The 56,579-nt window shown below is 61.5% G+C and carries 51 protein-coding genes, 1 tRNA gene and 1 pseudogene (2 of these 53 only partly in view); 27 read left to right on the top strand and 26 right to left on the bottom strand.

Annotated features, from left to right (window positions below):
* From uvrB to gshB, 4 genes are all read left to right on the top strand, one after another.
* Positions 1 to 1,596, top strand: partial view of an excinuclease ABC subunit UvrB gene (uvrB, locus tag C0V97_RS05010; protein ID WP_127101523.1) — the 3' portion only. It extends 621 nt beyond the left edge of the window; 1,596 of the gene's 2,217 nt are visible here — the last part of the coding sequence; the start codon falls outside the window, past its left edge; the stop codon is at positions 1,594 to 1,596.
* Positions 1,593 to 2,486, top strand: a complete 894-nt coding sequence (locus tag C0V97_RS05005; protein WP_127101293.1) for an aldose 1-epimerase — start codon at positions 1,593 to 1,595, stop codon at positions 2,484 to 2,486. Before uvrB ends, C0V97_RS05005 begins: the two co-directional genes overlap by 4 nt.
* Entirely contained in the window at positions 2,479 to 2,976 is a 498-nt protein-coding gene (greB, locus tag C0V97_RS05000; RefSeq protein ID WP_255424153.1) for a transcription elongation factor GreB, read from the top strand. The genes C0V97_RS05005 and greB overlap by 8 nt, the downstream gene beginning before the upstream one ends.
* Positions 2,977 to 3,113: 137 nt before the next feature.
* Positions 3,114 to 4,094 carry a glutathione synthase gene (gshB, locus tag C0V97_RS04995; RefSeq protein ID WP_127101289.1) on the top strand — a complete coding sequence of 327 codons (981 nt, stop codon included), beginning with the start codon at positions 3,114 to 3,116 and terminating at the stop codon, positions 4,092 to 4,094.
* Between the two features lie 9 nt (positions 4,095 to 4,103).
* Here gshB and C0V97_RS04990 read toward each other — a convergent pair whose 3' ends face one another.
* Complete coding sequence (locus C0V97_RS04990; protein ID WP_127101287.1) at positions 4,104 to 4,346, bottom strand: hypothetical protein; 243 nt, start codon at positions 4,344 to 4,346, stop codon at positions 4,104 to 4,106.
* A gap of 258 nt (positions 4,347 to 4,604) precedes the next feature.
* Between C0V97_RS04990 and C0V97_RS04985 the strand changes: the two genes are divergently transcribed.
* The 4 genes from C0V97_RS04985 (at position 4,605) to C0V97_RS04970 (ending at position 8,453) form a co-directional block, all read left to right on the top strand.
* Positions 4,605 to 5,327 (top strand): class I SAM-dependent methyltransferase, encoded by a 723-nt coding sequence (locus tag C0V97_RS04985; protein ID WP_127101285.1) that lies wholly within the window; start codon positions 4,605 to 4,607, stop codon positions 5,325 to 5,327.
* 117 nt (positions 5,328 to 5,444) lie between these two features.
* Complete coding sequence (locus C0V97_RS04980; protein WP_127101283.1) at positions 5,445 to 6,662, top strand: hypothetical protein; 1,218 nt, start codon at positions 5,445 to 5,447, stop codon at positions 6,660 to 6,662.
* Positions 6,659 to 7,618, top strand: a complete 960-nt coding sequence (locus tag C0V97_RS04975) for a heme o synthase (RefSeq protein WP_127101281.1) — start codon at positions 6,659 to 6,661, stop codon at positions 7,616 to 7,618. Before C0V97_RS04980 ends, C0V97_RS04975 begins: the two co-directional genes overlap by 4 nt.
* 571 nt (positions 7,619 to 8,189) lie before the next feature.
* The gene (locus C0V97_RS04970; RefSeq protein ID WP_127101279.1) at positions 8,190 to 8,453 is read left to right on the top strand and encodes a hypothetical protein; all 264 of its coding nucleotides are present in this window, start codon (positions 8,190 to 8,192) and stop codon (positions 8,451 to 8,453) included.
* A 453-nt stretch (positions 8,454 to 8,906) separates the two neighbouring features.
* Here C0V97_RS04970 and C0V97_RS04965 read toward each other — a convergent pair whose 3' ends face one another.
* The 5 genes from C0V97_RS04965 to C0V97_RS04945 all read right to left on the bottom strand — a co-directional run bounded on the left by C0V97_RS04965 (position 8,907) and on the right by C0V97_RS04945 (position 15,211).
* Positions 8,907 to 9,803, bottom strand: coding sequence for a TIM44-like domain-containing protein (locus tag C0V97_RS04965; RefSeq protein ID WP_127101277.1), 897 nt, complete (start codon positions 9,801 to 9,803; stop codon positions 8,907 to 8,909).
* 9 nt (positions 9,804 to 9,812) lie between these two features.
* Positions 9,813 to 11,156, bottom strand: coding sequence for a TldD/PmbA family protein (locus tag C0V97_RS04960; protein WP_127101275.1), 1,344 nt, complete (start codon positions 11,154 to 11,156; stop codon positions 9,813 to 9,815).
* Complete coding sequence (locus C0V97_RS04955; protein ID WP_127101273.1) at positions 11,153 to 12,418, bottom strand: pitrilysin family protein; 1,266 nt, start codon at positions 12,416 to 12,418, stop codon at positions 11,153 to 11,155. Before C0V97_RS04955 ends, C0V97_RS04960 begins: the two co-directional genes overlap by 4 nt.
* 96 nt (positions 12,419 to 12,514) lie before the next feature.
* On the bottom strand, positions 12,515 to 13,921 hold the full coding sequence (thrC, locus tag C0V97_RS04950) for a threonine synthase (protein ID WP_127101271.1): 1,407 nt from the start codon (positions 13,919 to 13,921) through the stop codon (positions 12,515 to 12,517).
* Positions 13,922 to 13,987: 66 nt separating this feature from the next.
* A complete protein-coding gene (locus tag C0V97_RS04945) occupies positions 13,988 to 15,211 on the bottom strand; it encodes an L-dopachrome tautomerase-related protein (protein WP_158625343.1) in 1,224 nt (407 codons plus the stop codon).
* A gap of 171 nt (positions 15,212 to 15,382) precedes the next feature.
* Between C0V97_RS04945 and C0V97_RS04940 the strand changes: the two genes are divergently transcribed.
* Positions 15,383 to 15,733: a DUF3147 family protein gene (locus tag C0V97_RS04940; RefSeq protein WP_127101267.1), complete on the top strand. Its 351-nt coding sequence runs from the start codon at positions 15,383 to 15,385 to the stop codon at positions 15,731 to 15,733.
* 140 nt (positions 15,734 to 15,873) lie between these two features.
* Positions 15,874 to 17,580 (top strand): tetratricopeptide repeat protein, encoded by a 1,707-nt coding sequence (locus tag C0V97_RS04935; protein WP_158625342.1) that lies wholly within the window; start codon positions 15,874 to 15,876, stop codon positions 17,578 to 17,580.
* Here the strand turns inward: C0V97_RS04935 and C0V97_RS04930 are convergent.
* From C0V97_RS04930 to murJ, 3 genes are all read right to left on the bottom strand, one after another.
* Positions 17,557 to 20,367: a [protein-PII] uridylyltransferase gene (locus tag C0V97_RS04930; protein WP_127101263.1), complete on the bottom strand. Its 2,811-nt coding sequence runs from the start codon at positions 20,365 to 20,367 to the stop codon at positions 17,557 to 17,559. The two genes, C0V97_RS04935 and C0V97_RS04930, sit on opposite strands and share 24 nt — an antisense overlap.
* A 49-nt stretch (positions 20,368 to 20,416) precedes the next feature.
* Positions 20,417 to 23,062 (bottom strand): DNA mismatch repair protein MutS, encoded by a 2,646-nt coding sequence (gene mutS / locus C0V97_RS04925; protein ID WP_233581976.1) that lies wholly within the window; start codon positions 23,060 to 23,062, stop codon positions 20,417 to 20,419.
* Between the two features lie 209 nt (positions 23,063 to 23,271).
* Positions 23,272 to 24,825, bottom strand: a complete 1,554-nt coding sequence (gene murJ, locus C0V97_RS04920) for a murein biosynthesis integral membrane protein MurJ (RefSeq protein ID WP_127101260.1) — start codon at positions 24,823 to 24,825, stop codon at positions 23,272 to 23,274.
* Between the two features lie 237 nt (positions 24,826 to 25,062).
* Between murJ and C0V97_RS04915 the strand changes: the two genes are divergently transcribed.
* Positions 25,063 to 25,698, top strand: a complete 636-nt coding sequence (locus tag C0V97_RS04915) for a LysE family translocator (RefSeq protein WP_127101258.1) — start codon at positions 25,063 to 25,065, stop codon at positions 25,696 to 25,698.
* A gap of 113 nt (positions 25,699 to 25,811) precedes the next feature.
* On the opposite strand, the gene C0V97_RS04910 is transcribed toward C0V97_RS04915, so the two are convergent.
* On the bottom strand, positions 25,812 to 26,300 hold the full coding sequence (locus C0V97_RS04910; RefSeq protein ID WP_127101256.1) for a glutathione peroxidase: 489 nt from the start codon (positions 26,298 to 26,300) through the stop codon (positions 25,812 to 25,814).
* A gap of 178 nt (positions 26,301 to 26,478) precedes the next feature.
* Here C0V97_RS04910 and C0V97_RS04905 point away from each other — a divergent pair, with 178 nt between their 5' ends.
* The 3 genes from C0V97_RS04905 to C0V97_RS04895 all read left to right on the top strand — a co-directional run bounded on the left by C0V97_RS04905 (position 26,479) and on the right by C0V97_RS04895 (position 29,187).
* Complete coding sequence (locus C0V97_RS04905; protein ID WP_127101254.1) at positions 26,479 to 27,720, top strand: NupC/NupG family nucleoside CNT transporter; 1,242 nt, start codon at positions 26,479 to 26,481, stop codon at positions 27,718 to 27,720.
* 84 nt (positions 27,721 to 27,804) lie between these two features.
* Entirely contained in the window at positions 27,805 to 28,722 is a 918-nt protein-coding gene (locus C0V97_RS04900) for an MIP/aquaporin family protein (protein ID WP_127101252.1), read from the top strand.
* A gap of 171 nt (positions 28,723 to 28,893) precedes the next feature.
* Complete coding sequence (locus tag C0V97_RS04895) at positions 28,894 to 29,187, top strand: superinfection immunity protein (RefSeq protein WP_199751640.1); 294 nt, start codon at positions 28,894 to 28,896, stop codon at positions 29,185 to 29,187.
* A 149-nt stretch (positions 29,188 to 29,336) separates the two neighbouring features.
* Here the strand turns inward: C0V97_RS04895 and C0V97_RS04890 are convergent, their stop codons facing one another.
* From C0V97_RS04890 to hemC, 5 genes are read right to left on the bottom strand one after another with little or no spacing between them, the layout of a single operon-like run.
* Positions 29,337 to 30,047, bottom strand: a complete 711-nt coding sequence (locus C0V97_RS04890) for a TylF/MycF/NovP-related O-methyltransferase (RefSeq protein ID WP_127101250.1) — start codon at positions 30,045 to 30,047, stop codon at positions 29,337 to 29,339.
* Positions 30,048 to 30,088: 41 nt separating this feature from the next.
* A complete protein-coding gene (locus C0V97_RS04885; RefSeq protein WP_127101248.1) occupies positions 30,089 to 31,054 on the bottom strand; it encodes an NAD(P)H-dependent glycerol-3-phosphate dehydrogenase in 966 nt (321 codons plus the stop codon).
* Positions 31,051 to 31,884, bottom strand: a complete 834-nt coding sequence (locus tag C0V97_RS04880) for a 23S rRNA (adenine(2030)-N(6))-methyltransferase RlmJ (RefSeq protein ID WP_127101246.1) — start codon at positions 31,882 to 31,884, stop codon at positions 31,051 to 31,053. Before C0V97_RS04880 ends, C0V97_RS04885 begins: the two co-directional genes overlap by 4 nt.
* Complete coding sequence (locus C0V97_RS04875) at positions 31,881 to 32,642, bottom strand: uroporphyrinogen-III synthase (RefSeq protein WP_127101244.1); 762 nt, start codon at positions 32,640 to 32,642, stop codon at positions 31,881 to 31,883. The genes C0V97_RS04880 and C0V97_RS04875 overlap by 4 nt, the downstream gene beginning before the upstream one ends.
* Positions 32,635 to 33,753 carry a hydroxymethylbilane synthase gene (hemC, locus tag C0V97_RS04870; RefSeq protein ID WP_233581975.1) on the bottom strand — a complete coding sequence of 373 codons (1,119 nt, stop codon included), beginning with the start codon at positions 33,751 to 33,753 and terminating at the stop codon, positions 32,635 to 32,637. Before hemC ends, C0V97_RS04875 begins: the two co-directional genes overlap by 8 nt.
* A gap of 79 nt (positions 33,754 to 33,832) precedes the next feature.
* On the opposite strand from hemC, the gene tsaD reads away from it, so the two are divergent.
* From tsaD to C0V97_RS04855, 3 genes are all read left to right on the top strand, one after another.
* The gene (gene tsaD / locus C0V97_RS04865) at positions 33,833 to 34,921 is read left to right on the top strand and encodes a tRNA (adenosine(37)-N6)-threonylcarbamoyltransferase complex transferase subunit TsaD (RefSeq protein ID WP_127101242.1); all 1,089 of its coding nucleotides are present in this window, start codon (positions 33,833 to 33,835) and stop codon (positions 34,919 to 34,921) included.
* A gap of 127 nt (positions 34,922 to 35,048) precedes the next feature.
* Positions 35,049 to 35,243 (top strand): hypothetical protein, encoded by a 195-nt coding sequence (locus C0V97_RS04860; protein WP_127101240.1) that lies wholly within the window; start codon positions 35,049 to 35,051, stop codon positions 35,241 to 35,243.
* Between the two features lie 135 nt (positions 35,244 to 35,378).
* Positions 35,379 to 35,468, top strand: a tRNA-Ser gene (locus C0V97_RS04855).
* 356 nt (positions 35,469 to 35,824) lie between these two features.
* On the opposite strand, the gene secB is transcribed toward C0V97_RS04855, so the two are convergent.
* Positions 35,825 to 36,343 (bottom strand): protein-export chaperone SecB, encoded by a 519-nt coding sequence (gene secB / locus C0V97_RS04850; RefSeq protein ID WP_127101238.1) that lies wholly within the window; start codon positions 36,341 to 36,343, stop codon positions 35,825 to 35,827.
* A 225-nt stretch (positions 36,344 to 36,568) separates the two neighbouring features.
* Between secB and C0V97_RS04845 the strand changes: the two genes are divergently transcribed.
* The 5 genes and pseudogenes from C0V97_RS04845 to C0V97_RS04825 all read left to right on the top strand — a co-directional run bounded on the left by C0V97_RS04845 (position 36,569) and on the right by C0V97_RS04825 (position 41,824).
* Complete coding sequence (locus C0V97_RS04845; protein ID WP_127101516.1) at positions 36,569 to 37,258, top strand: Tim44/TimA family putative adaptor protein; 690 nt, start codon at positions 36,569 to 36,571, stop codon at positions 37,256 to 37,258.
* Positions 37,259 to 37,343: 85 nt separating this feature from the next.
* Positions 37,344 to 38,498, top strand: a complete 1,155-nt coding sequence (locus C0V97_RS04840) for a murein transglycosylase A (RefSeq protein ID WP_127101236.1) — start codon at positions 37,344 to 37,346, stop codon at positions 38,496 to 38,498.
* Between the two features lie 2 nt (positions 38,499 to 38,500).
* Positions 38,501 to 39,307 (top strand): annotated as a pseudogene (locus tag C0V97_RS04835) (DNA-methyltransferase); the annotation flags it as partial.
* Positions 39,308 to 39,688: 381 nt separating this feature from the next.
* A complete protein-coding gene (locus C0V97_RS04830; protein WP_127101514.1) occupies positions 39,689 to 41,134 on the top strand; it encodes a cytochrome c peroxidase in 1,446 nt (481 codons plus the stop codon).
* A gap of 45 nt (positions 41,135 to 41,179) precedes the next feature.
* Entirely contained in the window at positions 41,180 to 41,824 is a 645-nt protein-coding gene (locus C0V97_RS04825) for a Smr/MutS family protein (protein WP_233581973.1), read from the top strand.
* Positions 41,825 to 41,895: 71 nt separating this feature from the next.
* Here the strand turns inward: C0V97_RS04825 and C0V97_RS04820 are convergent, their stop codons facing one another.
* A complete protein-coding gene (locus C0V97_RS04820; protein ID WP_127101232.1) occupies positions 41,896 to 42,990 on the bottom strand; it encodes a hypothetical protein in 1,095 nt (364 codons plus the stop codon).
* Between the two features lie 112 nt (positions 42,991 to 43,102).
* On the bottom strand, positions 43,103 to 44,044 hold the full coding sequence (gene hemF, locus C0V97_RS04815) for an oxygen-dependent coproporphyrinogen oxidase (RefSeq protein ID WP_127101230.1): 942 nt from the start codon (positions 44,042 to 44,044) through the stop codon (positions 43,103 to 43,105).
* 178 nt (positions 44,045 to 44,222) lie between these two features.
* Here hemF and C0V97_RS04810 point away from each other — a divergent pair, with 178 nt between their 5' ends.
* On the top strand, positions 44,223 to 45,110 hold the full coding sequence (locus tag C0V97_RS04810; RefSeq protein WP_127101228.1) for an S-methyl-5'-thioadenosine phosphorylase: 888 nt from the start codon (positions 44,223 to 44,225) through the stop codon (positions 45,108 to 45,110).
* A gap of 69 nt (positions 45,111 to 45,179) precedes the next feature.
* Here C0V97_RS04810 and C0V97_RS04805 read toward each other — a convergent pair whose 3' ends face one another.
* Positions 45,180 to 45,503, bottom strand: coding sequence for a hypothetical protein (locus C0V97_RS04805; protein ID WP_127101226.1), 324 nt, complete (start codon positions 45,501 to 45,503; stop codon positions 45,180 to 45,182).
* An 18-nt stretch (positions 45,504 to 45,521) separates the two neighbouring features.
* Entirely contained in the window at positions 45,522 to 46,196 is a 675-nt protein-coding gene (locus C0V97_RS04800; RefSeq protein ID WP_127101224.1) for a dienelactone hydrolase family protein, read from the bottom strand.
* Between the two features lie 52 nt (positions 46,197 to 46,248).
* Between C0V97_RS04800 and C0V97_RS04795 the strand changes: the two genes are divergently transcribed.
* The 3 genes from C0V97_RS04795 to groL all read left to right on the top strand — a co-directional run bounded on the left by C0V97_RS04795 (position 46,249) and on the right by groL (position 48,623).
* Entirely contained in the window at positions 46,249 to 46,500 is a 252-nt protein-coding gene (locus C0V97_RS04795) for a DUF4169 family protein (RefSeq protein ID WP_127101222.1), read from the top strand.
* A gap of 138 nt (positions 46,501 to 46,638) precedes the next feature.
* On the top strand, positions 46,639 to 46,929 hold the full coding sequence (groES, locus tag C0V97_RS04790) for a co-chaperone GroES (protein WP_127101220.1): 291 nt from the start codon (positions 46,639 to 46,641) through the stop codon (positions 46,927 to 46,929).
* Positions 46,930 to 46,979: 50 nt separating this feature from the next.
* Positions 46,980 to 48,623, top strand: coding sequence for a chaperonin GroEL (groL, locus tag C0V97_RS04785; RefSeq protein WP_127101218.1), 1,644 nt, complete (start codon positions 46,980 to 46,982; stop codon positions 48,621 to 48,623).
* Between the two features lie 567 nt (positions 48,624 to 49,190).
* Here the strand turns inward: groL and C0V97_RS04780 are convergent.
* The 6 genes from C0V97_RS04780 to C0V97_RS04755 all read right to left on the bottom strand — a co-directional run bounded on the left by C0V97_RS04780 (position 49,191) and on the right by C0V97_RS04755 (position 56,298).
* Positions 49,191 to 50,105, bottom strand: a complete 915-nt coding sequence (locus tag C0V97_RS04780) for a prohibitin family protein (protein WP_127101216.1) — start codon at positions 50,103 to 50,105, stop codon at positions 49,191 to 49,193.
* 282 nt (positions 50,106 to 50,387) lie between these two features.
* Positions 50,388 to 51,845, bottom strand: coding sequence for a M48 family metallopeptidase (locus C0V97_RS04775; RefSeq protein WP_127101214.1), 1,458 nt, complete (start codon positions 51,843 to 51,845; stop codon positions 50,388 to 50,390).
* Positions 51,846 to 52,289, bottom strand: coding sequence for a hypothetical protein (locus tag C0V97_RS04770; RefSeq protein WP_127101212.1), 444 nt, complete (start codon positions 52,287 to 52,289; stop codon positions 51,846 to 51,848).
* Positions 52,290 to 52,363: 74 nt separating this feature from the next.
* Positions 52,364 to 54,043, bottom strand: coding sequence for a CHASE2 domain-containing protein (locus C0V97_RS04765; protein WP_158625341.1), 1,680 nt, complete (start codon positions 54,041 to 54,043; stop codon positions 52,364 to 52,366).
* 215 nt (positions 54,044 to 54,258) lie between these two features.
* The gene (locus C0V97_RS04760) at positions 54,259 to 55,332 is read right to left on the bottom strand and encodes a bifunctional transcriptional activator/DNA repair enzyme AdaA (protein ID WP_127101208.1); all 1,074 of its coding nucleotides are present in this window, start codon (positions 55,330 to 55,332) and stop codon (positions 54,259 to 54,261) included.
* A gap of 51 nt (positions 55,333 to 55,383) precedes the next feature.
* Positions 55,384 to 56,298: a LysR family transcriptional regulator gene (locus C0V97_RS04755; RefSeq protein ID WP_127101206.1), complete on the bottom strand. Its 915-nt coding sequence runs from the start codon at positions 56,296 to 56,298 to the stop codon at positions 55,384 to 55,386.
* A 105-nt stretch (positions 56,299 to 56,403) separates the two neighbouring features.
* On the opposite strand from C0V97_RS04755, the gene C0V97_RS04750 reads away from it, so the two are divergent.
* Positions 56,404 to 56,579, top strand: the beginning of a protein-coding gene (locus tag C0V97_RS04750; protein ID WP_127101204.1) for an SDR family NAD(P)-dependent oxidoreductase. 586 nt of this gene lie beyond the right edge of the window; only the first 176 of its 762 coding nucleotides appear in the window; it begins with the start codon at positions 56,404 to 56,406; its stop codon lies beyond the right edge, outside the window.

Here is a 56,579-nt window from a genome sequence, read left to right as displayed (position 1 = left end):
CTGCAATATCGACGCAATGACGCGTCGTTCGAACGCGGTACCTTCCGCGTGCGCGGCGAGCAGATCGATATCTTCCCAGTCCAGAATGAGGATCGTGCGTGGCGCGTGTCGCTCTTTGGTGACGAGATCGAGGCGATCACGGAGTTCGATCCTCTCACAGGCAACAAGACGGCCGATCTTTCCGAAATCAGCGTCTATGCCAATTCGCATTACGTGACGCCGCGCCCGACACTCAATCAGGCCATGATTGGCATCAAGGCGGAGTTGCGCCAGCGTCTGGATGAGCTCAATGCGGCGGGGAAACTGCTGGAGGCAGAACGCCTGCAGCAGCGCACTATTTTCGATCTGGAAATGATCGAGACCACCGGGGCCTGCAAAGGCATCGAGAATTATTCCCGATATCTCTCCGGCCGAGGTCCGGGCGACCCACCCCCTACGCTTTTCGAATATCTACCTGAAGATGCGCTGCTGATCGTTGATGAGAGCCACGTGACGGTGCCCCAGATTGGCGGCATGGCACGTGGTGACCATGCGCGCAAATCCGTGCTGTCCGAGTACGGGTTCCGGCTGCCCTCCTGCCTCGACAACCGCCCCCTGAAATTCGAGGAGTGGCAGGCGCTCCGACCCCAGAGCGTGTTCGTTTCCGCAACGCCGGGTCCGTGGGAGATGGAGCGCACTTCCGGTGTCTTCGCTGAGCAGATCATTCGGCCTACCGGGCTGATCGACCCTGTGACGATTGTGCGTCCGGTCGAGGGACAGGTGGACGATCTTCTGGCTGAGGCACGTGATACCATTACCGCGGGTGGGCGTGTGCTGGTGACGACGCTCACCAAACGCATGGCCGAGGATCTGACAGAGTACCTGGGCGAGGCAGGCATCAAGGTTCGGTACCTGCATTCGGACGTCGATACACTCGAGCGTATCGAGATCATACGCGATCTGCGTCTCGGCGCTTTTGATGTGCTCGTGGGCATCAACCTTCTGCGAGAGGGTCTCGATATCCCTGAATGCGCGCTGGTAGCCATTCTTGACGCCGATAAGGAAGGCTTCCTGCGTAGCCGGACCTCATTGATCCAGACGATCGGGCGCGCCGCGCGTAACGTCGATGGGCGGGTGCTGCTCTATGCCGACAAGATGACCGGCTCGCTCGAATTCGCGATCGAGGAGACGGCACGACGACGGGCACGGCAGGTTGAGTGGAACGAGGCCCATGGCATCACGCCACAGACTGTGCGCTCGCGCATAGGCGACGCCCTTTCCTCTGTGTTTGAGCAGGACTACGTGACCGTTGGTCCCGATGAGGCAGGTGACACGCAGGAATTCGTCGGTAAATCTCTCGCTGCGTCTATCCAGGATCTGGAAAAGCGTATGCGCGCCGCAGCGGCGGATCTCGATTTTGAGCAGGCTGCACGTCTGCGTGACGAGATCAAACGTCTCGAGGCGATCGATCTGGGGCTGGAGCCGCCCCCCTTGCCGAGTTCGACCGCAGGGCGTAGCGGGTTCAGAAGCAAGGACAAAACGCCGCGACCCCTCGGACCGGGCGGCGGCGGGTATGACCCGGCCAAGAAGCGCGGCGGCAGGAGGAAAGCAGGATGATCGAGCTCAAACTGGGTGAGGCCCATCTTGGAGTGCTGCCTTCTCTCGGGGGGAGCCTTGCATTCTGGCGATTGCGCGGGCGTGACCTTCTGGTGCCGACCGCAGACCCGAGCCTGGCGGCGCAGAAGAACACACCGGTGGCAGGCTATCCGCTGGTACCCTTCTCCAACCGCATCGGGGGCGGGCGATTCAGCTTCGAGGGGCAGGACTATACACTTGCGCGGAATTTCGGCGCCGAGCCCAACGCGATCCACGGTAATGGCTGGGAGCGGGTCTGGTCTGTCGCCCAGAGCGATGCCGAGCGCGCCATACTCTATCTCGATCATGATCCGGCCAAGGGAGACGACCCGGCACAATGGCCCTTCGCCTATCGGGCGGTCCTTTCGTTTGTCTTGCATCGCACAGGGCTCAGCGTCGAGATCCTTCTGGCCAACCGCGATACGCGCTCCCAGCCTGTGGGGATGGGATACCATCCGTTTTTCGCGCGCAGCGAGGACATGACCCTCAATTTTGCGGCGCGTTCCCTCTGGGAGAACGGCCCTGACATGTTGCCCACCGACCAGAAATCATGCGAGGGCGCATGGTGTTTCGATCCTGCCCGTCTAGTGGGAGAGGCCCGGGTCGATAACTGCTTCTCGGGTTGGGAGGGGAGGGTTCGGCTGGCCTACCCGTCAGCCGGGTATAGCCTGGACATCGAGGTGGACCCCGTTTTTCAGCATCTCGTCGTCTTCACCGCGCCCGAGAAGAATTTTGTCGCAGTCGAGGCCGTAACGAACATGAATAACGGGGTCAACCACCCCGATATACTGGAGAATGGGGTGCATGTGCTCGCTCCGGGCCAACGCATCTCTGGTATCATCCACTATCGGGTGGTCGAAGAGCGTGGGTGAGAACAGCAAGGCCTCTCTCTCTCATTATCTGACCCCGCTGGGGGCAGCCCGGATGCGCGAGGAACTGCGCGAATTGATGCACGTGGAACGCCCGAGGATTGTCGAGATCGTTTCCTGGGCTGCCGGAAATGGAGATCGCTCCGAGAATGGCGATTATCTCTATGGCAAGCGTCGTCTGCGTGAGATTGATCGACGGGCGCGTTTTCTGAGCAAGCGTCTTGAACACGCGCTGATTATCGATCCTGCGACGCAGACCACGCGTGATCGCGTCTTCTTCGGCGCGCAGGTTTCCTATGTCGATGAGGACGATGTGACGCATGACGTCACCATCGTCGGGTGCGACGAGGCGGATCTGACACGGCGCGAGATCAGCCTGGTTTCTCCTGTCGCGCGCGCGCTGATGCGCGCACGCGTGGGGGACGAAGTCAGTCTTCAGACGCCGGGAGGCGCCGTGATGCTGGAAATTCTATCAATTGCCTATCCCGCTTAGCTGCACGTTCGGGCACGGTATGCCCGGCGTAGGAAAGCGGCGCGACCTCTGTTAGACCTGATCACGATAAAGCCCATCTTGTGGGCCTGGGGCCTGATCCCCTCACGATGAATTCAAATACCGAAAGGACCGAGCCGATGGCGCTCAGAATAGCCGTGCAGATGGATCCGCTGGAACATGTGAATATTGACGGCGATTCGACCTTTGCCTTGATGCTCGAGGCGCAGCGACGCGGTCATGAGCTGCATGTCTATCCTGTCGACACGCTTTGCCTCGGTGAAGGGGGCGCTGAGACGGAACTGCATCGTGGTCGGGTCTCGGCCATGGCGCGTCCGGTGAAAGTACAGCGCGTCAAAGGGGATCATGCCAGCTTCGGTCCGGTATCGCGTCTCAATCTCGGCGAAACCGATGTGGTGCTGATGCGTCAGGATCCGCCCTTCGACATGGGCTACATCACAGCCACCCATATGCTCGAGCATGTTCATGGTGTGGGTACAGGCAAGACGCTGGTTGTCAACGACCCGCGATCGGTGCGTGATGCACCGGAAAAGCTTCTGGTCACACATTATCCTGACCTGATGCCCCCCACCCTGGTCACCTGGGACGTGACCGCGCTCACGGAATTTCGGGAGCGCTATGGCGATGTCATCCTCAAGCCGCTCTATGGCAATGGCGGGGCTGGTATCTTCCGTATTCGTGAGGGGGACGAGAATTTCGCCTCACTTCTGGAACTGCATTTCAGCCGCTCGCGCGAGCCCCTCATGATCCAGCGCTACGAGGCCATGGTGCGCAAGGGAGACAAGCGCATCATCCTCGTCGATGGCGAACCTATCGGAGCCATCAACCGCGTGCCTGCGACAGGCGAGGCGCGGTCGAACATGCATGTCGGGGGACGCGCCGAGGCGGTGGCCCTGACCGAGCGTGATCAGGAGATCTGTGCGCGTATCGGGTCACATCTGCGTGACAATGGCCTGATCTTTGTCGGAATTGATGTCATCGGCGACTGGCTGACCGAGATCAATGTGACCTCTCCGACCGGACTGCAGGAACTCGATCGGTTCAACGGCGTCAACAGCGCCGGGCTGGTTTGGGATGCCATCGAGCGCCGTCTGGGCTGATCAGGCTCCCTAGGACGTTTTATCTTCCTGTAACTCAGGCGCTTTCTGATCTTCCTCCTTGTCACGGGGAGGGGGGTCGTAACGGAAAGGGAGGGAGATCTCCGGCAGGCTATCATCGGGAAGTGCGGACGGGGGTATCGCGCCGAAGCGGTTTTGGTACCACTCGCTGATGCGGCTTTTGTAATGCACGATGAAGATCGAAAGCCATAATGCGAGAGTCAGCAGGAAAAGAGCGATACTGGAATACGACATCGAGACTGTATTCTTTCTTGATTGGTCATGACGGGTCTTGATGCAATCTGACGTCTTTTCTAGACGCGTGGCATGACGAATTGCAAACCAGCCCTCGTCAGTGCCCCCGAGATCGGGTAGGATGGGCGGAAGAACGCGTTGCCTGCCCGAACTCGCTAAGGTCAGGCGCTCTATGAACGCCCCTAGCCAACAGTGCGGATTTGAAGCAGGTATCAGGACGTAATGAACGATTTTGTGCGACCAGACGAACAAAGCCTGATGACACGACCGGACCCCCTGATCGATCCCAATGCTTCCCTGGATGACGCCCATCCGCGCCCCCGCTCCGCACTGGACGCAGACGCCGTGCGCGCAGCCTATCGCCGCTGGGCCAGAGTCTACGACTCCGTTTTCGGCGGCATATCGGCCTTCGGGCGCCGTCGGGCGGTTGCCGCAGTCAATGCCCTGCCGGGACAGCGCGTCCTCGAAGTGGGTGTTGGTACGGGGCTCGCTCTGCCACATTACAATCGCGACAAGCATATCACTGGGATCGATTTGTCCGAGGCCATGCTGGAGCGTGCGCGCCAGCGCGTCATCAATCAGCAGCTCGGCAATGTCGATGATCTGCTCGAAATGGACGCAGAGGCAACCAGCTTCGAGGCGGGCAGCTTCGATATTGCCGTGGCCATGTTCGTCGCCTCGGTCGTTCCGAGCCCGCGTCGTCTGCTGGGCGAGCTCAAGCGCGTGGTCAAGCCCGGTGGCCACATCCTTTTCGTGAACCATTTTCTGGCCACAGGCGGTGTGCGCCTCGCCGTCGAGCGGGGCATGGCCCGTGCCTCACGTTCGTTGGGTTGGCACCCTGATTTCGCGATGGAATCGCTCCTGCCTCCCGAGGATCTGAGCCGCGCGACCATAACCCCCGTACCCCCGGCTGGCCTGTTTACGCTCGTGACTTTGCCGCTCGAGAAGGATAGTAAGGAAGCGACGGCCCTGGTTGCCTGACACATACGTGCCCGACAGTTCATACCAGACTGGCCTTGCTTGAGAGGCTTCCCTTAGCTGCGCGCTGACTCGGGAGCCGCCTGGATCACGATCCAGCGACAGAATAAGGAACGGGTCTTGTTACAAACGCCGACTACCAAACCCCGTCGCGGTGCCGTACTGCGCGCTGACGGGGCGGCCTTTCTCGGTCTCGCGCTTTTCTGTGGCCTCGCTGGTGGCTTTCTGGGGCTTGTGTCGCAGGAAGCAGGACCTTTTCACGCTTTGGCTCATGGCCTGCTTCTCGATCTGTTCGTTCTTATCCCCGCCTTCCTCGGCGGTATGGGCAGGCTCGTCCTCCCCGGGGAACTGAATTCCCTTCCTTCCCTGATGATCCGTTTCGACCGCATTGCTTTTGCGGCGCTTTTCGCGGGCGCCCTTTGTGCAATCTGCGGCGCGCGCTCGCCGGATGCTTTCATTGGCGCTTTGTTTCTGTGGGTTGTTGGCATCGTCTTGCTGGCCTCGTCGACGATCGTGAAATGCCTCGAGTGCCGGATGGTACGGTTCCGCGATCTGTCGCCTTTCGCCTGGTCGCAGCTTCTGGCGTCACTCGGCCTGATCGTCGTCGCGCCGGTGCTGCTGGCGGGGCTGGTTCATGATCTGGTCGCGGGTCACGCCGTGTTTACCACCGTGCAATACTGGCTCGGCAAGGTACAGAGCCCGGTTCTGGCGCTGGTGATACAACTGGCGCTCGGGGCTATTGCCAATCTCGTCGCCTTTCATTCAACGCGCCTCAAGATATCCGTGCCTCTGGCAATGGCGATACCCGCTCTGGGCGTCCCGGTGGTCTGGGCCCATGGCATTACCGTCCCCGGACTGGATAATGCCGTGCTACTGGCTCTGGGTGTCGCACTGCCCTGTTTTGCGATCATGGGCATGATCTGTGTGTCGTTGTGGCGTCGCAGCTTTGCCCCCAGCATCGCGTTTGCATGGAGTTTTCCGGCGTTGCTGCTGCTCTCGACAGGCTGGGTACTGGGCCTGCTGCCGGCGCCTCCCGAGGCTTTTCACTCTGCCATGTTGTTCGGGGCGGTGTTTGCCCTGTTCGGCTGCTATTATCGCTGGCAGGAGCAGGACCTGGCTATCGCTGCCCCGCTATGGCTCGGCCGCATCCACCTGATCGCCATGGGGCTCTCCGTCCTCGCCATGATGCCGCTTTTCCCACTGGTGAAGCATGTCGGTGAGGCTGCGATGATTGTCTCGCTGTTCTGCGTCGCCGTGCTGGGTGCGAGGTTGATGGCTCCACGCCGGAGATACGCCGAGGCGCAACTTGGTGCAGCTCTTGGAGATGACCACTTATGAGTGCGTCGCAAGGGTTTGTCGAAGGGCGCGATCCCGCGATTGAGGTGCTTTCCTTCGACCGTCAGCAGGGGGCCACGCTCAAGGACTGGCTCGCCCTCTTGAAGCCGCGCGTGATCTCCCTAGTGGTTTTCACTGGCGTGGCGGGCATGGCTGTTGCTCCGCAATGGCCGTCTGTGCCGCTGGGGCTGATTGACATGCTCTGTATCTGCGTCGGCGCCGGGGCAGCAGGAGCGATCAACATGTGGTACGATCGCGATATCGACGCGATCATGAAGCGCACCTCGGTTCGGCCCATCCCCGATGCGCGTATGGATGCCGATGGCGCGCTGATTTACGGTATCGTCCTCTCCCTTGCTTCCGTCGCGCTGCTCTGGCTGGCCAGTAACGCGCTCGCCGCGGGCATTCTGGCGTTTTCGATCTTCTTCTATGCTGTAATCTACACGATGTGGCTCAAGCGCAGCACGCCACAGAACATCGTGATCGGGGGAGCCGCAGGGGCCTTTCCTCCCATGATCGGCTGGGCTGCGGCCACAGGCACCATGAATGTGCTGCCCGTCGTGATGTTTGCGATCGTCTTCCTCTGGACCCCCCCGCATTTCTGGTCGCTCTCGCTCTATGCGTGCAAGGATTACACCAAGGCGGGTATACCCATGTTGCCCGTGGTGAAAGGTGCACGCCACACGCGGTGGAATATCATCGCCTATACGCTCATCCTCATGGCAGTCTCGCTTGTGCCCTCCGTACTTGGGCTGTGCGGTGCCATCTACACGATCAGTGCGACGCTGCTTGGTCTGGGTTTTGTCTGGTTTGCCCTGCGCGTTCTTTTCGACAAGCAGGATGAAACAGGTGTCAGCCTTACGGCAGACAAGCCCGCGCGCCACGCGTTTCGCTATTCGCTTGCCTATCTGTTCTTTCTCTTTTCCGCGCTTTTGATTGATCGGGTGCTATTCCCATGAAGAAAGAGACCGCGCTCACCCGCCAGCAGGGCCGGATCATGGGACTTCTGTGTGGACTTTCCCTGGTGATGCTTTCGCTCTTTGCCCTGACCTATCTGCGTCTCTGACTTCTCCCGATTCCAAACCGGGCTTCCTGCCAGGGGACAACTATCTCGAGCGGATATCCTCCAGCATCAGCGCATTGCGACCGCAGCCATTTTCTGGAGTGTCCAGATGGCGGGCTTTCCGGTCACCTCTGCGCGTCGGTCGCGCGCGGACCGGTCAGTTGGAACGCTGATAAAGCGTGTGACAGCGATGGTGTAAGCACAAGCTGAACCCTGGTCCCTCGCTTTCGACTGGTGTCGTATGCTGTATCCGCTGCGCTTCGACATGGCCTTTGTCGGTGTCATACGTCATATGAGCACATAGGCACGTGGGCGCTTCCTCAAATGCCGCGCTGAGAAGCCAGGGAAAGCGCGTCGAGACAGACTGCGGGATTGCACCCGCGCTCCCTTGAACCGAGGCGTCTTTGCCCGTTCACGCATGTGCTGAAACCTGAGGGCCAGTTTCGCGTCGGCAAAGGCCATGGAGCATGCCAAAAGTTCGTCGCAGGATCTTAATGGCCATCCCTGCTTTTAACCTTGGTCATTATGACTGGTCTCTTCGTGGATTCACCGATCAGAAGAGCATTGTCGGTGCCCACGAGCTGGCCAGCTTGCGCGATGCGCTGGTCAATCATGCCAGAATTGACTGGCTGAGAGCGATCAGCGGCAAGCCGTTACTACTGTCGCGGCGTGTCTCCGAGACCAGCGCCTTGGGGATCACGGTGGTCGTGCTGGTCACGATGCCGCGCTAGAGCTGAGCGCGTGATCGTCGACGTCGTCCTCACGGTGAGCCTACGCCCATCGTCCCTGCTTTCCGTCTGCACTGGGAGGGCAAAGGGTTTCGCGGTGGAGACTGCCGCATTCGGGGTTCGATCTAGGCTGGCATTTCATGGCGTATCACCAGAAACGCGGGTCGCGGCAATGCGGGCAAGCTGATAAAGGGAAAGTGCGACGCTTCCGATCCCGATGGATCCTGTAGCGTGAGCGTATCGACCCATCCGACGTGTCGCGATGAGCGGATCAAAACATGCCGAAGACGGTGTGGGGCGCAGTGGCAGACCCTTCACCCGTACGCGCTTCAGCGCCAAGAGGGACGCCTGCGCTTTGCTGAAGCAATCGCCTCGGGCTGCGCCTTGTAAGAGGGTGCGCATGCCTGATGGGCACCTTGCCGGCAGGCGGAGAGTAATTCCCCCTGCCGGACGGGATCATCCGACCTGCTGGATTGCCGAGAGTACCCAGTTCCCGCGTCCGTCTGCACGGACGAAGGTCCAGAGCTCTGTCACCACCTGTCGCTCTGTACGGCTGCCATCAATGACATTGCCGAGTTGATCGGTTGTCACGTCATAGAGCGAGTACTGCATGGCGACTGTGGCATAGGTCAGGTTGCCCTCGCGCCATGCCTCGGAAAGATCGCCGCGCATGAACTGGACATCCGAGACGATGTTTCGTGCGCCACGGCTGGCATAATCCGCCAGCTGCTCGTTGAAATAGGATACCATTTCAGGCGTTGCCATGCTGGACAAGGCACGCATGTTCTGCGCGCTCCAGGCCGCCTGGATATCCAGCAGCAATTGCTGGAAATTCTGGTAATCAGCATTGCTGAGTGTCACGGCCGGAGCGCCTGCGCCATTCGAGAAAGCAGGGCCGCCCTGAGCCGCGCTGCGTCGATTGCCGAGCCAGCGCAGGACCATCACGATGATGAAACCGATCAGTGCGATCTGGAACAGCAGCCCGATGAAAGACACGAACCCGCCCACGCCACCGAGGAAACCGTGGCCGGACAGCATGCCGAACAGCCCGGCCCCTAACAGACCGCCCACAAAACCCGTCATGAAGGGGCGCCGCTGCGCGAAGCCATAGGGTTGGCCCATCGGACGCTGCATCGGGTTGCTATAGCCCGGTGCGGGGGATGATGGGGCATAACTGCGCTCCATGGGACGCGCCTGATAAGGCGCGGTCTGGGTCATGGGTGGGGGGGAATAGGTGCGGCTTCCCCGGCTTCCCATGGAGCGACCGCCACCGGGGCGCGCGTCGGCCGGGGCGGCCAGAAGCGGGACAAGGGCAAGAAGCAGAAGAGAGGCGCGGAACAGGCGGCGTGACATGAAAACTCCTTACTGGCTTCCGGCAACGCTCATGGCGTCGATCCTCAGCGTCGGGGCATCGACACCATGGCGGAAGACGAGATCATCGGCGGCACGGAGCGCCGCGAACATCTCGATGAGATTACCTGCAATGGTCAACTCGGCGACAGGTTCCGCAAGCTGACCATGACGAATCATGAAACCCGAAGCGCCACGGCTGTAATCGCCGGTCAGGCCATTGATGGAAGAGCCCATCATCTCGGTCACGTAGATGCCTTCGACAATGTCTTCCATCAACGCCGAACGCGAGCCCGTGCCGCCCGTCAGGTAGAAATTCCCGACTGCGGGAGAGGGAGGGCCGCCGACGCCGCGTGAGGCTCGGCCATTATTGGCCAGACCGAGCTGACGCGCTGAGCGCCCGTCCAGAATCCAGTCCTGCAGCACGCCGTTTTCGATAAAGGCGAAAGGGCTGGGCAGCACGCCCTCGGCATCGAAAGGCTTGGAGCGCAGGCCGCGGGGGCGGGTAGGGTCATCAATGATGCTGAGCGCTTCGGGAAGAACGAGCTTGCCCTTATGGCCCGAAAGAAAGGATGTGCCGCGTGCGATGGCGGAGCCATTGATCGCCCCCGCCAGATGGCCGAGCAGGCTGGCCGAGACCCGCGTGTCGAAGACCACGGGGAAGGACCCGGTGCGCGGTTTGGTCGGGTTCATACGGGCCAGAGCGCGTTCGGCGGCTTCGCGCCCAAGCAGCGCCGGGCCGTCCAGATCGGTCAGATGGCGCGCGCTATGCCCGGCATAATCGCGCTGCATGCTGGGTCCATCGCCGGCAAGAACACTGATGCCGTTACTATGGCTGGTCTGGGCATAGGCACCATGAAACCCGCTGCTCTCGGCAAGGGTGATCTCGACACGGCCATAGCCGGCAGAGGCGCCATTGCTGTTGGTGATGCCCTTTATACCGAGCGCGGTCTCCTCGGCTTCGCGTGCGCGGGCAAGCAGGGCATCGAGGCCGGGGGCTTCGGTCGGATCGACCATGTCCAGCTTCGCGATGTCATAGATACCCTGCCGATCCGGGTCGACGATGCCCGCATAGGCGTCCTCAGGCACAACCCGCGCCATGGCGACGGCCTGCTCGGCCAGGGCCGCGAAACGGCTGGGATCGAGTGCGGTCGCCGAGACATTGGCGGCGCGCTTGCCCACGAACACGCGCAGGCCAAGCGCGAGCGTCTCGGAATGCTCCAGCCCCTCGGGCACGCCCTGGCGGCACATGGCCGAGATCGAGCGCGACGCGACCAGAAGCGCGTCGGCCCGGTCGGCCCCGGCGCGTTTTGCGGCGTCGATCAGGCTGAAAAGGCGCTCCTGGTCCATGCTCATGCAACAAGCCTCTGGCTGATGGCCTCAAAAGACGGGATGGAGCCGACAGGCCCGATCGTGGCGAGCGTGGGGCGCGCACGGAACAGGCGCTCGGCAGCGCCGATCATCGCGGCCTCATCCACCGCCTCGATTTTTGCGACCGTCTCGCTGGTGTCAATGATGCGCCCGAAAAGCTGCATCTGCCGGGCGATCTGCTCACAGCGGCTGCCAGTGCTCTCGAGCGACATGAGCAGCGAGGATTTTACCTGAGCGCGCGCGCGGCTGATTTCCTCGCCGCTGATCCCGTCACCGATACGCTTGAGCTCGTCGAGCAGAACGGGAACCAGTTCGGCGGCTTCCTGCTCGCCTGTCCCCGCATAGATGCCGAACAGCCCGCTATCGAGGAAAGGCAGGGCGAAGGAATAGACGGAATAGACGAGCCCGCGCTTTTCACGAATCTCCTGGAAGAGACGTGATGACATGCCGCCGCCCAGAACGGTCGAGAGCAGCATGGTGGCGTGATAGGCAGGGTCGTTATAGCTGACCGAGGGGAAGCCTAGAACCAGATGGGCCTGATCGAGATCGCGGGATTCGCGGTGTTCTCCCCCGAGATAGCGACAGCCTTCGCGTGCAGGGGGCTGATGATCGGGAAGATCCCGAAAATGTTCCTGCACCAGTTCGAGCACGGCCTCATGATGCAGGTTTCCGGCAGCAGCAATCACCATGTTGCGTGTGGTGTAGTGCGTCTGCATGTAGCGCATCATCGATTCCCGCTTCATCGAGGCGATGAGGGGCTCGGTCCCCAGGGTCGGACGTCCCATGGGCTGATCGCGAAACGCGGTTTCCTGGAAATGGTCGAAGATGATGTCGTCAGGCGTGTCATTGGCCTGGCCGATTTCCTGCAGGATCACGCCGCGCTCGCGCTCGACCTCCTGCTCGAGGAACGTGCTGTGTGTGAGGATATCGCCGATGATGTCGATACCGAGCGGCAGATCCTCTTTCAGCAGCTTGACGTAATAGGCTGTCTGCTCGCGCGCCGTATAGGCATTGATATGCCCGCCCACGTTCTCGATCTCCTCCGCAATGCGCGCAGCGCTGCGACGCTGCGTGCCTTTGAAGGCCATGTGCTCGAGAAAATGGGAGACACCGTTCTCCTCGGCGCTTTCATTGCGCGTGCCGGCGGCGACATAGGCCCCAAAGGAAACGGTTTCGACGCGCTCCATCCTCTCGGTGACAATAGTAAGGCCATTGGGGAGGGTGGTGGCGGTAATCGGATCGGTCATCGAGTGGTGATGGTCCTGAAAACGGAGAAACGAGGATTTGTCAGAGATGGCGTCACGAGGGGCAAAATCCTAGCCCCCCTGTGTGCTGGGCCGATTTCAGCCGTGCTGATGCGCGCCTTTGAGATGACGGCGGACGGCATCCTCGATGATCGTGAGTTCGTTGGGCAGCGTCTCGTAACGCTCCTCACGCTCGAAAAGATCGGCGAGATGCGGGGGCAAAGCGGGGTCGATCCCGGTCGCCTTGCGCACGGCATCCGGGAATTTGGCCGGGTGCGCGGTGGCCGCGACGATCATGGGAATGCCCGCTTCCTGTTCCTGTCGTCCGGCGGCCAGCCCGATCGCGCTATGGGGGTCCGCCAGATAGAGTGACTTGTCCCAAAGTGCCTTCATTTCGGCCAGGGTCGCCTCGTCATCCAGCATGAGCGCTCCAAAGCGTGATCTGGCCTGTGTCCATCTGTCAGGATCGACGCTCATGCGCCCTGTCTGGCGGAAGCCAAGCATGGTGTCGCGACAGGCTTGCGGGTCACGATCGAGCAACTCGAACAACAGCCGCTCGAAATTGGAGGACACTTGGATATCCATTGACGGCGACAGGCTGGGCTCGACAGCACGCATGCTCATGTCGTTGCTGGTCAGGAAGCGTGTGAGGATGTCATTGCGGTTCGAGCCAATGCACAGACGTCGGACCGGCAGGCCCATCTTGCTGGCCGCCCAGGCTGCCAGAACATTGCCGAAATTGCCGGTCGGCACAGCGAAGGAAATCTCGCGATCCGGGGCGCCCATCATCAACGCCGCCCGCACATAATACGGGATCTGGGCCGCGATACGGGCCCAGTTGATCGAGTTGACCGCCGAGAGATTGATTTCGTTGCGGAAACCCGTATCGGCGAACATCGCCTTGACCAGATCCTGACAGTCATCGAACGTGCCCTCGACGGCGATGTTGAGGATGTTATCCTCCTTCACCGTGGTCATCTGGCGACGCTGCACATCCGAGGTGCGTCCCATGGGGTGCAGGATCGCCACGGACAGATGCGGACTGCCCCGGAAGGCCTCGATGGCGGCGGAACCCGTATCACCCGAGGTTGCTCCCACAATCGTCACGCGCTGGTTGCGCTCGGTCAGCACATGCTCGAAGAGCTGGCCGAGCAGCTGCATGGCCATGTCCTTGAAGGCCAGGGTGGGACCATGGAAAAGCTCCATCGAGAAGAGCCCGTTCTCGACCTCCACCAGCGGAGCGATGGCGGCGTGCGAAAACCCGGCATAGGCTTTGGCGCACAGTTTTTGCAGCGTTGGCAGGTCAATACTGCCTGCCGCAAATACCGACAGGATCTTTGCGGCCAGATCCGGGTAGGAGAGGGTCCGCATTTCCCGCCACTCATCGGCCGTGAATTGCGGCCAGCTCTCTGGCATGTACAGCCCACCATCCTCTGCCAGACCGGCGAGCAGAATGTCTGAAAAGGAGCGCGGGCGGGCATCGCCGCGTGTGGAACGGTACTGCATGATGGCCTTCAGGGTTGAACGTCACGAGAAAGAGTGAACAGGAGCTGTAAAGACATGGCCCGTCTTTCAGGGAAGGGCAATGCGCAACAACACATGACCTGCCGGGACATAGATCAGTCCAGCGTGAGTGATCTTGTCGGACGATGAGCCGGAAGGTCCGTCGCCAACCCAGCCGGGGGTTCCGGCATGGACTAGTTGCGGGGCGACCAGAAGGACATGGGGGTGACGGCCGGTATCGAAACTGAGGAGACGCCCTTCGCTGATATCCGTCAGATAGAGCGTCGATTTGTCATCAATCGTCATGCCACTGATAGTGGGGGTGCCACGCCATTCGGTTACGCCCTCCATCAGTTCGGAGGGCGTCGTCGAGGGGTCTGTCAGCAAGGAAGTGGAAAGCCGATAGATGGGTCCCGTGGGCGCCTGCTCATAGAGCCAAAGGCCATTATTCTCCAAAGCCAGCCATGAGAGATCACGGGTGAGGGGGAGTCCGTCCGCGCCCTTGACCGTTTGCCGGTTAACCACCAGAGGCCTATGCCCCCGCGAGGTCGGGTAGCCCGAAAAAAAACGCGTCGCCTGGCGGCCATGCATATCGATCACGGTAAGGCACGCCCCGCCCTCATCCGCCAGATAGGCCATCTCTCCATGGACGGCGAGGGCGGTGAAACGGCTGGCTGGTGTCACGCCTTCCGGTGGAAGGGGAAACTCGGCAAGTATCGTACCGCGCACCGGGTCGAGCCGCATGAGACGCGGGGGCGCTCCGGTCCCACTCCCGTCGATAAGCCACAACCCGCCTTTCTCGTCGTGAGCAAGGGCGGAGGGAGCAAATCTGTCCGCGCCACGGCTCCCTGAAGGCGCTGTTCCCCAGTCGGGTATGAACGCCGCCGCTGCGGCTGCACCGGGAGAAAGGCGCGCAAGAAACGAACCGCTCTCTGCAGGGTCTGGTTCGCGCAGCACAATCACGCTGCCATCGGTGAAAGGCAGGGCCTGGCGCCAGTTCGCCTTGCCAGGAAGCGCTGTGACCTGCGCTATCCGGGCAGGGTGTGTATCAGCCAGCCAGGGGCGCTCGTGAGAGGCCCGCGCCGTGGTGCTGAGCAGAAGCAACGCGCTGAAACCAAGGCCGGACCGCATCAGTGTAGTCGCTGCGCTGGTGCGGGGTGAACCCCACGCGCCTTCAGGGCGCCGGTTCTGTCTCGACAGATGCTGCGCAGGGTCGTCCGACCTGACATGCGCTGGGCCAGCGAGGCGGGGGCAGCGAAAGGCTTTGGGCAAGGCGGAGAGAAAAGCGACCATGCCTCCTTGTAAGCCCATTCAAATCCCGTGCAAGATTGCGCAGTAACTCTATCAGTGTTTTCGGTGGGCCCCTTCCTGCAGCGGTACAGCGCCCTGAGAGTATTCCCCGGTGCCAGGAATCCCATGGCATGTCAGCACCGGGCATCATGAAATGGAAAGGCGAGCTGCCCTATGCTTGCACTTCTCACCAGATCGGCCCTTTCGGGCGTGTTGATTGCCCTGACCGCAACAGTGGCGCGGCGCTATCCGGGTTTCGGTGCCCTGATCGCCTCGCTTCCGCTTATTTCCGTCCTGGGCATGATCCTGCTCTGGCATGACAAGCCCGACACGAAGAACATGGCCGCTCACGCAAGTGCCACCTTCTGGTACGTACTGCCATCCTTGCCCATGTTCCTGCTGATCCCGGCACTGTTGCGCCAGGGCGTGGGGTTCTGGCTATCTCTGGGTGCAGGATGTCTGCTGACCATTGCGCTCTATACCGTGATCACACTCATCGGCCCCCGATTTGGCCTTACGCTCTAGATCTTGCGCGATCTGCCGTTTTCGGGACGAGATTTCTCGAATGGGTCGCGGTGCAGGGGTCATCAAAGGGCAGCGCTGTGCGCCTTTGTCATGATCCCGCATTCTTGTAACCCGCGACGGCAGGGCTCATGATTAAACGCATGAATGCCTATCGCTCGCGCCTCGATACTGCCCTCGCCAGTCTTGCCGGGGGAGATTCCATCAAGGCTGAGGCGTTGTTTCGCGCCATCCTTGCCGAAGCACCCGATTGCGCAGAGGCTTGGCATGGGCTCGCCTGCGTGGCCCGCCATACGGGTCAGCCCCGCCTCGCCATTGCTTCGGTAGCTCATGCACTGACCCTGACCCAGGATAACGTCGAGCGCGCCCGGTTCCACCTCACCCTTGCTGCGTCGCTGGATGAAGCGGGGCATTTGCGCGAGGCCGTGTCCGCCTGTCGCGTGGCGACCCTTATGGAACCGAGGGATTTCAGAGCACACGCGCTGATGTCCGAGCTTCTGTATCGCAGTGAACAGAACGAGGCGGCGGCTTCTGCCTTTTCGATGGCCCTGTCACTGGCTGCTGATCCCGTACCTCTCCTGACGCGTCACGGCGCTTTTTTGATGGAGCAGCGCCGTTTCGCCGCCGCCATGGCGTGTTTCAGGCGTCTCGTTGCGTTATGTCCGCAGGAGGCGGCAGCCCATGCCAATCTGGGGGCGGCCTGCTTCGAAAACGGAGCGATGGAGGAGGCGCTTGCTGCCCTGCGTAAAGCCGTAGCCCTCGCGCCGCCCAGCGCCCAGACCTTAAACAATCTCGGGCTGGTTTATCAGGCTCTGGGTTACAGTATACCGGCCGAAGAGGCATTTGATGCCGCACTGGCCCTTTTCCCCGATGATTGTGTTCTGGCGTGCAACCGCGCAACGTTGCTGGCCGAGACCGATCGGGAAAAAGAGGCTGAGACCTTCTTTCGTGACATGATCGCGGATGGAGGCGCCTGGTCCGCGCAGGCGCGCTTCAATCTCGGGATGATTCAGCTCGGGAGGGGGGAATTCGCACAGGGGTGGTCGAATTTCGAGTCACGCCAGAGCCTGATCGAGAGCACGGTCCTGCCGCCCTGGGACGGGGAGCGAACCGAAGGGCGCGTCCTTATCGAAGGGGAGCAGGGGCTCGGAGATTGCCTGCAGTTCCTGCGCTTCGTGCCTGATGCGGCGCTGCGCGCCCCACTCCTGCTGAGATTGCCAGAGGTGCTTGACCCGCTGCTCGCCTTCATGCCGGAATTGCAGCCTTTGCTGCGCTCGGGACGTGTCGTGCTCTCGGGTGAGGCCACCAAGCGCTGCTCCCTGCTCAGCCTGCCGGCACGGCTCGGTGTCACGACGGTCGATGCCAGCCCCTATCTCGATTTCGGCCTTTCCCCTGAGAAAGGGCGGATCGGAATTTTCAACGCGGGGAACCCGACCTATCGCTTCGATGCGAGACGGTCCCTGCCTCGTGCGTACTTTGCGCCTATCCTGGCGGTGCAAGGCGTGACCTTCGTCAATCTGCAACAGGAGCAAGATGCCGCGCTACTGGAGCCCGGGGTGGAGCAGGGCATCGGGCACACCCTGGTTGACACCGCACGCGCGCTTGCGCGGTGCGAAATGGTGATTGGGGTTGATACCATGATGGCCCATCTTACGGGTGCAATGGGCCGACCGCTATGGCTGCTCGACCGTGAGGGCGGAGACTGGCGCTGGAAGGGGCCGGACTGGTACACGGGGCTGCGCATCTTCCGGCCCGAGGGCGGCCTGCCCCCCGATGAGGCCTGGCCTCCCGTCATCGAGAGAGTGGCGCAGGCCCTGCGGGAGAGATCAGGCGGCTACGACGGGGTCTGAGGCAGCGCTTGTCGCGTCGTTGCTCAGCGTATCGAGCAGAGCCTTGCGTATATCGGCCATGCGGGTTTCGGAGGTGATTTTCGTCCCGGCTCCGTCGCGCACATAGAAGACGTCTACCGCACGCATTCCATAGGTCGTGATATGCGCCGAGGAGATCTGAAGCGACTGCTCGCTGATCGTGCGGGTGATGTCATAAAGCAGGCCGGGCCGGTCACGACCATTGATCTCGATGATCGTGTGGCGCTCCGAGGCACGGTTATCGATCACCACGCGCGGAGGCACATGGATCGCGCGCATGCGCCGCGCAGAGCGTTGATCGGCCATACGCTCGAGCTCGGAGCCAATCGCGAGGCGGCTCGACAGGGCCTGTTCGATCAACGCGTTCAACCGGGCGAGTTGCAGGGGTGTCTCGAAGGCGCGGCCATTCTGGTCCTGCACCCAGAATGTATCGAGCGCCATGCCATCACTGAGCGTGTGGATGCGTGCATCGACGATGGATGCTCCGGCCACAGCGAGCCCGCCAGCAATCTGCGAGAAGAGGCCGGCATGGTCAGCGCTGAAGATGGTGATCTCGGTTACGTCCCGTTGGGGAATGGGCGTGGCTTCGATAGTCAGCGGCGCGGAGTGAATTTCGGAATCCAGGACGAGACGGGCATGGCGGATATGGGTGTCCGCATCAAAGCCCAGCCAGTAGCCCGCATAGCCAAGTGTCAGGAAGTGATCGACCTGCTCGGGCGCGAGTTTCTGCTGCATCAGCCCGTCGCGCACCAGTTCCTTGGCGTGGCTGACGCGCTCGTCACGTTCAGTCGCTGCCAGACCCCCCTCAAGCACTTCCGCCACACGCATATAGAGTTCGCGCAGAAGGGTGGCTTTCCAGGCATTCCAGACATTCGGGCTCACGGCCCGCATATCGGCAATGGTCAGAAGCAGAAGCAGGCGCAGGCGCTCTGGCGACTGGATGATATCCGCCAGATCCAGGATGGTCCTGGGGTCATCGATATCACGCCGAAAGGCGGTCTGGCTGAGGAGCAGATGATGCAGGATGAGCCAGGAAACGGTTTCTGTTTCCTCAGCGTCCAGACCGAGCTGCGGGCACACCTGCTGGGCGACCTCCGCTCCGAGGACGGAGTGATCGCCACCGCGTCCTTTGGCGATATCGTGCAGCAGCGTCGCCACATACATAGCGCGACGTGATTGCATGTCACGGGCCAGGTCGTAAACCAGCGGAATCTCGTCCGCCATGGCACCCGCCTCGATCCAGCCGAGCATTCGGACGGCCTCGATATTATGCTCGTCCACTGTGTAGATATGATAGGTGTCGAACTGCATCTGCCCTACGATACGAGACCAGTCCGGCAGCAAGGCGCCGAGAAATCCCGTATCATTCAGGATCGTGAGCCAGTCCGCACCGCTCGGGCGGGCGTGTTCGCGATTCATTTCCGTCGGCTGCATCAGCAGCGAGAGAAAAACCCGCATCGTATAGGGGTCATCGCGCAGCGAGGCGATGCGGCGCTCGTTGCGGATCAGTTGCTGAATGGCCGTTGGATGCAGGGCCAGCCTGTCATGGCGCGCGGCATCGAGCATGGTGACCATCAATTGCGGCGTGGCGTCGAAGGAGGTCGTGTCGGCCGGGGCAAGCTGGTCATTGATCAGGCGGAAATGTCGGGCCTGATCGGGTGAGAGGAAGGCGCTGATGAAAGGCGCTTCGCGTAACGGACCTTGAAGGCGCTGCATGATGCTCGGCTCAAGGATCCGGCTCAGGCGCATGACCTCACGGGTTGTGAGGAAATAATGGCGCATGAAGCGCTCGACGCCCTGTTGTCGTCCGTGCCCCGCATAACCCATGCGTCCACCGATGACTGGCTGGACATCAAAGGCCAGACGTTCATCGGCGCGACCGGCGATGTAGTGCAGGTGGAGCCGAATGGTCCAGAGAAAGTTCCAGGCACGTCGTGCGCGATTGGCCTCCTGGTCGGTGAGAAGACCAAGCGTGGTGAAGGCCGGTTCGCCCGGGGCAAGACGTGTCGTCGGCTCGATCCCGTCCCGGTCATGCAGCACATGCGTCATCCAGTTCAGGGTCTGCAGATCACGCAGTCCGCCGCGGCCCTCCTTGATGTTGGGCTCCACCATGTAGGGATTATCGCCAAAGCGTTTATGGCGTTTCTCGCGTTCGTCGATCTTCTCGTGGACGAAAGAGAGCGCCGTCTCTCCCGTCTTGCCCAGGCGCGTCAGAAACACGCCAAAAAGGGCTTCCGTCCCCACAATACGCCGGGCATCCAGCAGGGTCGTGCGTATGGTGAGATCCTCGGCTGCGGCTTCGAGGCATCCGTCAATGGAGCGGGTGGCGTGGCCCACGCGCACGCCCAGATCCCACAGAAAATAGAGCATGTACTCGACCTGCGCGGTCGTCTCGGGCGCCGCAGTCGTGTTCGTCAGGAACAGAAGGTCGATATCGCTATAGGGCGCCAGTAATCCCGCGCCATACCCCCCGGTCGCGCAGAGGCTGAGGCCATCGCTGGAGGCGCCCGTCGCTGCGCGCGCCAATTCGTACAGGCTGGATATGGCGCCATCCATCAGCTGCGCCAGAGTTGTGGCGGCGGCGATGCCCTTGAGCTGACGCCCTTCGAACAGGCGACGTATCTCGCCATGATGCCGGCCGATATGACGGCGGAAAATGCTGACGGCGTCCTCGCGCGAGACGGAGCCATCCGGCTGCCGCACACGGTCAAGCGCGGCGGCGAGGGCGGCTCGCATGTCGGTTTCTTTGAGGGAGATCGGTTCGCGCATTAAGATCCGTCGGTTTGGGGGCGTTGCAAAAGACCTGAAGTTTCTATCTTCAGGTCAAATCGTTCTTTGTTTCAAGCGCAAGTTTACGCAGGGCATAGAGCGTCTCGAGCGCAGCCTTGGGAGAGAGCGCGTCAGGATCGATCGCTTCGAGCGCATCGCGCAGCCTGTCGACGGGAGCAGGCGCGGGTTCGGAAGCGTCAAAAAGGGGTAATTGCGGACCGCCCCGGCTCTGATCCCGCTCGAGTGCGGCGAGCAATCGTGTCGCGCGCTGCACCACAGGCATGGGAACGCCGGCAAGTTGAGCGACATGCACGCCCCAGCTCTTGCGCGCAGCACCCCGGCGCACCTCGTGCTGGAAAATAACGTCGCCCTTCCATTCCTTTACCGCCATCGTGAACGGTGTCAGGCGTGGCATCGAGTCCGAAAGCCCGCAAAGCTCATGGAAATGTGTTGCGAAGATCGTGCGTGAACCGAGTTGGGAGTGAAGGGCTTCCAGCGTGGCCCAGGCGATGGCGAGTCCATCGAGCGTCGAGGTGCCACGACCGATCTCATCCACGACGACCAGGGAACGCGGCCCTGCCTGACGGAGGATCGCGGCGGTTTCGGTCATCTCCACCATGAAGGTAGAACGCCCACGCGCCAGATCATCCGCGGCGCCCACGCGGGAGAACAGGCGATCGACGATCCCGATGCGCGCCTTCGCTGCCGGGACGGGCAGACCAGCCTGAGCCAGAATGACGGCGAGGGCTGTCTGCCTGAGGAATGTCGATTTACCTGCCATGTTCGGCCCGGTCAGCAGCATCACGCGCTGTTCGGGCGGCAAGTGGCAATCATTGGGAATGAAACGTGTGGCCTTGCCCAGAGCGGCCTCGACGACAGGGTGGCGACACGCCTTGAGCTCGAAAGCCTGATCCTGCGTCATCTCGGGGCTGCACCAGGTGCCCCCCTGAGCCAGTCGGGCGGCGCTGGCGAGCACATCGGCCAGAGCGAAGAGCTCGGCCAGTTCCGGCAAGGCAGGATGACTGATCGTTTCGGCCACCAGTCGCGCAAAGATCTGCCGCTCGGTCGCGCTCGCGCGGTCTGCGGCCTCCAGAATGGCGCGGTCAAGCTCGAGGAGTTCGTCTGTCGTGAACCGCACCAGATTGGCGGTGCCCTGACGAAAGGAAAGTTCGGGTCGCTCGCGGAGCTTCGCAGCATGAAGCGCCGAGGTCTCGATGATATAGCCAAGTTGCGCGTGGTGGCGGATCTTGAGCGTGGCCACATTGAACTGCTCTGCATAGCGCTGTTGCAGTGCGGCGAGGGTGCGCTTGCTATCATCGCGCAACCCGCGATACCGATCAAGATCGGCGTCATAGCCGGTGGCGATGGCGCCTCCATCTTCGATACGTGCCGGAAGGGTCTCGGCAAGGGCTTTCTCTAGGGTTTCCAGCAGGGAGTCAGCCCGTCCGTAAAGACCGGCAAAGAGCTGCCTGACTATCGGTGGCGTCGTCGCGTTGCAGAGCGGCTCAAGCACGCTGCATAGCGCATCCGCTGCCCGGAGTGTGTCGCGTGTCGCGGCAAGGTCGCGCGGCAGGCCACGCCCCGTCGACAGGCGTCCGAGAGCCCGTGCGAGATCAGGCGCACGCCGAAGGATCGGAGTGAGGGTGTCGATCAGTCCGGATTGTGCAATCAGCCATTGCCAGCCCTGCTGTCTAGACTGGATCAGGCCGAGATCGGTGGACGGAGCCGCAATCCATTGTGCGAGCGCTCTCTGTCCTGCCGCGCTGGCGCAGCGATCAACGGCCGCGAAAAGCGTGTGGGTGGTCGTGCCATCCCGCGCCGAAACGAGGTCCAGGCTGGCCCGCGTGGCGGGATCGAGCCCGAGTGTCTCGCTCTCACCCCGTCGCAGGGGGCGGGCGATACGCGGCATGGCGCCTGCCTGGCTGCGCCGCACGTAGTCGAGCGCAAGCGCCGCAGCACGGATTTCTCCATCGGTGAAATCGCCGAGGATCGCGATCTGGGCGACGCCGAATTCCTGCGCCATGCGTGAGCGGGCGGGCTCCAGGGCAGGCAGCACCACATTGGGTGCGACCCGGACCGAGAACGGGTCCGGTACATGGGCAGGGTCCGCCAGGATCTCGGAGGGGTCGAGACGCGCCAGCAATTCCTCAATCTGGTCATGAGACAGGGCCGCCGTTTCAAACGAGCCAGTGGAGATATCAATCCATGCCGCGCCGCATTCGCTGGCCGCGCGGGTTTTGCGGGCCGGTGTGACGAGCGCGAGAAGCAGGTTTTGCCGACCGGCTTCGAGCAATTCTTCCTCGGTCAGGGTGCCTGCCGTGACGAGCCTTACGATCGCACGGGATAGCGGCCCCTTCTGGGCGGGCTCCCCTGGCTTGCGTGCCTGCTCGGTCTGCTCTGCCACAGCCACCCGGAAACCACGGCGAATCAGCCGCGCGAGATAGGCTGGGGCCGCCGCGACCGGCACACCGCACATCGGAATAGGCTCTTCATTGTGCTTTCCACGTGTCGTGAGGCTGATATCGAGCGCCATCGCGGCTGTTTCAGCATCGGCGAAAAAGAGCTCGTAGAAATCTCCCATGCGGAAAAAAAGCAGCGCATCGGGTTCCTGGGCCTTGAGCGCAAACCACTGGGCCATGGCGGGGGTAGCGCCCTCGGATGAGGGGATTGTCCCCGTGATCGACGGGCTGGTCATGAGGAAATTACTCGACGCATGAGCCGAGCTTTACCGGTCAAAACCTGTCCTGTGAACAGTAAGTTAAGCGTCCCTGGGCAATGGGTCCCGGGGGATGATAATTTCGCAACGCTTGTCGGTGGGGTCAGAAAACCTTGCCCCTCAATCGGCTCCACCGGTTCATGAGGGACTTCATATCCAGGCGGGGTGGTGTCTTCTATCGGGCACGCTCAGGCCGTGCGTCCGCGCCGCGTTAGTCTCCTCAGCAGGCGATCGGGCTTGGCGATACCGCAGGCCCAGAGCAGCGCCAGGTAAATGATTCCGGCTATCCCTATCAGCAGGCCCAGCATCATCGCGCGCATCAGTCCGTGCCACATGACCAGGCCAGGTGCGATCACGCGCGCAAGGATGAGCGTCAGCACCGCCATGACCACCGAAGCCATGAGGATACGCAGCATGCGTCTGATCAGCGCCGCATCGGGGCGAAAAACGGCGCGTCGATGCAGGATGACCGCGAGGAAACCCAGATTGACGATGGCTGCGATCGTACTTGCCAGAGGCGGGCCGACATGAGCGAGCGGCTTGTACAACAGCAGGTTGAGCGCCAAATTCAGGGCGAGGGTCAGAAAGCCGATACGTACCGGCGTTCGGGTATCACCATGGGCGAAGAAGCCGGGTGAAAGCACCTTGATCAGAATGAAGGCAGGCAGGCCGAGCGCATAGGCTCGCAGCGACTGGGCCGAGGAAAGCGCGTCCTCGGTGGTGAAGCGTCCATAGCCGAACAATGTCGCCATGATTTCCGGCGCCAGGGCCAGAAGCCCCAGACAGGCAGGGAAGGTCAGGATCGCCGCATAGTCGATCGCGCGGTTCAGGGTCTGCTGGCCGCCCGACACGTCTTTCTCGGCAGCATGACGGGTGAGTACGGGGAGCAGGGTCGTCCCGGCTGCCGCGCCCAGAACGCCAAGCGGCAACTGATTGACCCGGTCCGCAAAATAGAGCCAGGAGATCGATCCCGCCGGCAGCAGGGTCGAGATGAGCGTATCCACCGTGAGATTGAGCTGTGTCGCTCCGGACCCCATCAGGCCAGGCCACAGGCGGCGCAGCATGGCGCGCATCTCGACCGTCAGTCTCGGGCGAGGAAAAGAGAGTCTGACGCCAGCCCGTCGTACTGACCAGAGCAACAGGCCAAGCTGGACGAAACCGGAAAAGGTGATGCCGTACGCGGTCCAGCTCGCCGTGTCCTCGAAGACGAGCGCGCCAAGCAGAATGGCGATGATCCCGACGATATTAAACGAGACATAGGCCCCCGCCGCCATGGAGAAGCGATGAAGCCCGTTCAGAACTCCGGCCACGAGGGCCGCCGTGCAGATCAGGATCAGATAGGGAAAGGTGATGCGCGTCAGCCGGACCGCCATCTCGAAACGCCCGCCCGCATGATTGAATCCGGGCGCGATGATCTCGATGATCCACGGCATGAATACCTCGCCCAATATCGTGAGGGCGAGCAGCCATGCGCTCAGGCAGCTCAGGGCCTGCGATGCAAAACGCGTGGCATCTTCCTTGCCGTGGGTGGTGAGACGTTCGGTGAAGAGCGGGACGAAAGCCGCGTTGAAGGCGCCTTCGCCAAACAGACGGCGAAACATGTTCGGAAGACGGAAGGCGATCTGATACGCGTCCTGCACCGGCCCGGCCCCGAGGAAGGCGGCAAGAAGCTGGTCACGCACGAGGCCAAGAACTCGGGACAGCATGGTCCAACCACCAACGGTGATCAGGTTACGGAGCATTCCTGGCTTCCAGTCGCGTATCGAACAAAACAGGGTGCCTCTTTAGACGCAACCCTGACGGAGCGCCATGGGGCGGTCAGACAATGGCGGGGCAGTGATGGCAACACTGAGGCAATCCCTCTATCTGCGCAGGGAGCAGGGCAGCCATGTCTTGGTGTATCGCTGCTTGCCGGGTCAGACTGGCGCTTTTAAGGAGAGCCCAGCCCCCTGAAATGATCGCGAGGAGCCTGCGCATCCATGAGCCCCATATTGCTGTCTCTGACGAGCTTCGTTCTCGCTGCGGGTGTGTTTACTCTCGTTCCCGGTCTCGACACGGCTTTCGTGCTCAGAACCGCGACCGTGTCAGGTATGCGCGCGGGGTTCTGTGCGGCACTCGGGATAACGATCGGGCTTTTCATCTGGGGCGGCGGCGCGGCATTCGGTCTGACAGCCCTCCTGGCGGCATCCGCGCTGGGGTTCACCATCGTGAAATGGGCGGGGGCCTGCTATCTCTTCGTAATGGGGATGAAGCTGCTGTTTCAAAGCCGCACGGCGCGTCTAGAGAATGGCGCCGTTCGCCCCGCGAGAATGAGTGGCTGGCACAGTTTCCGGCAGGGGCTTCTGACCAATCTCCTGAATCCCAAGGTCGGTATCTTTTTCATCACCTTCTTGCCCCAGTTTATTCCCCATGATGTCAATGTTGTGCGGTTTTCGCTCCTGCTGGCACTCATACAGGTGCTCCTGACCCTGAGCTGGTTTTCCCTCCTCATTCTCATGACGGCGCCGCTCGGGGCCTTTCTGTCACGCCCTCGGGTCGTTCGCTCTCTGGATCGGGCGACGGGCGGAGTGTTCATGGCTTTCGGGCTCAAGCTCGCCCTGGAGCGTCAGGGGTAAAAAAGCCTGTCACGACGTCCAGCCCGAGCTGTTTCAGCGCTGTTCGGGCAACCAGATGGCATGACCAGGCGTGTAGCGAAGCTGGAGAAATTCTGGCGTCATTCGCCAGATGATCAGCGATCCATCACCGCGCGCATGACGCTGGATTTGAGGCGTCCGGAATCCGGCGCAGCAAGCGGGGTAAACCACTTGAGCAGCTTGCCCTCACGCGACACGACATATTTGTAGAAGTTCCAGCGCGGCAGGGAGAGGAAGCCTCCCTGTTCGGCCAGCCAGCGGAAGAGCGGGGTCGCCTCCTTTCCCTTGACCGTAGATTTGGCCGCCATGGGAAAACTCACGCCGTAATTGCGTGAACAGGTGGTCTGGATTTCGATGGCGGTGCCGGGCTCCTGCTGACCGAAATCGTTGCTTGGCACGCCGAGCACGACAAGCCCGCTCTTGCCATAATGGCTCCACAGATGCTGCAGCCCCTCATATTGCGGGGTAAAGCCGCATTGTGATGCGGTGTTGGCAATCAGCACGACCTTGCCCTCGAAATCGGCCATGGAGATGGGAGAGCCGCAGAGGGCGGGGATCTGGAGATCGTAGAAACTGGAGGTCATCAGGGAGTCCGTCGCATTCTGCAGGTGAGGCTTGCCTATTATGTGGCTTCGGGCTGGACAGAGCGCAAGCATGCCGACACAGTTGCCCCTTCCTTGCGCGAACGTATTGTTCTATCGAACCGCCTCCATTGTCCCCGGAGCTGTTCGGGCGCCTGGTGCAAGAGGAGTTGGCGCATAGATGTCGCTGCGCGGTTTGATCGGTATTGCGGTGCTCCTTGCCCTCGGGGTCCTGTTGTCGAGCAATCGCAGGGCGATCGATTACAGACAGGTTGCCGTGGCACTCGCGTTGCAATGTGCCATCGGGGCTCTGGCGCTTTTCGTACCCTGGGGGCGGCGCGTGTTTGGCGCCCTGGCCGATGGGGTGGGGGCGGTTCTGTCTTACGGTCAGGTAGGTACGCATTTCCTGTTTGGCGGTCTTGCCAGCCCGAAGATGGAGTCCGTTTTCGGACAGGACAGTTTTGTCTTCGCCTTTCAGGTTTTGCCCGCGATAGTCTATGTCTCGGCGCTGATCGCTCTGCTCTATCATTGGGGGATCATGCAGGCTCTGGCCCGGGTGATCGGGCAAGGGCTGCGGCGTCTGCTCAGAACCACACCGATCGAATCCTTCTCCGCCGTGATGACCGTCTTTCTGGGCCAGAGCGAGATGCCGGTGGTGCTGCGCCCCTATGTCGGCACGCTGCGCCGCGCGGAGCTTTTCACGATCATGAGTTCCGGAACAGCCTCGGTGTCGGGTTCGGTGCTCGCAGGGTACGCAGGCCTTGGCGTGCCCATGCACTATCTGCTCGCGGCTTCGTTCATGGCGATCCCGGGCGGGCTGTTATTCGCCAAGCTGCTCTGGCCGACCCCCGAAGACGCTCAGGCTGGTCACGCGCCCATGCCCAGAGCCGTTCTCGAGACGACCGGAATTTTCGACGCCTTGGCCGAGGGTGCGATGAGTGGCGCGCGTGTAGCCTTCGCCGTAGGCGCGGTGCTTGTCGCGTTCGTCGGAATTACGGCGCTGATCGATGGCGTTCTGCACGGCCTTGGGGGATGGCTCTCGATGCCTGGGCTCAGCCTTTCCTCCATTCTGGGTGTGGTCATGGCGCCACTGGCCTGGCTCATCGGCATCCCTTGGTCCAACGCCTTGTTGATCGGGGGATTTCTGGGTGAAAAAATCGCCTTCAACGAATTCGTGGCCTATGTTGGCCTGTCCCCCCTGATTCACGATCACACAGTGTCAGGCCATGACCTCGCTATCGTGTCCGTTGCGCTCTGCGGTTTCTCGAATTTTTCGAGCGTTGGCATTCTGATCGGGGGGTTCGGTAGCGTGGCACCCGAACGCCGTGCCGAGATCGCCGTGATTGCGTCGCGCTGCGTCATTGCGGGGACCCTCTCGAATTTGATGAGTGCGGCCATCACGGGGCTTTTTATTGCGGCCTGAGCTTGCGGAAGTCAGTTACTGCACCACGCCCTTTGAGCTTGAAGTGCTCGCGGGGCGGGACAGAACTGGAGAAAGACGCAGCCCATGGCGGGAAATGCCACCGTAGGATCGGATCTGAGAGCCCTCTATCCCCATCCTCATGATCGGCCCTTACTCGGCAAGCCCGCTCCCGGGCGGGAATTGCATCCCCGACTCTATGTCTGCGAATTTTGGGCCACGGCGCTGCTCATGGCTTTTGGAGTGAGTTCGAACGTCGCGTTGGGTGCGCCCCTTAGCCCCGTTCATCGCGCGCTTGCCGACTGGCCGAATCTGCTGAGCGCGCTTGAAGGCCTCGTATTCGGTCTGAGTTCGACTCTCGCGGCCCTTTCTCCCTTCGGGCGCGTCAGCGGCGCGCATCTCAGTCCGTCCATTAGTCTTGCCTTTTGTCTGGGCAAGCGCCTGACCGTGACAGACACCGTCTTTTACATGCTCTCGCAGATTTCCGGAGCCGTTCTCGGCACCGGGCTGGTCGCCGCGAGCGCTCTCATATGGCCCTTATGGGGGCGATGGTGCGCGGCGGACCATTTCGCGGCGACAGCGCCATCGCCTTTCGTTCCCCCCTGGTGGGCGATGATCGGGGAGATCAACACGACTGCCATTCTCGTGGCTGTTGTGCTGCTTTGCGGTGCGCGTCCCGCGCTCCGCCCTTTTGCCGCCTGGGCATCAGGGCCGGTGTTTTTTGTGCTCAATCCGTTCGAGGCCTGGCTTTCGGGAGATAGCACGAATCTGGCGCGCAGCGTGGGACCTGCGCTCTTTTCCGGTATCTGGCAGGATTTCTGGGTCTATCTCATCGGTCCCTTTGCGGGCGCCGCGATCATGCTGCTGCTGATACGTGCCGAGGCTTTTGGCAGGGTGCATCTCCATGAGGCACGTCTGTCCTATTTCGGGCATGACGGGCGTGCGCCCTACTTCTGGTCCCGCCTTCTGCGGCGGCCTCGACGCGAGCGCAAGACTCGTGACTGAGCCCGAGTGCGGAGGCCGCGTCTTTTCGGAATGCACGGTCTCTCACGCCTGATGAGGCGATGAAGGCTGTGGCAACCCGGAGGCTTTCCTGTCGGGCGGACACGAAGCTCTTGCGGGCGGGAAAGAGAACCGGCTACTCATTTCGTAACCAATACGAAAAGGAGGGCCATCATGTTGCAGCCATTCTGGGTCCGTATGTGGCATCCCCAGTCCCCGATCGCTTTCGCACTCTGGGGAATGTTTGGTGTTCTCTGGGTATTTCTGCCCACATTGGTCGCGACTCTGCGTCGACATCCTCACATGAGAACGATCGCGCTGATCAATCTGGTCTTTTGCTGGGAGGTGGTGCTTTGGACCCCGCTCATGGCATGGGCCTGTTTTGATCGGCAAGGCGAGGTCATTCTTGCGCGGTTCAAGGGTTTTCGCGAACGGATAGGACGCAGAAATCGCGATAATACGCGATAGATCGCGCGGAGCACGCGTTGCCGCGTATGGTCCTCGTGACCCCGCATGCACGGTCGGTCGGCGCGGTGTTTCCCGCGCCGTTCCGCTCCTAGCAAACCAATCAGGGTAAACCGGCGCGGAAATCCCGCGCTGATGAAGGCCGGGGCAGCCTAGCGCGGCTGGGCGCTGCGAATGATCATGGCCTGGGTCGTGGGGAGTTCGATCACGTGCTCGGGTTTGTCGGCGAGAAACTCGGCGAAGGCCTGGGATACGCCGTCGATGATCGAATAGTCATGAGTAAGGATGATCCCGCCAGGGATCATGCGCGGGTAGAAATATTCCAGCCCGGCCAGTGTCGCCTCATAGAGATCGACATCAAGATGCACGAAGCTGTAGCGCTCTTCGCCAAGGTCCCGGGCGGAATCCGGAAAGAATCCGGGATGGAATGCGACGTTCTCATAGCCCGCCAGCTTGCGCTGCACACTCTCAAGCGTGCCGCAGAACTCACCTCTCGCAAATACCTTGCCCTCTTTTCCCTTGGGTGCAGGCAACCCTTCGAACGTGTCGAAAAGGTGAAGCATGCGGTGACCCTTGACCATGCAGAGCAGCTCCGCCGAGGCCCCGCGATACACCCCGAACTCGGCTAGATCGCCCTCATAGACAGATTGCGCATGGGCGAGTTCGTGCAGGACGAAGGCCTCGTCACTGCTGAGCAGGGAATCAGTGCCCTTGCGCGCCTTGTCCAGGCGTCGCAACGTGACCGGGTGTTTGTGCCCCCCGAGCAGCTTCATCTGCATCGCGCTGTGCAGGCCAAAGGTCAAAAACCGTACGAAACGGTTCCGGCTGACAAAGCGGCGCATGGCTTCGTTGCGCATCCACATTTCTTATTATCCTTTTCCGCTTTCTGTGCCGCATGGGAGTGTCATTCGACGGTGATCGGGCGTTCGAGCAACAGGCGTCGTGCCTGAGCCAGATCGATCCGGTCATCGAGAAACGCGGCCACTGTCTCGACGATAGGCATGGCGATACCGAGCTTCTGCGCTGTCGCAGCCAGGGAGGGCGCAGTAGAGACGCCCTCAGCCACTGTGCTGCGCGTGCGCAGGATATCGGCAAGCCGCATGCCCTGACCCAGTTCGAGCCCAAGGCTGTAATTGCGCGAGCCAGCGCCGGTGCAGGTCAGGATCAGGTCTCCCAGTCCGCTGAGTCCGGCAATCGTGGAGGCGCGGCCCCCAAGCGCCTCGGCCAGGCGACCGATCTCGACGATCGCCCGTGTAATCAGGGCTGCGCGGGCATTTTCGCCAAGCCCGGCGCCAATCGCGATACCGGCGCCGATGGCGACCACGTTCTTTGCGGCACCGGCAATCTGGACGCCAATCGGATCGTCACTCGCATAGAGGCGGAAAGCCGGGGAGGAGAGGGTGGCCACGTAATGGCGGGAGGCCCCAAGCGAAGCGGCAGCGATCGTAGCCGCCGCAGGCGCACCGCGCGCGACCTCGATCGCGAAATTCGGCCCTGAGAGAACAGCATGCGGGCGTCCGGGCTGGGTCTGGGCGAGGATGTCGAGAGGGAGTGCGCCTGTTCCCAGTTCGAGGCCCTTGCAGCACGCGATGAGGGGAGACGTACCCGGGAGGCGGGGGGAGATATCACGTAGGGTCTGCATAGGCACGACCAGCAGCGTCAGATCAGCCTCATGAAAAAAGTCGGAGGTGACGCTGACCGCATCGGGCAGGGTGATGGCTGGCAGGCGTGGCAGATTGCGACAGGATTCAGGGACAGGAGAGCGAGACCACAGGGTTACACGCGCACCGGCTCTTGCGCTTGTGCACGCGAGGGCGATCCCCCAGGCGCCTGCGCCGATGACGGCAATATGAGGAGGGCTTCTGGTCATTCTTCGGCGATCCGTGTGATTTCCACGCTGCCCGCGCCATCGGGGGCGAGAACTGGCAGAATTGCCTCGAGAAGAGCGCGCGCCTGCTCGTCGAAGCGATAAGGCGGAGCGGCCACGAGCAGGCCGCAGCCATTGAGGCGGGTCGGATCTGTAGGCGTCCGCAGCAGCAGGCTGCAATCGAGCAGATCCTTCACCCCGGCATCGCGCAGGGTGTCGTGAAAACGCCGCACTGGGGTGCGATGCTTGATCGGATACCATGCTGCAACGATGCCCATGGGAAACAACCGCCGCGAGCGAACAATGGCTTCGGCCAGACGATCGAACTCATCGCCTTGCTCAAAAGGTGGATCTATCAGCACCAGGCCACGCTTGAGGTCGCGTGGAGGCAGAAACGCCTTCAGCGCGGTATACCCATCGCGCTCATGGACGGCGACCTGAGGGTTGAAGCGGAAATTTCGTCGCAGGGTCCGTGCGTCCTCGGGGTGCAACTCGCAGCAGATGAGACGGTCCTGCGGCCTCAGAACCGAGGCAATCAGGCTTGGCGAACCCGGATAGAGCTTTGGTACGCCGAGCCCGGTCATACAGCGCAGGTAATCGACCAATTCCTCAGGGCCATCGGGGAGGCTTTCGAACCGACCGATCCCCTCGCGCCATTCGCCCGTCTTTTCGGCCTCGGTGGCACTCAGATCATAGATCCCGCATCCTGAATGGGTATCGAGCACGCAAAACCCGGCGGGCTTGCGCAGCAGATGGCGCAAGATGACCAGGAGCAACCCGTGCTTCATCATGTCAGCAAAATTGCCGGCATGATAGGCGTGACGATAGTTCAAGGCGTGTCTGGCCTCCAATCCTGAGTATGTCCGTGAAGGGGAAGCGGGCCGAGCAGCCGCAAAAGGCTATTCTGGTCCGGTTGGGATGCAATGGCAATTTCGCCGAACGGTGCCTGATGCAGCACCGATGCGATGCGGCTGGACAAGGCGAGCGCCCTGACCGAGCGCAGGAAGGCCCGGTCTGACCCCAGAGCGTCCAGAAACGCGGCGGCTGTGACAGCGGAATAAAAGAGGATGGCGGCAACGCGTTCCTCGTGAAGCAGCGCTCGGGCATGCGCCGTTAGAGCGGCCTCAGGCTCTGTGCGATAAACGACGCGTCTCTGCACGCGCCACCCTCCGGCGCGGAGTTGCGTGGCCAGATCCGCTCCGAGGTTTCGTCCGGTTGCCAGAAGCAGGGACCGCTCATGGGAGGGCTGCGCCTTGTCCGCACGGCCGAGATGAGGGATCAGGGACTCTGCCGTACCTGAGGCATGATCGACCTGCACGAAACCCAGAGTCCGGGCGCGCTCTGCCGTTTTTGCGCCGACCGCCGTAAGGGGGATATCGAGTGGAACCGAGGCGCGCAGGGCGTCGAGGCTCTGGGCGCTGGTGATCACGACGCGGTCAAACGTCCCGGTCGCACGGAGCGGGAGCGGGATGATACGCAGCATCGGAGCGACGCAGGGCGTCCAGCCCAGGCGCTCGAGCGCATGACAGGTATCGCTCAGCCCCGGCTCGGGCCGTGTGACGAGGACGCTGCGTTTTGCGGCGTCAGCCATGATCCTCGAAGATATCGGCAGGAGAGTCCGCGCGCAGCGAAAGACCGAGTTCGCGGCCAAGACGCAGCGCCTCTGTCGGCTCGCCGCAAATCTCGCGCCTGAGGTGGAAGGAGCCGTCTTCTCGCGCGACGAGCCCGGTCAGAACCAGCTCGCGATCGCTGAAATGGCCGCGCCCGGATGGCTGGGCCTTGGCGCGCAGCCTGGCATAACCGCCGATCGGGGTGCGGCACGAGCCATCGAGGACCTCAAGCAGAGCGCGTTCGGCAGTCGCGACAGCGCGGGCTTCCGGATCTTCGATGGCCGAGAGCAGATCGAGCAACTCACGATCCTCCTCGCGCACCGTCACTCCCACAATGCCCTGACCGGCCGCTGGTGTCATGAGTTCGGGATCGAGAATGAGATCGGCACGATCTTCCATGCCCAGACGGCGCAACCCGGCAAGCGCCAGCAAAGTCGCATCGCAGGCACCGCCCGCCAGCTTGTCGAGCCGTGTCTGCACGTTGCCGCGCAGCAGTCCGAAGCGCAGATCGGGGCGACGATGCAGCAACTGGGCCTGACGCCGCACAGAGGCGCAGCCGATGGTCGCGCCGAAGGGCAAAGCGTCCAGCGGCGAATGCCCGGCGGCGACGAGAGCTTTCGCCTTTTCACGCAGCGCGGGGCTGAGGATGAGCACATCGCGCGCATCCTCGCGCTTGAGCGTACAGGCCAGGGTGAGTCCCGGCGGCAGCACCGTCTCCAGATCCTTCAGGCTATGAACCGCAAAATCGATCTGCCGGGCCAGGAGGGATTCGTGAATTTCCTTGGCAAACAGACCTTTGCCACCGATTTCGGCCAGGCGGCGCGACTGGACCTGATCCCCTGTCGTATTGATGGGGTGTTCCTGAAACGCGCCCATATCGCGCAGGACCGGGCAGAACCGGGTGAGGCGCGTCAGAAAGGCACGCGTCTGCACCAAGGCCAGCGGTGAGCCACGTGTGCCGACGCGCAACGGCAGAGAGTGCCGGGAGGAGGGCGGATGAGGTGACGCCTGACGACGCATGGCTTCGGCGGCGACCTGCTGCAATTGCAGGCTTTGTAACATGGGTGCGTCGGGCATCGTCGTCTGTTTCATGGCCGCTCTAGCTACTCCTTCGTGCTGGCTGTGAAAAGAGACGGCTCGCCTCTGGCGTTGCATCGCGTTATCAGAGGCGATGGCTAATTTTCCCCTCTCGGCCCCCATCCTGGCCATTGAATCAAGCTGTGACGAGACGGCCTGCGCCATTCTGACCCCCGAGGGCGAGGTCCTGGCAGAGACCGTTCATACCCAGGCGGACCACGCCGCTCTCGGTGGGGTGGTCCCCGAAATCGCAGCGAGAGCCCATTTGGGCCTGCTTCCGACCATTTTGACTGAAACGCTTGCGAAAGCAGCGCTTTCGCTGGGTGATATCGGTGCCTTTGCGGCCTGCACCGGCCCCGGCCTGATCGGTGGACTGATCGTCGGGAGCAATTACGCAAAGGGTCTGGCCGTGGCGCTGGATCGGCCCTTCATCGCGGTCAATCATATCGAGGCCCATGCACTAACCGCGCGGCTGCCGGGTATCGGCACTGGCGAAATTAAATTTCCGTATCTTTTGCTTCTCGTCTCGGGCGGTCATTGCCAGTGCGTGGCGGTGCACGGCGTCGGCGCCTACCAGAAGCTGGGGGGCACCATTGACGATGCGGCGGGCGAGGCCTTTGACAAGGTGGCGAAGTTGCTCGGTCTGGGATGGCCCGGTGGTCCAGCGCTGGAGAAGCTGGCGCGCGAAGGTCGCGGCGATGCCGTGGCACTCCCCCGTCCGCTCATGGGGCGGGCAGGATGCGATTTCTCATTCTCGGGTCTCAAGACAGCGGTTGCGCGACAAATTGCGCCTTACGGCATGGATGCTCTGCCCAGGGCTGTGGCTGCCGATATCGCAGCGAGCTTCCAGCGCTCGGTCTGCGATGTCATCGCGGATCGGGTCCGTCATGCCATGGCGATGCTGCCTCAGGCGCAGTCTCTGGTCGTGGCAGGGGGGGTGGCAGCCAACCAGATGATCCGTGCCTCGCTCGAACAGATCGCTCATGAGGCTGATGTGCCTTTCGTTGCGCCTCCGCTGCGCCTGTGCACCGATAATGCAGTCATGGTGGGTTGGGCCGCTCTCGAGACGCTCAAGGCGTATCATGAGGCTGGCGTGGAACTGGCGGATGGTATCCCCGTGGCACCAAGACCGCGTTGGCCGTTGGAAGAGGTGGCAGCGCCCACCGATCTGGTCACTTCCTGATTGTCGATCGGTTGCGCCATGCAGCGCGCAGACTTGCTCTGTACATCCCGTCCGCACAAGCAGAACTGACTCGGCATCCCGGGATGCACCCTGCTAAAACAGGAGGCATCAAGGCAGGGGAGTCGAAATGACCAAGGAAGACGACGCGTGGTTTCATGTGGATGAAGAGGCAAGCGCGATCGAACGTTCCGCGGGGATCCCGGAACCTCGTCATTCTGTGCGTGGGTTCATCTTGTCTATTTTCCTGCCCGTCATTCTGATGGGAATATTTCTGCTGGTCTTCTTCTGGGTCATCATTTTCCGTTTTCGCCTTCTCGGATAAAACGACATCCGCAGCTTGGTGCGGCTGAGAGACAGGCTGGCTTCCCGTTGCTTTATCCGTCCCCCCTTGCGTCATGATCCGAAACCGGGCAAAGAGGCGGCGCCTGTCGCGAGATGCATCGATTTTCGCGCTGCAGGAGAGGTGGCCGAGTGGTTGAAGGCAGCGGTCTTGAAAACCGCCGTGCGTGCAAGCGTACCGTGGGTTCGAATCCCACCCTCTCCGCCATATCCCCAATGAAATGAGCTTGTGTCCGTGAAATGCGCATTGATGCGTCGTGCCGCAATGATGTGCCTGTGTCGGCGTTCGGCTCACAAATCAGATGAACGTGTCACGGGACAGGGTCCCAGCCCGGAAAACACCAGGCTCGCGAGTGTTGGCTGCAGGTATCGACACGGGCTTTTCCGCCAGGGGGATCTAGGATTCGGGTGGCACGACCCCGAGCTCTGATGCGTCGATCGGCGCGTAGGCTTTTTTGGGAAAGCCGCTTTCGGAGGACCGTTGCGCGGGAGAATTCCTGGCGCGGACCTGATCGTCAGGGATCGGCGGTGTGCCGGGAGGACAGGCCTCCCGGACGATCCGGATCAGGCGTTGCCTGCGGTTTCCGGGAATTGCTGGGCGCGCTTGGCCTGCCACAGCGCCACGAAATCGATGGGCTGCAGAACGATCGGCGGGAAGCCGCCATCGCGCGTTACATCGCTGATGATGCTGCGAACATACGGGAAGATGAGGCGCGGCACTTCAACCAGCAGGATCGGCTCGACCAGCTCGGCAGGTGCGTCGGTCAGGGTCACGATGGCGGCGTAGGTCAGTTCGGCAATGAACACCGTGCGGCCCGCAGCACCACCCTCGGTTTCGGGGGCTTCCGTGGCTTCGGCGCGAATGGCAAGGGCCACTTCGAATACGGGCTGTGCCTCTTCCAGGCGATTGGCCTGAACATCGATATTGACGGCAATCTGCGGTGCAGAGCGCAGCGTTGCGAAGATCGCGGCACCAGCCGGAACTTCGAAGGAAAGATCCTTCGTGTATTGCAGATTGACCGACAGGGGCAGGGCTGGCGGGTTGCCCTGGTCGTTGGCCGGGTTCTGGGCAGTATCGGACATGAAGCCTCGCATTCAGAGTCGTGAAGACACAGCCAGGCGTGACTGTATCCTGTGTTCTTTCGCGGTAGCATGATCACCGGCACTCGCCAACAGCTAGGCGGGCAGGCGCGATTGTGACCGTGTTTCGGGCGTGGGTGGCGGGTAAGGGTGTTGTGCCACGCTCCTTCCCGCACTACCAAGGGACCGTGCCTGTCCGGAAAAGAATAGCAAGAAGCTGAAATCGTGATGTCTGTCCTTTCGAACATACCGTACGACATCGTTATCTTTGCGCTGCTGACCCTTGTGCTGGTCTGGCGGTTGCGCGCCGTGCTTGGGCGCCGTGTCGATGTTGGCGGCCAGTCCGCGGGGCCTCTTCCCGTCTCGCTACGGCAGGACAGGCGCGAGGATTCTGCTACTCCCCCGCCTGTGGAAGAACCGGGGGCGAGGCTCGATATCCCGCAGCCGGGAACCCGTGTTGGGCAGATCCTGACGGAAATCGCGGGCGCGCAACCGGGCTTCAAGCCTGACAGTTTTCTCCAGAACGCCCAGAAGGCCTTTCGGGACGTGGTGACAGCCTTCGCCATGGGTGATCGGGCCAAGTTGCAGGTCTATCTTACCCCGGGAGCCTATGCCGGGTTCGAAGCCGCGATCACGGAGCGTGAGGAAGCCAAGCAGCAGCAGCGCACGGAGATTGTCGGTATCAACAGCCTTGCGATTGTCGATGCGTTTTTCACCCGCTTCGAAGGACGTGAAAAGGCGCGTATCGACGTGCAGATCGTCTCGCGCCAGATCAGCATTCTGAATGATGCTGGCGGGCAGCCTCTTGTCGGCACGGAATCCGTCACCGAATTTTCCGATCTCTGGCAGTTCGAGAGCGAGGGCGGTCGCGATCTTCCCCCCTCGAGCTGGCATCTGGCCGCCGCGCGCGCGGCCTGAATTTCGAGCGTCGGATCGGTTCACGCCCTTCCGGCCTGTCTTTTATTGACGCGTCTTGCGGGGCGCACGACGAACTCGGTTTGGCATGAACATAGTTTCTCGTATCTCCCTGGGGCTTGGCCTCGCGCTCCTCTCATCCTGCGCGGAGCCGCAGCAGGAAACCCGGCTCGATCTGACGCCCGTCAGTTACGCGATGCTGGATGGATGGTCTGCGGAAACCCCCGCACAATTGCTTCCCGAATTACGGAGCGAGTGCCAGCGCCTGATGCGCCTTCCGCCCGAAACCCATCTGGGGGGCGCTGAGGGCACTATCCCGAACGGAAGCAGGGCGGGAGACTGGTCTGGGGCCTGTACAGCGCTCCAATCCGTAGCCAGCTCTCCGGACGAGGCGCGACGCTATTTCGAGCAATGGTTCGCGCCTTATCTCGTTTCGAATGATGCCTTCTTCACCGGGTATTACGAACCCCAGATCTATGCCTCGGCCACGCGTGAGGGGGCATTCCAGACGCCACTCTATGCCGCTCCGGGCGATCTGGTCAGAACGAAGGATACCCTCGGCGACTGGGTGACAGGGCGCTGGGATAACGGAAAATTCGTTCCTTATTACACGCGTGCCGAGATCGATGGCGGCGCGCTTGACGGTCATGGGCTCGAAATCGCCTGGCTACGTTCGCCGGAAGACCTGTTCTTTCTGCAGATACAGGGTTCGGGCCGCCTGGTCATGACCGACGGGTCGGTGCGCAGGGTCGGCTATGCAGCCAAGAACGGTGCACCCTATGTTCCCATTGGACGCATTCTGGTCTCACGTGGCGAGATGGCCGCGCAGGATGTGTCACTGCCCTCTTTGCGGAACTGGCTTGCTGCCCATCCCGATCAGGCGCGTAGCCTGATGGAGCAGAACCCCGACTATGTGTTTTTCAAGCGTGTGGACACGATCCCGCTGGATCGTGGCGCTCCGGGTGCCATGGGCATCCCGCTGACCCCCGGACGTTCCGTTGCGGTGGATCGCTCGCTTCTGCCTCTTGGGGTGCCGCTCTGGCTCGAGACGCGTATTCCGCTTGCAAGTGGCGGTGAGGGGCGCTGGACCCATCTCACCTTCGCTCAGGATGTCGGTAGTGACATCAAGGGCGTCGGGCGCGCCGACCTGTTTACCGGATGGGGGGCGGAGGCCGAGCAGGTGGCCGGCTCGCTTCGCAGCCATGGGCGCATGATCGTCCTGTTACCGCACCCGCCCGCCTGATCATGCAGGAAAAAGTCAGGGCACGGCGCGAAGCGATTGGTCGTCATGCCCTGATCCGGGGCGATGCGTTCAATGTCATGCGCCGTATGGAGACCGGGTCCGTCGATATTGTCGTGACCTCTCCCCCCTATAATATCGGGGTCGCCTATCGAAGCTACGAGGACAGGCTGGAGGAGCAGGATTATATCGGCTGGATGCAGACCATCTGCACCCAGATTGCGCGCGTGCTGAAGCCGGATGGGTCGTTTTTCCTGAATATCGCCGGGTCATCGGCGCAGCCGTGGCTACCCTTCGAACTGATCACCCAGCTGCGTGATATCTTTGTGCTTCAAAATCATATCGTCTGGATCAAATCGGTCTCGATCGAGGAGAAGACTTATGGGCATTTCAAGCCCGTCAACTCGTCGCGTTTCATCAATCATAACCATGAGCATGTCTTTCATCTGACTCATCGGGGTGATGTGCCCTTGCAACGTCTCGCGGCGGGTGTCCCCTTCACCGACAAGAGCAATATCAGTCGCCGACGCCACGCGGTCGATCGCCGGTGCAGGGGCAATACCTGGTTCATCCCCTATGAAACGGTCCGTCACCGCAAGGAGAAGTTCCTCCACCCTGGGACATTTCCGGTCGCCCTGCCGACGGCTTGCGCAACGCTACACGGCTATGATGCCCGCTCGGTTATTCTCGATCCGTTCATGGGCACCGGCACCACGCTCATTGCGGCTCAGGAACTGGGGCTGACCGGTATCGGGATCGATATCGATACGCGCTATGTCGCCGTGGCGCGCAGAAGGCTGCGCACTGCAATGGGAGAGGGGGTGCCAGACGGCGACCCTGACGAAACCAGGCGGGAGGCGGTCGATCCCGATCCGTTGCCGGGGCAAGCGCCTCGCGGGGATCATGGCCAGGATCTGCACCGGTCCGATCTCCCTGATGGGGAAGGGATGCCTCGCGCACAAACCGGGGATATCGACGCCGCTTCATCTCCCTGAGATCGGCGGGCGAGGTGAAGAGCGCTTGCCGAGAGCGCATCTCAGCTCGGGCTCCCTTGTCACGCTCATAGGTAAAAACGATCAAATTAATCGGGATCATTATTTTGACACTCGGGAAATGTGTCGTCATTGTGATGTATCGCACGATCACTAAAGGGAGAGAGACGGTTGACGGGTACCGCCGTAAATAAAGGGCTTATAAAAACAACAATTGCAGGTTTGGTTGTGGCCGGAGCTTTGGCCTATGGTGGAACGATAGCCTATCTCACCCATTTCGATCATCAGGGCGCCCCCCGCCTGCCAACGGGCAGCCCGACCTGGCATGATCCAAAGGCGCTCGCGGCCTATAGCGCGTTCCAGGAAACGCGTTGCGATTACTGCCACACGCAAAAGGCCGATCTGCCTTTCTACTTCAAGCTTCCCTTTGCAAATCAGATCATGAAGCGCGACCTCGTGGCGGGCCAGCGTCATTTCCGTTTCGAGCCCGTTCTGGCGGCCTTCATGAGCGGTAAACCACCCTCGGTCGAGCAGCTTTCGCGCATCGAGGCAGTCATCAGCCAGAACCGTATGCCGCCCGCAGCCTATCTGCTGATGCATCCGCATGCCTATATGACCGAGAGAGCAAGACATGATGTGCTCACTTGGGTCGCCGACCAGCGTCGGCGCTACTACGCGACACCGGGGGTGGCGCCGCAATTCGCCGGCGAGGTCATTCAGCCTATCCCGGAAAGTCTGCCCGTCGACTGGACCAAGGCAGAACTCGGACGTCAGCTGTTTTTCGACCGGCGTCTTTCCGGAGATGGCAAGCTCAACTGTGCAAGCTGCCATGGGCTGGACAAGGGGGGGGTAGACAACCTCGTCACTGCGACCGGGATCAACGGCCAGAAAGGCCCGATCAATGTCCCCACGGTCTATAACGCTGTGTTCAGCGTCTCCCAGTTCTGGAACGGACGCGCCGTCGATCTTGCCGCCCAGGCCGCTGGCCCCGTGACAAATCCGGTAGAAATGGGTGCACATGACTGGAATGCGGTAGCAGCCATTATCGCGGCCGTGCCCGAATATCACACGGCGTTCGCGAGCCTGTACGGACCTGACTCCGTCAATGAGAAGACGGTCACCAATGCTATTGCCGAGTATGAGAAGACGCTGATCACACCGGACAGCCCCTTCGATCTCTACCTCAAGGGCGATAACAATGCGATCACGGCGCAAGAGAAGCGTGGTTACGCGCGTTTCAAGGCTCTTGGATGCGCAGGGTGCCATAGCGGTGTCGCGATCGGCGGCGACGCCTATGAGGTCATGGGTCTCGAAGGGCCCTATTTCGATGACCGCAAGGCAAAGCTGAGCGCCGTCGATTCCGGCCGCGAAGGCTTTACGCATGCATTCGAGGATCGTCAGCGTTTCAAGGTGCCCAACCTGCGCAACATCGCTCTGACCGCGCCGTATTTCCACGATGGCAGCGCCGCAACTCTCGACGAGGCCGTGCGTCAGATGGCGCGGTACCAGACGCCTTACGGTACGCTTCCCCAAAGCGATGTCGATGATATCGTTGCGTTCCTCAAAACATTGACTGGCCGATATCAGGGCGTTCCGTTACAGCAGGTGGTTGCTGAACCGCCATTGAAGGCCCCTGACGCCCAGTAAGACACAGGGGCGGGAAGACCCCCCTTGTGCAGAGAAGGACTGGTAGTGGCCCGACGCGACTTGAGTTCGGACGAAGAAAGCCTCTGGCGCTCCTTCGCGCGCACGATCCTGCCCCTGCGTGACAAGGCCGGCCGCCTGTCAACGCGACATGGTCGTCCCCAACGCCGTTCCTCGGATCAGCAAAATCCTTCTGGCGATATGGCCGACCGGTCAGGGGACGTTCAGGGAAAGGCGGGTACCGGGCCCGGCTCAAATACCTCAGCGGACGCGTCGCCTACTCTGCGTATCCGCGAGGTCATGCGTGTCATGGCGGTCCCCGTGCCAAGGGCGCGGCAGCATGCGCGGTTGGAGATCAATAATCGTCAGCCCGGGCTTGATACGACATCATGGAATGCGCTTGCCAGCGGCAAGATGAAGCCGCAGCGTCGTCTTGACCTGCATGGCCATTTTGCCCAGGACGCTTTTCACAAGCTCCACCACTTCCTGCATGCGTCGAGCGCTCAGGGTGTGCGCTGTGTCGAAGTGATTACCGGCCTTGGCAGCGGTCAGGAGGGAGGCGTGATCCGGCAGGAATTGCCTCATTGGCTTGATCGGGGTGATCTGAGGCCGCTCATCCTCGCCGTTGTGCACACCCACAAGAAGAACAAGGGTGCGGTGCGTATCCTGCTGAGATCCCGTGATCGCCTCTGAGGCATCGAGATGCGCTCAATGGCGGGTGCGGCGCTATCGGCACAGCGCGTGAGGACCAGTGCGCGCTCTGTTCAGGTGGGGCGCGTTTCCTGACCCTGACGCCATCTTGGCTGGTTATTGTTGATCCAGCGTCTGAGGGCGAGAAGCGATGTCAGTTCCGGCTCGAGTTGGTTCAACAGAGGGGCCGCGTCGGCGCCTGCCGTGATCGTCAGGTGCTGGGAGTCATTCCAGGTCTTGAGTGCGGCCTCCGTGACCGCCTCCTGCGCCGCGTGGCGCCACCGCGCAATGGCCAGTGGCGGTGTCAGCATGGGTAAGGCGAGGATCAATGCCGAAGCGGCAGCATTCGAGACGGCACCCCAGGCCTGATATAATGCGCCAGAGGGCGCATGGCCCCGGGCCATTGCATAGGTCGCGTCAAAGCTCGGAACCCCGGCGATCGTCGGGCCGGAAAAGAAGATGGGTTTGATGCCCTCCGGAGCGGAGGCGATATCGGCCGAGAGATCGTCCCCCGGCCCGGGCGTCAGCTGCACGGCATCGACCTGACCGCTCTTGAGCGCTTCGAGCGCTTCTGCCTTGCCGGCATATCCCGGGACAGGGAGGGGGTGCAGGCCCAGAAGGGAGAGCCCAAGGAGGCTGGAAAGCTCCACGCCGGTGGGATGCGACACCGCCAGTCTTACAGGGCGGTCATGGAACATGCCGCTCAGTCGAGATCGTAGGGACCTGTGGAGTTCCGCCTTGGCGAGCGTGACAACCGGGCGGCGCGCCATGATGAGCGCGGCCCAGCGCGAGTAATCGAAATGAACTCGCGCATCCCCCGCGAGCGAGGCGATCAGGGCAGCGCCGGGCGCCAGAATGGCGGTGTTGCCATCGGCTTCCGGGCTTTGGGTGTCGAAGAGATTGGCGGCTGTCACCCCGTCCCGGCCCAGATCGTAATGGGTCGAGATGGGGGTGAGGGTGGATAGTCCCCTCGCCAGGGCGGTGGCGAGAATGGGCGCAACCTGACCAGGCAGGGAGTCGGGGCCGCCGCCAACGATGAGACGGGGGGTATCTGCCAGAGCAGGAGGGCGGGCTTCGGCGCTGATGTCGTCTTCCCAGGCGCGGGCAGGGAGGATGGTCGCCGCTGTGGTCGCGGCGATGGTGGAGAGAAGACTGCGGCGGCTCAGCATTCTTTTTGCCGCCAGAGACATCATCTTGCTGTGCACGTCGTTCCCTTCACCGCCAGATCGTCTGGCTTGCCGCGATAAGCCAGACGATTGCGGCCAAATCGTGTCCCGTTCGTCAGGGCCACTTCACCTCTGGAGGCATGCTCATGAGAATGGCCTCGGTATTGCCACCGGTTTTCAGTCCGAAAACCGTGCCACGGTCATGTATCAGATTGAACTCCACATAGCGACCACGACGAATCAGTTGCGCGTCGCGCTCTTCATCGGTCCAGGGACGCATCATGCGCGAGCGTACCGCACGGGGATAGGCTTCAAAGAAGGCGAGGCCCACATCCTTGGTGAAGGCAAAATCCTGATCGACATTCCCGCTGTCGAAATGGTCATAGAAGATGCCACCCAGGCCGCGGGGCTCGTTGCGATGATGCAGATAAAAATACTCGTCGCACCATGCCTTGAAGCGCTCGTAATAGGCCGGGTCATGGCGCGCGCAGGCATCGCGGAAGGTCTGGTGGAAATCCGCCGCGTCCGCCTTGGCTTCCTCGCTGTCCGGGAAGATGGGTGTGATGTCGCCGCCACCGCCAAACCAGCCATTGCTGGTGATGATCATACGGGTGTTGAAATGCGCTGCGCTGACATGGGGGTTACAGGGATGCGCGACCAGCGAGATCCCGGTCGCAAAAAAGCGCGGATCCTCATTGGCGCCAGGCATATTCCTGCGGAATTCGGGAGAGAATTCTCCCCAGACGGTCGAGACATTGACGCCGACCTTCTCGAACACGCGCCCACGCATGACGGACATGACGCCGCTGCCATGCAGGTTGCCGCTCGGGTCGTCATGGCGGTTCCATGCCGTACGCACGAAACGTCCCGCCTCGGTCCGGTCACGCAGCACGGGAGAGCGTCGGGAGACAGCCTCGTCCTCGATCGCCTCGTATGAAGCGCAGATCTTGTCGCGCAACGCTTCGAACCAGTGACGCGCTGCCTCCTTGAAGGAATCATGGGGGACATGGTCACGGATGAGGGTGCCGAATGTTTTCGGATCCAAAGTCGCGCTCATCACAAGCTCCGCTTTCTGTTTCAGCTGGTCTTGCGCCAGCCTGAATGGGCAAGCCTATAGCAAAACGGGGCTTTTGAAACCATGACGGGGGAGATGAAAACACTGACAGGTTGCGAAACGCCTCATTCTGGTGTTCCTGAAGCCCTGCAAAGCGGTCAGACCGGAAAGGTGAAACCTGATGACTGAAGATGTGACCATCGAACCCGTGATCGGCCTTATCGGCGGCTCGGGCCTGTATGACATTGACGGACTGGAAGAGAAGGAATGGCGTCGTGTCGAGACGCCCTGGGGCGAGCCCTCGGACGAACTGCTCTTCGGGCGCCTGAATGGTGTGCGTTGTGTATTCCTGCCACGCCACGGCCGCGGTCATCCCATTCCTCCCTCGGAGCTCAATTTCCGCGCCAATATCGACGCACTCAAGCGCTCAGGCGTGACGGATATTGTCTCGCTCTCGGCGGTCGGATCGCTGCGTGAGGATCTGCCGCCTGGCGTCTTCCTGCTGGTCGACCAGTTCATCGACCGCTCATTTGCGCGCGAGAAGAGCTTCTTCGGACGGGGCTGTGTGGCCCATGTGGGCATGGCCGATCCGGTATCGGCACGCATGGGGGACGTGATCGCGGAGCAGGCCGGAAAGATCGGCGTGGAGCTGGTCCGCGGCGGCACGTATCTTGTGATGGAAGGGCCGCAATTCTCGACCCGCGCCGAGAGCGAGCTTTATCGCCAGTGGGGCTGTTCGGTCATCGGCATGACCAATATGCCCGAGGCCAAACTCGCCCGTGAGGCCGAGATGTGCTATGCGAGCATCGCCATGGTGACCGATTATGATTGCTGGCATGACGACCATGATTCCGTGACCGTGGATGCCGTCGTGGCGGTCATGACCCAGAACGCGGCCAAGGCCAAGGCCCTCGTCAAGGCGATCATTCCGGAACTCGGTCGCACGCGTGGGCTGTGCCCCTCTGGGGCCGAGCGCGCGCTCGATCACGCGATCATCACGGCACCCAATGCACGCGATCCACAGATGCTCGCGAAGCTCGATGCCGTGGCGGGGCGCGTTCTGCGCTGACGCGCCTTCGGGAAAGGGGCCGAAAACGGCCCCTTTCCCAATGCTCCGTTGGCCGGAGCGTGAGCTTGCTCAGGACCGGTTCTGTTTCTCGGGGAAGTGGTCGCGATCGCCTTGATCGGTCTGGCGCTCGGGAAACTCCCCAAGGTTCTCCTGAATTTCGGCATTTTCGACCTGCACATCGGCAAGCGCCGGGTCAGGAAGGCTGCTTACCGGAATTTCGCCCGTATGGGGGTGCTCCTCCATGCCGATGATTTCCGAGGCGTTTTCGAGATAGGCTTCCGGGCCGCATCCCGGCTTGCCATCGGCTTCCCAGAGTTCGCGCGACTTGGCGGTGATGCGCGCATCGCGCTCCGGGCTGTCAATCAGGGGGTTGGTGCTGTCTGTGCTGGGCATGATGCGGCTTTCAGAAAATCAGAGATGAGTGGAGAAGAACGCGATGCTGCGCTCATGGGCGAGATCGCGAGCGTTACGATTGAAACCTGGACGATCATTGCAGCCAAATCCGTGACCGGCCTCGTCATAAACGAAGATTTCGACCTCCGGGCGGTTCTCGCGGATCGTGTTGATATCGGTATGGGGGATGTGATCGTCCTCGCCACCGAAATGGAGCTGCACGGGGCAATGCGGCTTTTCGTGACTGACTGAGGCAATACCACCCCCATACCATGCGCAGGCAGCAGAGAAGAGGCGCGTGCGTGTTGCCGCCTCCCAAGCCACAAGTCCGCCCCAGCAGAAGCCGAGGATTCCAACCTTCGCATGGCCATGATGACTGAGCGCATGGGCGCTGGCCGTGACATCCGATAGAAGTTCATCCGGGCTGATCCGTTCACGCAGGGCGAGGCCCTCGCTCATGCCATTCTGGTCGTAAGGCAGTACGGCGTCACGCCTGGCGCGATCGAACAGGGCCGGAGCGATCACGTGATAGCCGTGACGATCAGCGAGTTCATCGCAGACGGCGCGTATATGATCGGTCAGGCCGAAGATTTCCTGGACCACGACGAGGGCGCGCGGCGCACTGGCCTCACCGGCCTCATAGGCGCTAAAATGGTGGGTATCCGAGGCGGTCAGGGATATCAGGTGTCCCACGGAACGACCCTCCTTCATTCTTGTTCATTGCGTCGGGAGATCAACGATCACCATGGCAGAAATCATCAATCTGCGTCGTGTGCGCAAACGTGTGGCGCGTGAGAAGGATGCGGCCCTTGCGGAGGAAAACCGGATCCTTCACGGTCGGACCCGGGCCGAAAGGCTGAAAACCGAGCTTGAGCGCGGGATCAGGGCACGCGAACTTGATGGCGCCAGGCTGGAGGACGCAGCCTTCGCCGTGCCTGCTGGCGCGAATAATGAAGGCTCGATGAAAAATGACGGAGATGACAGGAACGACCCTTGACGATAGGGCAGGGCTCTCTTACCTGTTTGGCACTCTCGTATCGGGAGTGCTAACGCGCTGCGGCTGAGCGGGCGCGCAAACCGGCGGCGTTGCTTTTGAGCAAGGACGCCGCCTTAGAGAAAAGTGGAGCGATCCATAATGACAAATTTTCGGCCTTTGCATGACCGTGTCGTCGTTCGCCGCCTTGAGGGCGAGCAGAAGACGGCCGGTGGTATCATCATTCCGGACACCGCCAAGGAAAAGCCGATGGAAGGCGAAGTCGTCTCCGTTGGTTCGGGCGCCCGTAATGAGCAGGGTCAGCTCGTGGCACTGGACGTCAAGGCTGGCGACCGTGTGCTGTTCGGCAAGTGGTCCGGCACCGAGGTGAAGATCAACGGCGAAGAGCTGCTGATCATGAAGGAAAGCGACATCATGGGTGTGATCGGCTGATTTCCAGTCTCCCCATCTTCGCACACTGAACCTCTACTGGAGAAAAGATAATGGCTGCCAAAGACGTAAGATTCGGCGCTGATGCCCGCCAGCGTATGCTGCGTGGCGTGGATATCCTGGCTGACGCCGTGAAGGTCACGCTTGGCCCGAAGGGTCGCAACGTTGTCCTGGACAAGAGCTTCGGCGCACCGCGCATCACCAAGGACGGCGTTTCCGTCGCCAAGGAAATCGAACTGGCCGACAAGTTCGAGAACATGGGCGCCCAGATGGTGCGCGAAGTGGCCTCGAAGACCAACGATATCGCTGGTGACGGCACGACCACCGCAACCGTTCTGGCCCAGGCCATCATCCGTGAGGGCGCCAAGGCTGTTGCCGCTGGCATGAACCCGATGGACCTGAAGCGCGGCATCGACAAGGCTGTTGCAGCCGTCGTTGAAGAGCTGAAGGCGAACACCCGCAAGATCACCACCCCTGCCGAAACGGCGCAGGTCGGCACGATCTCGGCCAATGGCGAGCATGAAATCGGCGAGATGATCTCGCAGGCCATGCAGAAGGTTGGTTCCGAAGGCGTGATCACGGTTGAGGAAGCGAAGGGCCTGCACACCGAACTCGACGTCGTTGAGGGCATGCAGTTCGATCGCGGCTACATCTCGCCGTATTTCGTGACGAACGCCGAGAAGATGATGGCGGATCTGGATAACCCCTATATCCTGATCCATGAAAAGAAGCTGTCCTCGCTTCAGCCGATGCTGCCGCTGCTCGAGAGCGTTGTGCAGTCTGGCCGTCCGCTCATGATCATCGCAGAAGACGTCGATGGCGAGGCTCTGGCCACGCTGGTCGTCAACAAGCTGCGCGGTGGCCTCAAGATCGCTGCTGTCAAGGCTCCTGGCTTCGGTGACCGTCGCAAGGCCATGCTGGAAGACATCGCTATCCTGACGGGTGGCCAGGTCATCAGCGAAGATATCGGCATCAAGCTCGAGACGGTTACGCTCGACATGCTCGGTCGCGCCAAGAAGGTGCATATCGAGAAGGAAAACACCACGATCGTTGAAGGCGCCGGTAACACGGACGACATCAAGGGCCGTTGTGCACAGATCCGCGCGCAGATCGAGGAAACCACCTCGGACTACGACCGCGAGAAGCTGCAGGAACGTCTGGCTAAGCTGGCTGGTGGCGTTGCCGTCATCCGCGTCGGTGGCAGCACCGAAGTCGAGGTGAAGGAGCGCAAGGATCGCGTTGACGACGCGCTGCACGCAACCCGCGCCGCCGTTGAAGAAGGCATTGTTCCGGGTGGTGGCACGGCTCTTGCCCGCGCTTCCGTTGCCCTGAAGGATCTGGCTTTCCAGAACGACGATCAGCGCGTCGGTGCGGACATCATCCGCAAGGCCCTGCAGGCTCCGCTGCGTCAGATCGCGTTCAATGCTGGTGAAGATGGCGCTGTCATCGCTGGCAAGGTGCTCGAGATCGACAACTACACGCACGGCTTCGACGCACAGAACGCCGAGTACAAAGATCTGGTGGCCGCTGGCATCATCGATCCGACCAAGGTTGTCCGCACGGCTCTTCAGGACGCAGCTTCGGTTGCCGGCCTGCTGATCACGACGGAAGCCATGGTTGCCGAGAAGCCCGAGAAGAAGGCCGCTCCGGCCGGTGGTCCGGGTGGCATGGGTGGCATGGGCGATATGGATTTCTGATCCAGCGCCTTTCTATCAAGGTTATGAAAGAGCCGCCCTGTCGAAAGACAGGGCGGTTTTTTTATGTAATGCGTCCAGGTTCTATGTCTTTGACGGGTGCGCGCGGGAGGGGGCGTCGATAAAAGGCGGCTGCGTTTATGAAAGCTTTTGTTGAAGCAATGAGCGCAGGAATGCCCGTATGTACGAATCTCGCAACTCCTGGCTCGGAGGACATGAGGAACGGACATGGGAGGCGGATTGTTTAAGGACCCCCATGCCGACCTTGGACGGCGAATGGAATGCGAACCGGCTATGGTCGTTTCGGAAACGGTTTGTCTCTTACCTTGTCGGGCCAGGCCGCAGGTGAACGAGCGGGCGTGATACCTCAGGAACCGTTCGCTATCTCGGCGCGGCCTCTAGCTTTCCCTATGCGCAGGTGATGGGGCGAGAAGCGCACGCCGGCCGCAATCGCGGTGTCTGAAGCCGTTTCCCGTTCCCAAATCCGGTGCCACGCTTTGGAGAGAGCACCGGATCGGCAAGAGGGCTTTGTCAGGAGCAGGGCGTGACGCTCGCCAGGAAGTGAGGCCTCTATTTCTGAACGGACTCCATCGAGCCGATGAAGGGGAGGGGGGCGCCTGCGCTCAGATAGGTCGGCATGGTACCCGACCAGCGATCCAGCGCCTTTTGCTGCAACAGGGCCGGTGTCAGGGATTGCGAGACGAGACTGTTCGCCTTAGCCTGCGCCTGAGACGTCACAAGCAGCGCCTGGGCCTGTCCCTGTGCCGTTGCGACGGCGGCATCGGCCTGCGCCTTGGCCTGAACCACCTGAGCCTGCGCCGAGATCTGGGTCTGTTGCAACGTGTACTGGGCCTGCAATGCCTGTTGCTGAGCCACCTGCTTCGCTTCGATGGCCTGCGCGTAGGCGGTCGAAAACGCGAAGTTGGCCGTGTTCACGGAATGAATGGTCAGATGATAGGGCTGAAGCGAGCGAATGATCAGATCCTTGATCTGACCATCCACCAGGTCGCGCTTCGTGATCAGCTCTTCCGCATTATAATTGGCGGTGATCGCTTTCACATCGTTCGAGACCGTGGGCTCGATGATCCGGCGCGCGAGAACATCAAGTGTGCGGAAATCGCGGAAGAACCCCGGCGCATCGGCGGAGGCAATATGGAACGTGACCGATACGGAGGTGCGGACATCCTGAAGGTCATGCGTTGCAGCCTGTTCATGCGAGGTGATGGTCTGTGGCTGCGTGGAGACGGAGATGATCTTCTGATAGACCGGTATCGCGATATGCAGACCGGGCTCGAGCGCAGTGGGCTGCACCGAGCCGAAATTGGTCAGAATGCCGCAATAGCCCGAGGCGATCTGGTAGAACGGATTCAGGATTGCGATCACGGCAACGGCGCCCAGAGCAACGACACCGATCTTGATCACGCCGGAGGGGAGGCGAGGCGGGATGGGAAGCGTCTTGCGGGGCGGGAGTTCTGGGAAAGACATGGTGCAATCGGTCCTTCTAACCGCTATTTTTATTCTCGGACAAAGACGAGACTTTGAATATTTAGCGGCAGTATTGGCATTGGCAACGCATAGTGCAGCATGGGCACGACAATATCCAAGTCAAATCAAGTCTGTCCCGTATTCTTTGGGCAGCTGATGCCCAACCATACGGTCAGGCGCGCTGCCGGCCGGCGCGGGCGAAACTAGCGAGTATGGTCAAAACGTGCCCCTATTGCATGCGTGCCCAGAGGTTTCGGCTGAAATCACCGGGCAGCAGGGCTGTCAGTTCTTTTCGACGGCAGAACATTGCTTGGCAAGGGCGTCTTCGCCCAGTCCCTCACAGATCGCCGAAAGCTTGAAGGCGTTCACCTCGTCCTTGGCCTTGCGGGCGTTTGTGATGCGGTAAGGGAGGAAGCTCGTATTGTTCATGGCCGTCTGTTCGGTGGCCATATATGTTTCTGCCTCATTGTACTTGCCGGCAGATGTCAGAGCCATGCCCCATTCCGTCGCGATCGGGAACGTGACGTCATCGCGCTGTGCCGCTGCGGAAAGCAGCTTGACCCCCTGGGCCTTCTGTCCGGTTTGCGTGGATACCTGATACGCCATGAGCGCGTAATAGGCGCTTCCGCTGGCGGGCTGGGCGACATGGGCCAATGTCTGTCGGGCCTGACCCCACTGGGCCGATTTGATCTGAACGGCTGCCTGATTGAGCTGTTCCGTGCCCTTGAGCAGTGCAGCGACGGGGCGACTGGACTCCCATTGTTGCAAGGGCCTGCGTTCGAGTGCGACATGGGCGCGTACCGGATAGGCCTGGCGTAGGTAGGCCGCCAGGGCGACACGTCTCTCGCGTGCATGAGGGTGCTGCTGGGCAACCGCTCTGAGCGCGTCCACAATTGCCCCATCCAGTCCGTCCCCTGCTTTCGCCTGGAAGGTAACGGAGTCTGCGACAAAGCTCTTGCCTGTCTTCTGCTCGTCCTGTGCCTGACGTTGCATCTCCTGATCTTCAGAACTGATCAGGACGTCCATCACATCTGTTGCAGCACTGACGGCATAGCCTGCACGCGCCATCAGATCGACAGCGAGCGCGTCGGCCTGCTCTTCCTGATCACGCGACCATGAGGGGAACAGGGTCGTATCAAGAAAGGCCTTGGCGCCCATGGAAGAGACGATGGCCCTGCTGACATCGCCTGCAGCCCCACTGCCAGCAGCGAAGCGACCAATAACGGACCCCCATTTCATGGCGCTGAAAGCATAGTCCTTGCGCGCCTTGCTTGCGCGTTGCGCAGCCGTATGGCCCAACAGGATGTGTGACAATTCATGCGCCAGCACGAAAGCCAGGGCATCTTCCTTCTGGATATCCGGCGTATCGTGGAAATAGCGGATCAGTCCGGTATTGAGGAATATGGCGCCTCCGACCGATACATCCGATGTGAAGGCCATATCAGGCGTCAGCCAGACGCGCGCATCCGGCTTAGGGCCGGACCAGCCATTGAGCAATCGGTCGACGATCTCCTGAGGGTAGGCCGACACCTGAGGGGCCTCGATCACTCCCGATGCCAGCGTGTTTGCTGGGCTCAACAGTCCCTGCACGGTCGTAGCCTGCGCGTAGTCCTGAGGAGGATGCGTCTGATCGATCAGGCGTCCGCTGGTGGGAATCCCGCTACCGCCCTCTCCGGCGCAGGCGTTGAGGGTCAGGAGGCTGAGCAGCGCAGCCAGTGGACGGGATGGTGCATACATCATTCAGCTTCCATGACAGTTGCGGCCGAGGTTGTTTGTGCTGCCGCCGACTTCGTCGGTGGAGGCGGCGCCGATCTGCACGCATTGCGTAGGCGTGGGCGCGACAGCTCCAATCTCGGCCTCGACGGAATCCTCGGTGACGTAAACGACACCCTTGTCGGTCTCGACTGCGAGCATATCGGTGGATGGATCCTTGGCGATCACGCGATGGCCGGTCAGAGAAGCCGCCTCGACCCGGGTGGTGGGCTGGCCGTTGCGGTCATAGGCCTGAATGGAGGGGGTGTTATAAGTGCCCTTGATGACGGGCGCCGTTGCAGCAACACCCGGCTGGGTTAGCAGGACAATCATCACGGATAGAATCCCTGCGAGGCTGACGCGGCATGATTTCTGTTGTGATTGCGGGCGGTCTGACGCGCCTGGCGTCGGACTGGAAAAGCGTTTGGTCATGAGGGTCTCCTTTCATCCAGTGGGAAAGAACCGGGCAGAGCCATTGCACGGGGTAAAACCAGGGGGGGGGGGACCTATCCTCTGAACTGTGCAAGTCGTGTCCGAACTGCCCGGCTCGTGTCGCGCGGGAGATCGATTAGCCGGTTCAGAAAACGGCAGAGCGGCTGAACGAAGCGATTGCGCTCCTGTTCCTCTTCCACCCCGGCGGCGAGCCAGAGCAGGAGCAGGCCGATCCAGTCGGCATTCGGCCATCGTGGACCAGCCTCATTCAGAGCGAAGCCTATCGCGGCCAGACTGGCCAAAAAGCAGAGTTGTGATGTCAGGCCGCGCTCTTCCTCGCCCGGGGCCTCGCTCGCGGGGCGTCGTGGGGGCATGGCCCATGCCCCGATGAAAAGCAGGGTCACGAAAAGCCAGATGATGACGAGATCCATAAGCATGTCGGGCGAAAGTTCGGAGGCAGCCGGAAGCGCAACAGTGACTGCTGCGGCCAGAGCGCAGGCGACGCTGCGTCGCCGTCTGCCTTGTGTCCAGCGCAAGGCATGATGATGGGTCTCGGGGCTCTGCCTGTAGGTTTCGTCTGCCTCGCCCCGTCGCGCCGGCTTGAGCCGCATGACGAGCGCCACGCTACACACGAGCCAGATCAGGGCCTCGAGCAGCTCGGCCTTGTCCAGTCTCAGCCATCCCAGTTGTGCGATCTCGGGCGGCTCGTGGAAGTAGCGCGGGCCATAGGTTACGAGATTATCGAAAGCCATGGCATGGGTGACGACACCAGGGATCCGCCCAAGCAGGGGCACGATGGTATCGTCATGCTGGTCGCGGATATCCGAACCGTAAAAGACGGCCCGCCCAGTCATGAGTGCTGAAAGCGGCGGGCTACCGGGGGGGGCATCACGCGCGCTGTGGCCAAGCTGCTCGGCACCCATCACCAGGGGATAAAAGGCGAAATGCCTGACGCTCCCTTTGGAGTGGAAGAAAAGATAGTTCAGAGCAAGACGCGAAGCTGCATACAGTCGGGTGCATGAACGGAACAGCCACCCCCCACAATCGCGTTGCCAGCTCTCCCGGAGGTCGCTGACCTGATCCTGCGCCGGATCGGGGGCCAAACCCCAGCGAATCACCATGGGACGGGTGAAGTCATGAGTATCAATTGCGTTGCACTTTGCGCGCCAGCCTTGGTGGCAAAGCTGCGCATAAAGTGCCCAGGCAGGATTGACTGCCTTGAAGGGGGCGTCCCCGTCTTCGGAAGCCGCATCCTCATCGACAAGCGGATAGGTGCCAGTGCTTTCGAGGCCGTTGCTGTAGACCTGCGACGGACGAAGCTGTGGGGGAAGGGCGGCCTGCCCGTCTCCTGCTTCCCCACGGGCGAAGAGAAGCGGAACATTCATCACGCGTGCCCGTGCGATGACAGGGGTGAAGCTGTCGAGACTCTCTCCGGGCAGTTCGCGCATCATGCGGAAGTCGACAAAGATCGCTGCCGGGTGAGCGTCGAGTATCTGGTTCAGGATCGATACATGGCGCGTGTAGGAGAGTGGAAATGCAGTGCCGAAACGTCGGAGCGTCTGATCGTTGATTTCGACCACTGCGACATGGCGGTGGGAATCAGGGTCGCCCGCGCCGTAGAAAGGGGCGGTGAGCGCATTGAATAATCCCGCAGATGTCTGCTTCGTTGCGCTCTCGAGCCCAAGGGGATCAAGAACCTTGTAGATGACGAAGAAGATCATCATCGCAACGACATATACCAGCCGAAGGCGCATGATTACGCGCCTCCGGCCCAACGGCTTCCCCTGTCTCATTCCACCTGCCTGGTCTGTTGCGTATCCCATCGCATCCGGGCGTGGCCGAGACCGTCCGAACATGTTTCGAAACGATTCGGAAAAACTTAGTCACAGTAAGTTGACTCTATCAACAGATTCCGGATGCCCTGGAGACGAAGCGCGCAAGGCGTTGCATCAAAGCTTCACTGATCGGATCAGGAGCGCGAGCATGTTCCGCTGATCGATATTTCTTGCTCGATCTCGATCAGCCGCTGCTTGCGCCACAGGCCGCCACCATAACCGGTCAGGCTGCCATCTGAGCCGATCACGCGGTGACAGGGGATCATGAGCGCAATGCAATTGGCACCATTGGCGCGTGCTACGGCCCTGACGGCGCCGGGATGGCCGATCGCTCGTGCAAGCTCGCCATAGCTGCGCGTCTCGCCCGCCGGGATTGCCTGCAAGGCGCGATGGACACGGCGTGTGAAGGTCGATCCCTGAGGCGCGAGAGGGGTTTCAAAGCGCGCACACCTGCCGCTGAAATAGGCGTCCAGTTCCTCGCGCGCCTGCTCGGTAACCTCGGTTCTGCCAAGGCCGAGCGGAGATTTGAGCGCGACCTGCAGAACTGTCAATTCGCGGGGGAGGGCCTTGCGATCGATGAACTCGAGAAGATGCAAATGGCGTGCGGATGAGACGGCAAGCATGTCGCCCAGGGGCGTCGCAATCCAGCTTGCCTGAAGTAGTCCCCCTTGCTTGAGCGCCCCTGGCGCGCAGCCAATCAGGCGTGAAAATGCCTCGCGAAAGGCGCTGGGTGATTCAAACCCTGAATCGATCTGGGCTGCAATCACGGTCTCCCCTTGTGAGAGCGTGGTGAATCCGTCACGCAAGCGCCGCTGCCGCGCCATATCGAGAAACGTCATGTCGAAATGCCGCTTGAAACTGCGCCGCACCGTGGAGGGATCAAGACCAAGGGCAACGAGATCGCGCTCGCTCCAGCGTCGACCCGGATCGGCATCGAGACTGTCAAGCAACTGGGCGATGAGTGGGTCATGGCTTGCGCCCCCCTGTAGCGGATGGCACCGCTTGCACGGGCGAAAACCGGCCTCGATGCATCCCCTCACGCTGTCGCGAAAGCTGCAATTGGTCGCGAGGGGCTTGCGCGCAGGGCAGGTCAGGCGACAGAAAATGCCCGTCGTGCCGACGCAGACATAAACCCGCCCATCATAGCGGGCATCGCGCGCCAGAAGGGCTTCATAGAGCGTCTCATGGGAGGGAAGATCGAACAGCATGACGCGATCCTAGCTATTCCGGCCTGATCATGAGGTCGGAAATCGGGCGTTTCATTTTTTGGAGTGCTGCTGCCTGTCCCTGTCGAAAGCCCCAAAGATCTCAACCAGCCAATCCATGAAAACCCGCACGCGTGGCGGAAGCTGCCTGTTGCTGGGGTAGAGAAGCGTCAATGGGGTTGGTGCCGGTGGGAAGTCCGACAGAACCTCCACCAGCGCCCCCCGAGCCAATTCGGCCTCGAAGCGATAGCGCGGCGCCTGTGCAAGGCCCAGCCCCAGACAAGCCGCGGTTGCCGAGGACTCGGCGCCGGAGACGAGCAGCCTGGCCGGTAGCATGCGTTCGACAAGACGGCCTTCAAGGCTGAATTCCAGTGGCAGGATCTGCTTAGTGCGGGAAGACGCAAAACCGATCATGCAGTGCCCGTCCAGATCATCCGGGTTGCGCGGCGTGCCACGGCGGGCCAGATAGTCCGGGCTGGCCACCGTGATCTCGGGCAAAAGGCAAAGCGGACGGGCAATCATGTCGCTATCGGGTAGAGGGCCGCCACGCACCACACAATCGACGCCCTCGCGCAACAGATCCACAAGCCTCTCGCCTTCGCCCAGATGAACGGTGAGCCCCGGATGGCGGGAGAGGAACTCGGGAAGAGCGGGCAGGATGATCGTGCGTGCCAGATGCCCGACCGTATCGAGGCGGATCACGCCCGAGAGCGCGGAGCCGATGGATCTGTCGGCTTCTTCCAGCGATGCGACGATCGACCGGCAATGGGCGTAATAAAGTCTGCCTTCCTCGGTGGGCTGTACATGGCGCGTAGAACGATGCAGCAATCGCGCACCGAGACGCTGCTCGAGCGCCTGTATGGCTGCGGTCGCTGCAGGTCGGGATATCCCGCAGGATGCGGCTGCCGCGCTGAAACTGCCGCGCTCGATGATACGCAGGAAGAGGTCGATACTCGCCAGTCGATCCATCTGATTATTCCGTATTACGGAACAATGATGACAGGTCTTCCTGCCTTATCACAAGCCTCACCGCATGGAATGTTGCGCTCATCACCAGCGAGAGGAAACAGCATCATGACACAGCATCAGCCTATCGCCCTGATCACGGGCGGCAGCCGCGGCCTTGGACGCGCTACAGTCGAGGCTCTGGCGAAGCGGGGTATTGGCGCGATCCTGACCTATCAGGGCAATCGAGAAGCCGCGGAGACCGTCATGGCCATCGCCCATGCGGCAGGGGTGAAGGCCGCCAT

It is taken from the genome of Asaia sp. W19 (assembly GCF_003994335.1).
In the GTDB taxonomy this organism is placed as follows: domain Bacteria; phylum Pseudomonadota; class Alphaproteobacteria; order Acetobacterales; family Acetobacteraceae; genus Asaia.
Note: the sequence above shows the minus strand (reverse complement) of the source record. Positions and strands in the feature narration are given on the sequence as shown.

What these genes read in the sequence shown, in the direction of transcription:
- C0V97_RS05005 (WP_127101293.1), top strand. Translation starts at nt 1,593, where the DNA reads ATGATCGAGCTCAAACTGGGTGAGGCCCATCTTGGAGTGCTGCCTTCT.
- gshB (WP_127101289.1), top strand. Translation starts at nt 3,114, where the DNA reads ATGGCGCTCAGAATAGCCGTGCAGATGGATCCGCTGGAACATGTGAAT.
- C0V97_RS04990 (WP_127101287.1), bottom strand. Translation starts at nt 4,346, where the DNA reads ATGTCGTATTCCAGTATCGCTCTTTTCCTGCTGACTCTCGCATTATGG.
- C0V97_RS04985 (WP_127101285.1), top strand. Translation starts at nt 4,605, where the DNA reads ATGACACGACCGGACCCCCTGATCGATCCCAATGCTTCCCTGGATGAC.
- C0V97_RS04975 (WP_127101281.1), top strand. Translation starts at nt 6,659, where the DNA reads ATGAGTGCGTCGCAAGGGTTTGTCGAAGGGCGCGATCCCGCGATTGAG.
- C0V97_RS04970 (WP_127101279.1), top strand. Translation starts at nt 8,190, where the DNA reads ATGCCAAAAGTTCGTCGCAGGATCTTAATGGCCATCCCTGCTTTTAAC.
- C0V97_RS04965 (WP_127101277.1), bottom strand. Translation starts at nt 9,803, where the DNA reads ATGTCACGCCGCCTGTTCCGCGCCTCTCTTCTGCTTCTTGCCCTTGTC.
- C0V97_RS04960 (WP_127101275.1), bottom strand. Translation starts at nt 11,156, where the DNA reads ATGAGCATGGACCAGGAGCGCCTTTTCAGCCTGATCGACGCCGCAAAA.
- C0V97_RS04955 (WP_127101273.1), bottom strand. Translation starts at nt 12,418, where the DNA reads ATGACCGATCCGATTACCGCCACCACCCTCCCCAATGGCCTTACTATT.
- thrC (WP_127101271.1), bottom strand. Translation starts at nt 13,921, where the DNA reads ATGCAGTACCGTTCCACACGCGGCGATGCCCGCCCGCGCTCCTTTTCA.
- C0V97_RS04945 (WP_158625343.1), bottom strand. Translation starts at nt 15,211, where the DNA reads ATGGTCGCTTTTCTCTCCGCCTTGCCCAAAGCCTTTCGCTGCCCCCGC.
- C0V97_RS04940 (WP_127101267.1), top strand. Translation starts at nt 15,383, where the DNA reads ATGCTTGCACTTCTCACCAGATCGGCCCTTTCGGGCGTGTTGATTGCC.
- C0V97_RS04935 (WP_158625342.1), top strand. Translation starts at nt 15,874, where the DNA reads ATGAATGCCTATCGCTCGCGCCTCGATACTGCCCTCGCCAGTCTTGCC.
- C0V97_RS04930 (WP_127101263.1), bottom strand. Translation starts at nt 20,367, where the DNA reads ATGCGCGAACCGATCTCCCTCAAAGAAACCGACATGCGAGCCGCCCTC.
- mutS (WP_233581976.1), bottom strand. Translation starts at nt 23,062, where the DNA reads ATGACCAGCCCGTCGATCACGGGGACAATCCCCTCATCCGAGGGCGCT.
- murJ (WP_127101260.1), bottom strand. Translation starts at nt 24,825, where the DNA reads ATGCTCCGTAACCTGATCACCGTTGGTGGTTGGACCATGCTGTCCCGA.
- C0V97_RS04915 (WP_127101258.1), top strand. Translation starts at nt 25,063, where the DNA reads ATGAGCCCCATATTGCTGTCTCTGACGAGCTTCGTTCTCGCTGCGGGT.
- C0V97_RS04910 (WP_127101256.1), bottom strand. Translation starts at nt 26,300, where the DNA reads ATGACCTCCAGTTTCTACGATCTCCAGATCCCCGCCCTCTGCGGCTCT.
- C0V97_RS04905 (WP_127101254.1), top strand. Translation starts at nt 26,479, where the DNA reads ATGTCGCTGCGCGGTTTGATCGGTATTGCGGTGCTCCTTGCCCTCGGG.
- C0V97_RS04900 (WP_127101252.1), top strand. Translation starts at nt 27,805, where the DNA reads ATGGCGGGAAATGCCACCGTAGGATCGGATCTGAGAGCCCTCTATCCC.
- C0V97_RS04895 (WP_199751640.1), top strand. Translation starts at nt 28,894, where the DNA reads ATGTTGCAGCCATTCTGGGTCCGTATGTGGCATCCCCAGTCCCCGATC.
- C0V97_RS04890 (WP_127101250.1), bottom strand. Translation starts at nt 30,047, where the DNA reads ATGTGGATGCGCAACGAAGCCATGCGCCGCTTTGTCAGCCGGAACCGT.
- C0V97_RS04885 (WP_127101248.1), bottom strand. Translation starts at nt 31,054, where the DNA reads ATGACCAGAAGCCCTCCTCATATTGCCGTCATCGGCGCAGGCGCCTGG.
- C0V97_RS04875 (WP_127101244.1), bottom strand. Translation starts at nt 32,642, where the DNA reads ATGGCTGACGCCGCAAAACGCAGCGTCCTCGTCACACGGCCCGAGCCG.
- hemC (WP_233581975.1), bottom strand. Translation starts at nt 33,753, where the DNA reads ATGAAACAGACGACGATGCCCGACGCACCCATGTTACAAAGCCTGCAA.
- tsaD (WP_127101242.1), top strand. Translation starts at nt 33,833, where the DNA reads ATGGCTAATTTTCCCCTCTCGGCCCCCATCCTGGCCATTGAATCAAGC.
- C0V97_RS04860 (WP_127101240.1), top strand. Translation starts at nt 35,049, where the DNA reads ATGACCAAGGAAGACGACGCGTGGTTTCATGTGGATGAAGAGGCAAGC.
- secB (WP_127101238.1), bottom strand. Translation starts at nt 36,343, where the DNA reads ATGTCCGATACTGCCCAGAACCCGGCCAACGACCAGGGCAACCCGCCA.
- C0V97_RS04845 (WP_127101516.1), top strand. Translation starts at nt 36,569, where the DNA reads ATGTCTGTCCTTTCGAACATACCGTACGACATCGTTATCTTTGCGCTG.
- C0V97_RS04840 (WP_127101236.1), top strand. Translation starts at nt 37,344, where the DNA reads ATGAACATAGTTTCTCGTATCTCCCTGGGGCTTGGCCTCGCGCTCCTC.
- C0V97_RS04820 (WP_127101232.1), bottom strand. Translation starts at nt 42,990, where the DNA reads ATGCTGAGCCGCCGCAGTCTTCTCTCCACCATCGCCGCGACCACAGCG.
- hemF (WP_127101230.1), bottom strand. Translation starts at nt 44,044, where the DNA reads ATGAGCGCGACTTTGGATCCGAAAACATTCGGCACCCTCATCCGTGAC.
- C0V97_RS04810 (WP_127101228.1), top strand. Translation starts at nt 44,223, where the DNA reads ATGACTGAAGATGTGACCATCGAACCCGTGATCGGCCTTATCGGCGGC.
- C0V97_RS04805 (WP_127101226.1), bottom strand. Translation starts at nt 45,503, where the DNA reads ATGCCCAGCACAGACAGCACCAACCCCCTGATTGACAGCCCGGAGCGC.
- C0V97_RS04795 (WP_127101222.1), top strand. Translation starts at nt 46,249, where the DNA reads ATGGCAGAAATCATCAATCTGCGTCGTGTGCGCAAACGTGTGGCGCGT.
- groES (WP_127101220.1), top strand. Translation starts at nt 46,639, where the DNA reads ATGACAAATTTTCGGCCTTTGCATGACCGTGTCGTCGTTCGCCGCCTT.
- groL (WP_127101218.1), top strand. Translation starts at nt 46,980, where the DNA reads ATGGCTGCCAAAGACGTAAGATTCGGCGCTGATGCCCGCCAGCGTATG.
- C0V97_RS04780 (WP_127101216.1), bottom strand. Translation starts at nt 50,105, where the DNA reads ATGTCTTTCCCAGAACTCCCGCCCCGCAAGACGCTTCCCATCCCGCCT.
- C0V97_RS04775 (WP_127101214.1), bottom strand. Translation starts at nt 51,845, where the DNA reads ATGATGTATGCACCATCCCGTCCACTGGCTGCGCTGCTCAGCCTCCTG.
- C0V97_RS04770 (WP_127101212.1), bottom strand. Translation starts at nt 52,289, where the DNA reads ATGACCAAACGCTTTTCCAGTCCGACGCCAGGCGCGTCAGACCGCCCG.
- C0V97_RS04765 (WP_158625341.1), bottom strand. Translation starts at nt 54,043, where the DNA reads ATGCGCCTTCGGCTGGTATATGTCGTTGCGATGATGATCTTCTTCGTC.
- C0V97_RS04760 (WP_127101208.1), bottom strand. Translation starts at nt 55,332, where the DNA reads ATGCTGTTCGATCTTCCCTCCCATGAGACGCTCTATGAAGCCCTTCTG.
- C0V97_RS04755 (WP_127101206.1), bottom strand. Translation starts at nt 56,298, where the DNA reads ATGGATCGACTGGCGAGTATCGACCTCTTCCTGCGTATCATCGAGCGC.